The 44,361-nt window shown below is 60.5% G+C and carries 48 protein-coding genes, 4 tRNA genes and 1 rRNA gene (1 of these 53 only partly in view); 50 read left to right on the top strand and 3 right to left on the bottom strand.

All coding sequences use genetic code 11. The features are described 5' to 3' along the window. The 6 genes from rrf to nrdF all read left to right on the top strand — a co-directional run. Window positions 1-114, top strand: a 5S ribosomal RNA gene (gene rrf, locus KUV45_RS04295); the annotation flags it as partial. A 600-nt stretch (window positions 115-714) separates the two neighbouring features. Then, entirely contained in the window at window positions 715-1,620 is a 906-nt protein-coding gene (gnd, locus tag KUV45_RS04290) for a phosphogluconate dehydrogenase (NAD(+)-dependent, decarboxylating) (RefSeq protein WP_222164154.1), read from the top strand. A 365-nt stretch (window positions 1,621-1,985) separates the two neighbouring features. Further along, the gene (gene nrdH / locus KUV45_RS04285; RefSeq protein ID WP_222164153.1) at window positions 1,986-2,210 is read left to right on the top strand and encodes a glutaredoxin-like protein NrdH; all 225 of its coding nucleotides are present in this window, start codon (window positions 1,986-1,988) and stop codon (window positions 2,208-2,210) included. Between the two features lie 94 nt (window positions 2,211-2,304). Continuing rightward, a complete protein-coding gene (nrdI, locus tag KUV45_RS04280) occupies window positions 2,305-2,709 on the top strand; it encodes a class Ib ribonucleoside-diphosphate reductase assembly flavoprotein NrdI (RefSeq protein ID WP_224852158.1) in 405 nt (134 codons plus the stop codon). 62 nt (window positions 2,710-2,771) lie between these two features. Beyond that, window positions 2,772-4,862: a class 1b ribonucleoside-diphosphate reductase subunit alpha gene (nrdE, locus tag KUV45_RS04275; RefSeq protein WP_374107012.1), complete on the top strand. Its 2,091-nt coding sequence runs from the start codon at window positions 2,772-2,774 to the stop codon at window positions 4,860-4,862. Between the two features lie 254 nt (window positions 4,863-5,116). Next, window positions 5,117-6,097, top strand: a complete 981-nt coding sequence (gene nrdF, locus KUV45_RS04270; protein ID WP_206944255.1) for a class 1b ribonucleoside-diphosphate reductase subunit beta — start codon at window positions 5,117-5,119, stop codon at window positions 6,095-6,097. A gap of 127 nt (window positions 6,098-6,224) precedes the next feature. Here nrdF and KUV45_RS04265 read toward each other — a convergent pair whose 3' ends face one another. Beyond that, complete coding sequence (locus KUV45_RS04265) at window positions 6,225-7,235, bottom strand: AraC family transcriptional regulator (RefSeq protein ID WP_222164150.1); 1,011 nt, start codon at window positions 7,233-7,235, stop codon at window positions 6,225-6,227. 107 nt (window positions 7,236-7,342) lie between these two features. Between KUV45_RS04265 and KUV45_RS04260 the strand changes: the two genes are divergently transcribed. The 3 genes from KUV45_RS04260 to KUV45_RS04250 all read left to right on the top strand — a co-directional run bounded on the left by KUV45_RS04260 (window position 7,343) and on the right by KUV45_RS04250 (window position 11,248). Continuing rightward, window positions 7,343-9,562, top strand: a complete 2,220-nt coding sequence (locus KUV45_RS04260) for a TonB-dependent siderophore receptor (RefSeq protein ID WP_224852157.1) — start codon at window positions 7,343-7,345, stop codon at window positions 9,560-9,562. Beyond that, window positions 9,552-10,583 carry an alpha/beta hydrolase gene (locus KUV45_RS04255; RefSeq protein WP_222164149.1) on the top strand — a complete coding sequence of 344 codons (1,032 nt, stop codon included), beginning with the start codon at window positions 9,552-9,554 and terminating at the stop codon, window positions 10,581-10,583. Before KUV45_RS04260 ends, KUV45_RS04255 begins: the two co-directional genes overlap by 11 nt. A gap of 101 nt (window positions 10,584-10,684) precedes the next feature. Beyond that, window positions 10,685-11,248, top strand: a complete 564-nt coding sequence (locus tag KUV45_RS04250; RefSeq protein WP_222164148.1) for a type 1 glutamine amidotransferase domain-containing protein — start codon at window positions 10,685-10,687, stop codon at window positions 11,246-11,248. A 67-nt stretch (window positions 11,249-11,315) separates the two neighbouring features. Here the strand turns inward: KUV45_RS04250 and nhaC are convergent, their stop codons facing one another. Together nhaC and KUV45_RS04240 are read right to left on the bottom strand one after the other, a co-directional pair. After that, window positions 11,316-12,809, bottom strand: a complete 1,494-nt coding sequence (gene nhaC, locus KUV45_RS04245; protein WP_206944226.1) for a Na+/H+ antiporter NhaC — start codon at window positions 12,807-12,809, stop codon at window positions 11,316-11,318. A 21-nt stretch (window positions 12,810-12,830) separates the two neighbouring features. Next, window positions 12,831-13,970 (bottom strand): PLP-dependent aspartate aminotransferase family protein, encoded by a 1,140-nt coding sequence (locus KUV45_RS04240; RefSeq protein WP_222164147.1) that lies wholly within the window; start codon window positions 13,968-13,970, stop codon window positions 12,831-12,833. 149 nt (window positions 13,971-14,119) lie between these two features. On the opposite strand from KUV45_RS04240, the gene KUV45_RS04235 reads away from it, so the two are divergent. The 41 genes from KUV45_RS04235 to secY all read left to right on the top strand — a co-directional run. Continuing rightward, window positions 14,120-14,800: a FadR/GntR family transcriptional regulator gene (locus tag KUV45_RS04235; RefSeq protein ID WP_222164146.1), complete on the top strand. Its 681-nt coding sequence runs from the start codon at window positions 14,120-14,122 to the stop codon at window positions 14,798-14,800. A 246-nt stretch (window positions 14,801-15,046) separates the two neighbouring features. Beyond that, entirely contained in the window at window positions 15,047-16,030 is a 984-nt protein-coding gene (locus tag KUV45_RS04230) for a biotin--[acetyl-CoA-carboxylase] ligase (RefSeq protein ID WP_222164145.1), read from the top strand. After that, on the top strand, window positions 16,027-16,866 hold the full coding sequence (locus KUV45_RS04225) for a type III pantothenate kinase (protein ID WP_206944222.1): 840 nt from the start codon (window positions 16,027-16,029) through the stop codon (window positions 16,864-16,866). Before KUV45_RS04230 ends, KUV45_RS04225 begins: the two co-directional genes overlap by 4 nt. Before the next feature lie 320 nt (window positions 16,867-17,186). Next, window positions 17,187-17,270, top strand: a tRNA-Tyr gene (locus KUV45_RS04220). Between the two features lie 110 nt (window positions 17,271-17,380). Then, window positions 17,381-17,454: transfer RNA gene (locus KUV45_RS04215), tRNA-Gly, on the top strand. A 39-nt stretch (window positions 17,455-17,493) separates the two neighbouring features. Continuing rightward, a tRNA-Thr gene (locus KUV45_RS04210) sits at window positions 17,494-17,568 on the top strand. 144 nt (window positions 17,569-17,712) lie between these two features. Next, window positions 17,713-17,788, top strand: a tRNA-Trp gene (locus KUV45_RS04205). A 72-nt stretch (window positions 17,789-17,860) separates the two neighbouring features. Next, complete coding sequence (secE, locus tag KUV45_RS04200; protein ID WP_206944221.1) at window positions 17,861-18,229, top strand: preprotein translocase subunit SecE; 369 nt, start codon at window positions 17,861-17,863, stop codon at window positions 18,227-18,229. Window positions 18,230-18,237: 8 nt separating this feature from the next. Further along, window positions 18,238-18,771 (top strand): transcription termination/antitermination protein NusG, encoded by a 534-nt coding sequence (gene nusG / locus KUV45_RS04195; RefSeq protein WP_222164144.1) that lies wholly within the window; start codon window positions 18,238-18,240, stop codon window positions 18,769-18,771. A gap of 140 nt (window positions 18,772-18,911) precedes the next feature. Beyond that, window positions 18,912-19,343, top strand: coding sequence for a 50S ribosomal protein L11 (gene rplK / locus KUV45_RS04190; RefSeq protein ID WP_206944219.1), 432 nt, complete (start codon window positions 18,912-18,914; stop codon window positions 19,341-19,343). A gap of 2 nt (window positions 19,344-19,345) precedes the next feature. Continuing rightward, window positions 19,346-20,038 carry a 50S ribosomal protein L1 gene (rplA, locus tag KUV45_RS04185; RefSeq protein WP_206944218.1) on the top strand — a complete coding sequence of 231 codons (693 nt, stop codon included), beginning with the start codon at window positions 19,346-19,348 and terminating at the stop codon, window positions 20,036-20,038. A 262-nt stretch (window positions 20,039-20,300) separates the two neighbouring features. Continuing rightward, window positions 20,301-20,804, top strand: a complete 504-nt coding sequence (gene rplJ, locus KUV45_RS04180) for a 50S ribosomal protein L10 (protein ID WP_206944217.1) — start codon at window positions 20,301-20,303, stop codon at window positions 20,802-20,804. Between the two features lie 74 nt (window positions 20,805-20,878). Further along, entirely contained in the window at window positions 20,879-21,253 is a 375-nt protein-coding gene (rplL, locus tag KUV45_RS04175) for a 50S ribosomal protein L7/L12 (RefSeq protein ID WP_222164143.1), read from the top strand. A 237-nt stretch (window positions 21,254-21,490) separates the two neighbouring features. Further along, the gene (gene rpoB, locus KUV45_RS04170) at window positions 21,491-25,570 is read left to right on the top strand and encodes a DNA-directed RNA polymerase subunit beta (protein WP_222164142.1); all 4,080 of its coding nucleotides are present in this window, start codon (window positions 21,491-21,493) and stop codon (window positions 25,568-25,570) included. A gap of 85 nt (window positions 25,571-25,655) precedes the next feature. Beyond that, window positions 25,656-29,873 carry a DNA-directed RNA polymerase subunit beta' gene (gene rpoC / locus KUV45_RS04165; RefSeq protein ID WP_206944214.1) on the top strand — a complete coding sequence of 1,406 codons (4,218 nt, stop codon included), beginning with the start codon at window positions 25,656-25,658 and terminating at the stop codon, window positions 29,871-29,873. 147 nt (window positions 29,874-30,020) lie between these two features. Beyond that, a complete protein-coding gene (gene rpsL / locus KUV45_RS04160; RefSeq protein ID WP_206944213.1) occupies window positions 30,021-30,395 on the top strand; it encodes a 30S ribosomal protein S12 in 375 nt (124 codons plus the stop codon). 110 nt (window positions 30,396-30,505) lie between these two features. Further along, entirely contained in the window at window positions 30,506-30,976 is a 471-nt protein-coding gene (gene rpsG / locus KUV45_RS04155) for a 30S ribosomal protein S7 (protein ID WP_023007554.1), read from the top strand. Window positions 30,977-31,006: 30 nt separating this feature from the next. Then, window positions 31,007-33,127, top strand: a complete 2,121-nt coding sequence (fusA, locus tag KUV45_RS04150; protein WP_206944212.1) for an elongation factor G — start codon at window positions 31,007-31,009, stop codon at window positions 33,125-33,127. A 28-nt stretch (window positions 33,128-33,155) separates the two neighbouring features. Beyond that, complete coding sequence (tuf, locus tag KUV45_RS04145) at window positions 33,156-34,349, top strand: elongation factor Tu (protein ID WP_206944210.1); 1,194 nt, start codon at window positions 33,156-33,158, stop codon at window positions 34,347-34,349. 160 nt (window positions 34,350-34,509) lie between these two features. Continuing rightward, complete coding sequence (rpsJ, locus tag KUV45_RS04140; protein ID WP_089848256.1) at window positions 34,510-34,821, top strand: 30S ribosomal protein S10; 312 nt, start codon at window positions 34,510-34,512, stop codon at window positions 34,819-34,821. Window positions 34,822-34,975: 154 nt separating this feature from the next. After that, window positions 34,976-35,614: a 50S ribosomal protein L3 gene (gene rplC / locus KUV45_RS04135; protein ID WP_206944207.1), complete on the top strand. Its 639-nt coding sequence runs from the start codon at window positions 34,976-34,978 to the stop codon at window positions 35,612-35,614. Window positions 35,615-35,628: 14 nt separating this feature from the next. Then, entirely contained in the window at window positions 35,629-36,237 is a 609-nt protein-coding gene (gene rplD / locus KUV45_RS04130) for a 50S ribosomal protein L4 (RefSeq protein ID WP_206944205.1), read from the top strand. Beyond that, a complete protein-coding gene (gene rplW / locus KUV45_RS04125) occupies window positions 36,234-36,530 on the top strand; it encodes a 50S ribosomal protein L23 (protein WP_206944202.1) in 297 nt (98 codons plus the stop codon). Before rplD ends, rplW begins: the two co-directional genes overlap by 4 nt. A 17-nt stretch (window positions 36,531-36,547) precedes the next feature. Beyond that, complete coding sequence (gene rplB / locus KUV45_RS04120) at window positions 36,548-37,378, top strand: 50S ribosomal protein L2 (RefSeq protein WP_206944200.1); 831 nt, start codon at window positions 36,548-36,550, stop codon at window positions 37,376-37,378. Window positions 37,379-37,411: 33 nt separating this feature from the next. Beyond that, on the top strand, window positions 37,412-37,687 hold the full coding sequence (gene rpsS, locus KUV45_RS04115; RefSeq protein ID WP_045990857.1) for a 30S ribosomal protein S19: 276 nt from the start codon (window positions 37,412-37,414) through the stop codon (window positions 37,685-37,687). An 18-nt stretch (window positions 37,688-37,705) separates the two neighbouring features. Continuing rightward, a complete protein-coding gene (rplV, locus tag KUV45_RS04110; protein WP_016856415.1) occupies window positions 37,706-38,038 on the top strand; it encodes a 50S ribosomal protein L22 in 333 nt (110 codons plus the stop codon). A gap of 11 nt (window positions 38,039-38,049) precedes the next feature. Further along, the gene (gene rpsC, locus KUV45_RS04105) at window positions 38,050-38,748 is read left to right on the top strand and encodes a 30S ribosomal protein S3 (RefSeq protein ID WP_045990855.1); all 699 of its coding nucleotides are present in this window, start codon (window positions 38,050-38,052) and stop codon (window positions 38,746-38,748) included. Between the two features lie 15 nt (window positions 38,749-38,763). Next, window positions 38,764-39,177, top strand: a complete 414-nt coding sequence (rplP, locus tag KUV45_RS04100) for a 50S ribosomal protein L16 (RefSeq protein ID WP_045990854.1) — start codon at window positions 38,764-38,766, stop codon at window positions 39,175-39,177. Next, entirely contained in the window at window positions 39,177-39,368 is a 192-nt protein-coding gene (gene rpmC, locus KUV45_RS04095; protein WP_035596360.1) for a 50S ribosomal protein L29, read from the top strand. The genes rplP and rpmC overlap by 1 nt, the downstream gene beginning before the upstream one ends. A 1-nt stretch (window position 39,369) precedes the next feature. Next, window positions 39,370-39,630 carry a 30S ribosomal protein S17 gene (rpsQ, locus tag KUV45_RS04090; RefSeq protein ID WP_045990852.1) on the top strand — a complete coding sequence of 87 codons (261 nt, stop codon included), beginning with the start codon at window positions 39,370-39,372 and terminating at the stop codon, window positions 39,628-39,630. Window positions 39,631-39,678: 48 nt separating this feature from the next. Then, window positions 39,679-40,050 (top strand): 50S ribosomal protein L14, encoded by a 372-nt coding sequence (gene rplN / locus KUV45_RS04085; RefSeq protein WP_146803726.1) that lies wholly within the window; start codon window positions 39,679-39,681, stop codon window positions 40,048-40,050. A 14-nt stretch (window positions 40,051-40,064) separates the two neighbouring features. Then, on the top strand, window positions 40,065-40,382 hold the full coding sequence (gene rplX, locus KUV45_RS04080; RefSeq protein ID WP_206944198.1) for a 50S ribosomal protein L24: 318 nt from the start codon (window positions 40,065-40,067) through the stop codon (window positions 40,380-40,382). A gap of 18 nt (window positions 40,383-40,400) precedes the next feature. Then, a complete protein-coding gene (gene rplE, locus KUV45_RS04075) occupies window positions 40,401-40,940 on the top strand; it encodes a 50S ribosomal protein L5 (protein WP_045990850.1) in 540 nt (179 codons plus the stop codon). A 10-nt stretch (window positions 40,941-40,950) separates the two neighbouring features. Beyond that, window positions 40,951-41,256 (top strand): 30S ribosomal protein S14, encoded by a 306-nt coding sequence (gene rpsN / locus KUV45_RS04070; protein WP_206944196.1) that lies wholly within the window; start codon window positions 40,951-40,953, stop codon window positions 41,254-41,256. Between the two features lie 32 nt (window positions 41,257-41,288). Beyond that, the gene (rpsH, locus tag KUV45_RS04065) at window positions 41,289-41,681 is read left to right on the top strand and encodes a 30S ribosomal protein S8 (RefSeq protein WP_045990848.1); all 393 of its coding nucleotides are present in this window, start codon (window positions 41,289-41,291) and stop codon (window positions 41,679-41,681) included. 9 nt (window positions 41,682-41,690) lie between these two features. After that, window positions 41,691-42,221, top strand: coding sequence for a 50S ribosomal protein L6 (gene rplF / locus KUV45_RS04060; protein WP_206944194.1), 531 nt, complete (start codon window positions 41,691-41,693; stop codon window positions 42,219-42,221). A 9-nt stretch (window positions 42,222-42,230) separates the two neighbouring features. Next, window positions 42,231-42,581 (top strand): 50S ribosomal protein L18, encoded by a 351-nt coding sequence (gene rplR, locus KUV45_RS04055; protein WP_206944192.1) that lies wholly within the window; start codon window positions 42,231-42,233, stop codon window positions 42,579-42,581. Window positions 42,582-42,592: 11 nt separating this feature from the next. Next, entirely contained in the window at window positions 42,593-43,093 is a 501-nt protein-coding gene (rpsE, locus tag KUV45_RS04050) for a 30S ribosomal protein S5 (protein WP_206944190.1), read from the top strand. A gap of 6 nt (window positions 43,094-43,099) precedes the next feature. Next, window positions 43,100-43,282, top strand: coding sequence for a 50S ribosomal protein L30 (gene rpmD, locus KUV45_RS04045; RefSeq protein ID WP_045990844.1), 183 nt, complete (start codon window positions 43,100-43,102; stop codon window positions 43,280-43,282). A 3-nt stretch (window positions 43,283-43,285) separates the two neighbouring features. Next, window positions 43,286-43,720 carry a 50S ribosomal protein L15 gene (gene rplO, locus KUV45_RS04040; protein ID WP_206944189.1) on the top strand — a complete coding sequence of 145 codons (435 nt, stop codon included), beginning with the start codon at window positions 43,286-43,288 and terminating at the stop codon, window positions 43,718-43,720. Then, a protein-coding gene (secY, locus tag KUV45_RS04035) for a preprotein translocase subunit SecY (RefSeq protein ID WP_206944188.1) crosses the window boundary here: on the top strand, window positions 43,721-44,361 show its start. It continues 691 nt past the right edge of the window; the window shows 641 of its 1,332 coding nt (coding positions 1-641); the start codon lies at window positions 43,721-43,723; its stop codon lies beyond the right edge, outside the window.

Below are 44,361 nucleotides of genomic sequence, written 5' to 3'. Positions count from 1 at the left end.
TGACGACCATAGCGAGTGGGAACCACCTGATCCCTTGCCGAACTCAGAAGTGAAACCGCTCAGCGCCGATGGTAGTGTGGGGTCTCCCCATGCGAGAGTAGGTCATCGTCAGGCATTTATTCAGAAGAACCCCGATTATCGAGAGATGGTCGGGGTTTTTCGCATGCATGGGTCGACCCCCCTTTTTATGTGTGGGGCCACGCCGAATACCCCCTCGGCGCGGTCCGGCCTGGCTCTTCTCAAGGGCGGGCTCGTGGCGTTCGCCACCCCTTGTAGCTTCGCTGCAGCCGTTGTAAAGAGCTCCAGGGTGGCTCACCCCCATGCGAGAGGCAAGCTGCCTGGTTGCGAGTACCTCTGCGGATATCGGGTTTTTCCACAAGGTCAAGATCGTTTCCATAGACGAGTGCGGGTCGATGGCTCCCTCGGCGTGGAGCGGCCTGGTCCTTGTAAAGAGCGCCAGGGTGGCTCACCTACATGCGAGATCAGGCATTTATTCAAAAGAGGCCCGGCTATCTAGAGATGGCTGGGCTTCTTTTATGACGTCCGCCGTTTTCCGTCTAGCCGAAGTTTGGCGTAGCGGAAGGCGGGCGTTGGCTCTCTGCAGCCGTACGTTGAAGGCCGCATAAGGCGGCTGTGCATTGGCACCATCTGAACCGACAGATATCGTGAGCACCGCGACGATACTGACGTCACCATTCATTTAGAGGAGCATACATGGATCTTGCAATGATTGGCCTTGGGCGCATGGGCGCCAACATGGCAGAACGTCTGGTTCGCGGCGGTCATCGTGTCATTGGTACAGACCCTGGCGCTGAGGCACTCTCCAGCGCACAGCAGCGAGGAGTTGAGCCAGCACAGACTCTGGCAGAGGCGGTCGAGCAACTTCCTTCCCCGCGTATCGTATGGCTGATGGTACCTGCGGGGGAAGCCGTTGATGCACTGCTCAAGGAGCTGACATCGCTGCTGTCCCCTGATGACATCGTCATCGATGGTGGCAACTCCATGTACAAGGACAGCGTGCGACGTGCCGCTGAGCTGCGTGAACATGGCTTGAGCTATGTGGATGTGGGAACCAGCGGTGGCGTGTGGGGGCTGGCAGAGGGCTACAGCATGATGGTCGGCGGTGATGATGCCGTGGTCGAGAGGCTCAAGCCGCTGTTCGAGACCCTGGCCCCGGCTGCCGACAAAGGGTGGGGGCACGTAGGGCCCAGCGGGGCAGGCCACTTCACCAAGATGGTCCACAATGGTATCGAGTACGGCATGATGCAGGCGTTTGCGGAAGGCTTCGCCATCATGGAGAAGAAGACCTCCTTCGGGCTGGACCTGCATCAAGTCGCTGAGATCTGGCGTCATGGTAGCGTCGTACGGTCCTGGCTGCTCGACCTGACCGCCAATGCTCTCGACAAGAACCCGACCTTTGACGGCATCGCCCCCTATGTCTCTGATTCCGGCGAAGGGCGTTGGACGGTGAGCGAGGCCATCGAACTCGACGTCAGTGCCCCCGTCATCACGATGTCCCTGCTTGAGCGGCTGCGCTCCCGTGAATCCGACTCCTATGCGGATAAGATGCTCGCTGCCATGCGCAATGAGTTTGGCGGCCACGCTATCAAGTCATCCTGAGCATCATTGCGCAGGAATTAGCCTCCCTGGTAGCTCCGGCCGGGGAGGCCAACATTATCTGGTAGCGTGTGCCGATGAGCGCTGACCAGCGACGGATGATCTCCTAGCGCTGAAACAGATTTTTATTGCTGTCTTGACAAGACGGGAAGCGGGCAGTGGCGCGGGCTCCAGCGGTGTCCAAAGTTGTCCACAGGGAATGCACAGAAAAAAACTATATCTGTGCTTGGAAAAATCTCCCTCTACCATATATAGTGCCCTACCGAAGGCGGGGAGTACGGCCTGGTGCCGTGACTCCACCGACCGCCCATGTCCACGCCATCCCCTATGATGGGCGTATCATCACGTCACGGACGGTAACGATTATCATGACCATCACGATCTATAGCAAACCCGCCTGCGTCCAGTGCAACGCCACCTACCGCGCCCTGGACAATCAGGGAATCGACTATACCGTGGTCGATCTGACCGAGGACGCCGATGCCATGCAGCGAGTCCAGGAGCTGGGCTACCGCCAAGTGCCCGTCGTCGTCGCTGGCGAGGATCATTGGGCCGGCTTTCGCCCGGACAAGATCAGTACGCTGGTCGCCTGATAACGTCCTTCGCACGTAAGTTCTTCGTATCTAGCGGATGTGCGCGGCGATGGCCGCGTCACGTCCGAGGCATCAGGGATGCAGGAGAATCGTCTTGGCTGAGCTGGTCTATTTCTCGACAAAGTCTGGCAATACACGACGCTTTGTAGAAAAGCTGGGTCTGTCTGCCAGGCGTATTCCGCTCAGTCGTGACGACGGTCCTCTGCGTGTCGATCAGCCATATATTCTCGTTGTGCCGACCTACGGCGACGGTGACCCGATGAGCTCGGTACCGCCACAGGTGATTCGGTTTCTCAACGATGCACACAATCGGTCCCTGATTCGGGGCGTGATCGCGGGTGGCAACACCAATTTCGGCGCAGCCTTTGGCCTGGCCGGGAGAGTGATCGCGCAGAAGTGTCAGGTGCCGCTTCTTTATCGGTTTGAACTGATGGGCACGGATGAGGATGTCCATCGTGTTCTTGCAGGGGTGAAAGAATTTTGGAAACGCTCAGCCTAGAAAAGGATGCGGCAACGCGACCCGCTGCCGATCACAACGCCAAGACACTCGACTATCACGCGCTGAATGCGATGTTGAACCTGTACGATGCCGAAGGGCGTCTGCAGCTCGACAAGGATCGCGAGGCCGCGCGTCAGTACTTCCTGCAGCACGTGAACCAGAACACCGTGTTCTTTCACTCGCTGCAGGAAAAGCTCGATTACCTGACGGAGCAAGGCTACTACGAGCGCCAGGTGCTCGATCAGTACGACTTTGATTTCGTTACCGCGTTGTTCGATCAGGCCTATGCGGTCAAGTTCCGGTTCCAGAGCTTCCTGGGAGCGTTCAAGTACTACACCAGCTATACCCTCAAGACGTTCGATGGCAAACGCTATCTTGAGCGCTTCGAGGATCGCGTCTGCATGGTCGCGCTGTCGCTCGCGCGTGGCGACGAGACGTTGGCGAAGCAACTGGTCGATGAGATCATCCACGGCCGCTTTCAGCCGGCGACGCCGACGTTCCTCAACTGCGGCAAGCAGCAGCGGGGCGAGTTGGTCTCCTGCTTCCTGCTGCGGATCGAGGACAACATGGAGTCCATCGGACGCTCCATCAACTCGGCTCTGCAGCTGTCCAAGCGGGGCGGCGGTGTCGCCTTCTCGCTTTCCAACGTGCGCGAGTCCGGTGCTCCGATCAAGCGTATCGAAAACCAGTCTTCAGGCATCATTCCGATCATGAAGATGCTGGAGGATGCGTTCTCCTATGCCAACCAGCTTGGCGCTCGCCAGGGCGCTGGTGCGGTCTATCTCAACGCACACCACCCGGATATCCTGAACTTCCTCGACACCAAGCGCGAGAACGCCGACGAGAAGATTCGCATCAAGACCCTTTCACTGGGGATCGTGATGCCGGATATCACGTTCGAGCTGGCCAAGCGTAACGAGGACATGTATCTGTTCTCGCCCTATGACGTCGAGCGCGTCTATGGTGTGCCTTTTGGCGACATCAGCGTGACCGAGAAGTACGACGAGATGGTCGCTGACGGTCGTATTCGCAAGAAGAAGATCAACGCTCGTGAGCTGTTTCAGACCATTGCCGAGCTGCAGTTCGAGTCTGGCTATCCGTACCTGATGTTTGAGGACACGGTGAACCGTGCCAACCCGATCGATGGCCGGATCAACATGTCCAACCTCTGCTCGGAAATCTTGCAGGTCAATACACCTACCGAATACGACGATGACCTGGGCTATCGCAAGATCGGTGAGGATATTTCCTGCAACCTTGGTTCGCTCAACATCGCCAAGGCCATGGACTCTCCTGACTTCGGTGCGACGGTAGAGACCGCTATCCGTGGATTGACCGCGGTTTCCGAGATGAGCAACATCAGCTCAGTGCCGTCGATTGCCGAGGGCAATGCCAAGTCTCACGCCATCGGCCTGGGCCAGATGAACCTGCACGGTTACCTGGCTCGCGAGCATATCTACTACGGCAGCGAAGAAGGGGTGGATTTCACCAACATCTACTTCTACACCGTAGCGTTTCACGCCATTCGTGCGTCCAACCGCATCGCCATTGAGCGCAACCGTCACTTTGCCGGTTTCGAGAAGTCGAGCTATGCCAGCGGCGAGTACTTCGACAAGTACACCGAGCAGGCGTGGGAGCCGAAGACCGACAAGGTACGCGCGCTGTTCGACAATAGCGGGATCCATATTCCGACTCAGGAGGATTGGCGTGAGCTGAAGGCGTCGGTGATGGCTCATGGGTTGTTCAATCGCAATCTGCAGGCGATTCCGCCCACCGGGTCCATTTCCTACATCAACAACTCCACGTCGAGTATTCACCCGGTCACGGCCAAGGTGGAGATTCGTAAAGAGGGTAAGTTGGGACGTGTGTACTATCCGGCCCCCTACCTGACGGACGAGAATCAGGACTACTATCAAGACGCCTATGAGCTGGGTCCTGAGAAGATCATCGACACCTATGCTGCCGCCACGCAGCACGTTGACCAGGGGCTGTCGCTGACGCTGTTCTTCCGCGACACGGCGACCACCCGCGACGTCAACAAGGCGCAGATCTACGCCTGGCGCAAGGGCATCAAGACGATCTACTACATCCGTCTGCGTCAGGCGGCGCTGGAAGGGACGGAAGTGGAAGGTTGCGTGTCCTGCACCCTGTAATGATGAGCCGTGATGGCGAAGCCGTCACGGAGTAGGCGGAAAGACAGGCCAAGGCGAAGTCACGGGTAGGAATCTCTGGCACGATGCCGTGAGCCCTACCTGTCTTCGCCGCTCCTTTGCCAGCGAGACTACTGTTGTGGAATTCGCACGGGCAAAGGGACTGAAGGCCGTCTTGGTCGCCGTTTTTTGCTTCAATCGAGCGACGCGCCGTGCTCAGGGCCCGGCGCCAACCGAACGAGAACCCTCTCATGGATATGCCCGCTACCTCTGCTGCCCGTCGTTTGAGCCGGGTCGACGCGATCAACTGGAACAGACTCCAGGACGACAAGGACCTCGAGGTCTGGAACCGTTTGACCGGTAACTTCTGGTTGCCGGAAAAGATCCCCTTGTCCAACGATATCCCGTCGTGGAATACCCTGACGGAACATGAGCAGCAGCTCACCATTCGTGTCTTCACTGGTCTCACCCTGCTCGATACCATCCAGGGCACGGTGGGGGCTCCTGCGCTGATCGAGGACGCGGTAACTCCTCATGAAGAAGCCGTACTGACCAACGTCAGCTTCATGGAGTCGGTACACGCGCGTTCTTACAGCTCGATCTTTTCCACGCTGTGCGCGACCCGTGATGTGGATGATGCCTACCGCTGGAGTGAAGAGAACCCCTTCCTGCAGAAGAAGGCCGAGTTGATCCTGGAGCGTTACCGCGCCGAGGACCCGCTCATGCGCAAGGTGGCGAGCACCTTCCTTGAGTCCTTCCTGTTCTACTCTGGCTTTTACCTGCCGATGTACTGGTCAAGCCGTGCCAAGCTGACCAACACCGCCGACCTGATTCGTCTGATCATTCGTGATGAGGCTATCCATGGTTATTACATCGGCTACAAGTTCCAGCGTCAGCTGGCCCAGCAGCCGCAGGAGCGTCAGGAAGAGATCAAGGCTTACGCGTTTGAGCTGCTGTTCGAGCTCTATGAGAACGAGGTGAAGTACACCGAGGCGCTGTACGACGACGTTGGTCTGACCGAGGACGTCAAGAAGTTCCTGCATTACAACGCCAACAAGGCGTTGATGAATCTTGGCTTCGAGGCACTGTTCCCGTCCAGCGTGACCGATGTGAGCCCGGCCATTCTGGCCGCGCTGTCTCCTGGCTCCGATGAGAACCATGACTTCTTCTCTGGTTCAGGGTCTTCCTATGTCATCGGCAAGACGGTGAGCACCGAAGACGAAGATTGGGCATTCTGACCGTCGTGTGTTGTCACTCACAGCGGAGTGACGTCTGACGACAGGGCCACGGCGATCGCCGTGGCCCTTTTTTTTGCTCCTGGAACGTCGCGCTGTCGCGTCTCGGGGGCAATGCCGACGCGGTGCCTTAGCTGGCGGCGTCTGTGCTGAGTTCGCGCTGAGCGTGACGCCGGCACTGTGCCGGACCTTCACCAAAATGTTGCTTGAAGGCGGTGGCGAAGTTGGCGGCGTGCCGGTAGCCGGCGATACTGGCCGCGGTATCGACGCTGACGTTCTCGTCTTGCAGCGCCGCCCGGGCGCGCAGCAAGTGCTGCTGTCGCAGTCCGGCACTCAACGGCAGCCCATATTCCCGGTGATAACGCCGCTGCAGTTGTCGCAGACTCATCCCCAATCGGCTTGCCATGTCGGCGGGCGACAGGTGCAGCGACTCGCCGCTGGCGATCCAGCCGGCCAGACGTTGCTGCCAGGCCTTACCACCGTGGGATACAGCAGGGGTCGTCTGGTGCGCCAACGCCTCGGAAACCATGGCAAGGGCGATCGATTCGCGCTCCAGGTTAAGGACCGTCGTCATGTCGGCGGTCTGACTCACGCTGTCCAGGCGTGCCACCAGGTCGCTTGACGGTGTCCACCTCAGATGGCCGAGGTGCTGCCTGAGGCCGTGACAGCAAACACTGGGCAGCGGAGAGCCCAGACGACGCTGGAGCCAGTCCGAGGTCAGGCTCAGTACGGCACTGAATTCCACTGCGCCACGCCGGCCGTGGCGGACGAAGGTGGTGGGCTCGTCGACCGCTATCAGCAGGCCGCAGGCTCGCTTGTTGGCATCGAGTGTAAAACTATGCTCGTCGAAGCTCACGCAGGCCTCTCCGCGCCAGACCAGCGAAATCTTGAGACCTGGATGCAGCCGTGCCCGGGGCGTTACACCGTGGCGGTCACGCAGACGATTGAGGCGCAGGTACATGCCACGCTGGACCTCATGCTGCTGCACGATGCCATGCAGCGGCGCTCCAGTGGCCTGGTGGTCGGCCGCGGTGCATTGATACTGGCTGGTCAGTACGCCCGCCAGTGACGTCAGGTCATGCTGATGAATCCAGCCGGCCTGGGGGGCTTTCGGCTGCGTTGTGGTGAAGGTTGTCGTCATGCCAAAGGTCGCTGGTCAAAGGGCAAAGGTATCGGGGTGCCGTCAGTGACAGAATGTCGCTCCAGGGATTTGAATGCAATAGATTCGCATTAAGTTTTGGAGGTGGCATGAAGGGCAACATGTTGTTGGCGTGGGTGCTTGCCGGAGCGGGAGGTGCGCTGCTGGCCACCGCTGCCCAGGCGCAGGATATCGCCGAGCAGAGGGCAGAGGGTCGGGGAGCAGAGGCCCAGGGGGCTGGGGGGATAGGCGCTGATGATCCGGGAATTGAGGATCAGGAGCTGGACGTTACCCGGGTGATCGGTGTGCGCCTGTACGACATGTTGTCCAGCGAGCAGACCGAGGGCTATAGCGTTGACGCGGCTACGGTGGGTACCAAGGTGCCGGCCGCCCTGCGGGATATTCCGCAGTCGGTCAGCGTGGTCACCCACGATGCCATCGAGGACCAGGGGTTTGTGACCTTGGATCAGTTGGCGGCACGCACGCCGGGAGTGCGGGTACTCAGCAACGATTATGGTCGTTCCTCCATCTTTGCCAGAGGCTATGAGTACGATGCCTACAGCATTGATGGGCTGCCTGCGCCCATGAGCAGTATCCTCGGGTCAGTGCCGAGCCTGACCGCGTTCGACCGGGTCGAGATCATGCGCGGGCCGTCGGGGCTGTTCAACAGCACCAGCGAACTGGGCGGCATCGTCAACCTGGTGCGCAAGCGTCCGACCGAGACCTTCCAGGCTGAGGTGTTCGGCAGCCTGGGCACGCTGGACGATGGTGCGCTGGGAGTGGATGTGGCGGGGCCCATCGATGAGGCCGGCCGGGTAAGAGGGCGGTTTGTGGCACGCTCCACGGAGAACGCACAGTGGGTCGATGACAACGATAACCGGCAGGATGACCTTTACGCAGCGGTAGATATCGACCTGACCGATGCCACCGAGCTCTCCCTTGGCATCATTCATAATGCCAAGGACATCACGGTCAACAACGGCCAGCCGACCGATGCCGATGGGGATCTTCTGTATACCCGTCGTAGCGCCTTCTATGGGGCTGACTGGAACGACTTTGACAGTGAGTCCACGGATGTACTGGCAGAGCTGACACATCGCTTTGCCAACGATGGCTACGGTCGCGTTGCGGCCCGCTACTCCGACCGAGATGCGGACTACAACTATGCCTTCGGTGCCGGTGCGGTGGATGATCAGGGCAGGCTGAATGCTGCCGGTTTCGGGGGTAAGACCGACGAGACGTCGCTGTCACTGGACGCCAGCTACACCCAGGCGTTTGACGCTTTTGGCAATGACAACGAGTTTGTGGTCGGGCTCGACCATAAGGACTACGACCAGGACAATCGCCAGGGGCGGGCTCGCGGGCTTGGAAGCAGTCTCAGCGTCGGTCAGCTCAATGATCTGGCCTACGTCAATGTCCTGGACAGTGCCCAGGCTGGCCTGTCCGGCTTCAGTCTTACCGACACCCGCAGCGAACTGGAAGAGACCGGTGCCTACGCCAAGGTAACGGTCAGACCGATCGCCCCTCTGGCCTTGATCGCCGGCGGCCGCTTCAGTCATTTTTCCACCGAATACGACGACCGCACCAGTGATAGCGAAAGCTCTCGCAGTGACAGCGAATTTACGCCCTATGCAGGGGCTGTGCTGGACCTGGATGCTCAGCACTCCCTCTATGCCAGCTATTCGCGGGTCTTCAAGCCTCAGACGGCGTTCAACGAGGACAATGATCTGATCGATCCCCGTGAGGGCGATCAGTACGAGGTCGGTATCAAGGGCAGTTACCTGGGAGGGCGACTGAATGCTCGCGCCAGCGCCTACCAGCTCGAAGACAGCCATCGTGCAGCCGCGTCGAGTGATCCCGGTGCCAGCTATTCCGTGGACACCGGTGAAGTGCGTATTCGCGGTGCCGAGCTGGAAGTCACTGGAAGTCTCACCGACCAGTGGGACCTGATCTTTGGCTATACCTATACCGATACGGAGATCGAAAAGGCATCCAGTGCCCGGGATGATGGCATCTTCCTGCTGATGCCCGAGAACATGGTCAACCTATGGTCGCAGTATCGTTTCCAGCAAGGGATGCTCAATGGCCTGTCACTGGGCGGCGGGATCACCGCCATGAGCGACTTCAGTTCGAGCAGCGGCGTCGAGGCACCCGGCTATGCAGTGGTGGACGCGATGCTTGGCTATGAATTTACCCCGCAGCTGAGCGGCCAGCTCAACGTCTACAACCTGTTCGACCGTGAGTATTACCTGCGTGCAGGGGGCGAGGGCTCCTTCAACTTCGTGGGTCAGCCAGCCAGCGCCCTGGCCACCTTGCGCTATGCGTTCTAGGGCGTGGCAGATCATCGCGGGCTGGCCCCTGGGCATGCTGGTGCTGGTGTCACTGTTAGCGTCTCTCGTCGACAGCGCTGTCGCCATGGATGACGGCAGCGTGATGCCTGAGCTTGATGGGTCTCGGGTGGTGGTGGACGCGCAGACAGGCCTGTCCTATCAGGTCGAGGTGTCGATGCCGGATGCGCCTCGGCCAGCGCAAGGATACCCCGTGCTGGTGGTGCTGGATGGCAATGCACGCTTCCCGTTGCTGCGTGAGGCGCGGGACACGCTGACGCGAAAAGGTCCTGAGGGCAGCGCCCTGCCTCTGGTCATCGTCGGTGTCGGCTATCCCGGCGCTGAGCGCTTTGATTCCCAGCGACGTCGCTGGGATTTCACGCCCCCTGTGCCAACGGATATCGCCGCGCACGCGGCTGAGGCCGGCGAAGAGGGGGCATCAGCGAAGGGGCTGGAATCTGTGCAGGAAGGAGGGGCAGACCAGTTTCTTCACTTCTTGAGTGCTCAGTTGCTGCCCATGCTCGAGCGGGACTTGACGCTGGATCCGGAGCGTCGCGCGCTGCTGGGCCACTCGTTGGGAGGGCTGTTTGCGCTCTACGCTCAGCAGCGCTGCCCCGAGTGCTTTCGCCGGCTTTTCGCCATCAGCCCCTCGCTGTGGTGGGGTCAGCGTTATCTGGTCCAAGCGCTGGATGCCCGGCTGCAGGATGCTGAGTGGTGCGAGGCGCTTGAGGGAACATCGTTGCTGGTGGGGGTCGGTGCGCGTGAACAGTCACCACGCGAAGGCCATGTCGGGTCCCAGCGAGATCGCTTGCGCCTTCGGCGAGCCATGGTAGATGAAGCGCGTGACTACCAGCGCCGGCTACAGCAGCGCTGCGTTTCCCTGTCGAGTGAACTGATGATCTTTGCCGGTGAAGATCATGGCAGTGTGATGTGGCCAGCGGCGCGACAGGTCGTGGAAAGGCTGGCTGATCACGAGCAGGAGTCGCGTTCTGGGGAGAGTCTTCGCGACAGGGGTAGCAGCTGAAACGGCATACGGGTTGAAGTCTGGGGACTGCATCACTATCTTGTACAAGTGCGTGACAGAGCTTAAGAGAATGTCCAACTTATCTCTACAAGGAGGATGTCATGACGCAGCAAGTGGAAGGCAAACGAGTCGCGATCTTGGCCACTCACGGATTCGAGGAATCCGAGCTCGCGGTGCCAAAGGCCAAACTGCAGCAGCAGGGCATCGTCGTGCACGTGGTCTCGCCTGAGGCGAAAGGCATCAGAGCCTGGGCGGAAAGCGACTGGGGCGATACCTATGGCGTGGACGTGGCCCTGGAAGACGCCAGTGAGCACGATTATCACGCACTGGTGCTGCCCGGTGGTCTGTTCAACCCCGACGCCTTGCGTCTGGATGAAGCGGCCCTGGCGTTTGTCCGAGCGTTCTTCCAGGCGGGCAAGCCCGTTGCCGCGATTTGCCACGCCCCTTGGATCCTGATCAATGCTGATGTGGTAAGCGGGCGCAAGCTGACGTCCTACCCCAGTGTGGCCCAGGATCTACGCAATGCTGGCGCCGAATGGGTGGATCAACAGGTGGTGGTCGACAATGGCCTGGTGACCAGCCGCAAGCCCGATGATCTGGACATCTTCTGCCATAAGTTGGTGGAGGAAATCGGCGAGGGTCGGCACGCTAAGCAGCACGCCTAAGGCAGATCACACGCGGTTGATTCAAGGCCCCCGACGATGCCTTCGTCGGGGGCCTTGTGCTTAGCTGTCACTGGGTTGGCCGAGGAGCCTCCCGCGTGGAAGCAGCTGGCTCGCATGGGGCGGACTCGGTGGCGGCGAGTCGGCGGACGCCGTACCAGCCCGTCCAGGGGCCGATCATCGCCAGCAGGATCGAGAACACAATGCCCAGGTAGTTGAACAGGGCCCAGGGTGCGTAATCCAGGGTGGCGACGCCCAAGGTGCCGGCCATGTAGATGGCAGAGACGGTCCAGGGGGCCAGTGGCTCGGGAATCATGCCGCCATCCTCCATGCTGCGTGACAGTACCAGCGGGTGCAGGCGGCGTTTTTGGTACTGCTCGGCGAACAGTTCTCGGGTAAGGAAGAAGGTCACGTAGCTGTTGCCGGTGGCCAGAATGATGGTGCAGCTGGCAGCCAGTGACGCCAGGATCGTGCCACGTGCCGAGCGCACGTAGGCCAGACTGCGGTCAAGCACCACCTTGAGGATGCCGGAGGCCTCAAGGGCTGAGGCAAAGAAGAAGGCACACAGAGCGAACAGCACCGCACCGTGCATGCTGTAGAGGCCGCCGCGATTTAGCAGACTCGCCAGTGCCGCTGGCAGGGTGGAAACGTCAAGGCCCGGGTTGAAGCTGGTCAGCAGACTGACGTTGAAGCCGGACACTGCTGCCTGAGCGACCGCCTCAAGGCTCGCGCCCTGAACGATCATGGCCAGCAGGGCGGCGCAGGCCGAAGCCAGAAACAGCACCACCAGGGTGGGTTTCTTGCGAATCGATCCGTAGAGCACGATGGCCACCGGCAGCAGCAGCAGCGGGTTGAGGCGATAGAGGCCGTCAAGGGTATTGGCACTGGCAGCGATGGCGGCCGGCATACCCGCGCCCAGCTCCATGTTGAGCCCCAGCATCAGGTAGACCACCGCCGCCACCAGGGCGGCGGGGAGCGAGGTGTACATCAGGTTGCGAATATGGCGATAGAGGTCCTCGCCCACCACCATGGAGGCCATGATGGTGGTGTCCGACAGCGGTGACAGCTTGTCGCCGAAGTAGGCGCCGGAGAGCACGGCGCCGGCGGTGATCGCCAGGTTGATGTCCATGGCTGCAGCGATGCCCATGATGGCCACGCCGAGGGTGCCGGCGGACCCCCAGGAGGTGCCGGTGAAGGTGGAGACGATGGCGGTGCCAAGAAATGCCATGACGTAGAGGTAGCGAGGGTCGATCAGCTCCAGGCCATGGTAGATGAAGTAGGGAATGGTGCCCGAGATCATCCAGCTGCCGATGATGATGCCGATGCTGTAGAGCACCAGCAGGGCGGACAGGGCGGTTTTGACCTTGGCGCCCATGATGTCCATGACCCCTTCCCAGGTTCCGCCATGAAGAAGGCTGAACAGGGTGGCGGCGGCACCTAGGGTAATCAGTACCAGCTCGGTGGGAAGGCCCGCTACCACGATGCCGTAGACGATGGCGAAGGCGATGGCGGTGAGCAGCAGCAGGGATGGAGCAAGGCCAGGTTGTCGTTGTGTTGCTGGCATGGGATGTCCTCCTCAGGGTGATCAGTGATCGAGCGCGGTGAACCCCCGCTCCAGGTCGGCGATGATCTCGTCAATGTCTTCCAGCCCGATGGCCAGACGGATCAGTGGCTGGCCGCTACCGTCGGGACGCAGCGGAGACAGGGCGAGGCTTTCGTAGCCACCCCAGCTCACCCCAATTCGCATCAGCTGCAGGGCATTGATGAAGCGTTCCACCCGCGGGTAGCTGGGATCGTGCAAGGCGAAGCTGAGCAGGCCCGAGTGGCCCTTGAGCTGACGTGCCGCCCACTCAGCCGCCGGACCCTGGGCAAGGCTTGGGTGATACACCGCGGCCACCTGTGGATGGGCGTCAAGGAAGGCGGCAATCGCCTGGCCGTTGCGCAGGTGTTCTGCCATTCGCACCGGCAGAGTGCGCAGGCCACGCAGGATCAGCGACGCGCTGTGGGGCGAGAGCGCCGCTCCCAGCAGCTGGTGACCATTAGCGAAGAGCCTGTCGATCACCTCGGCGTTGCCGATGACGGCGCCACCGACCACGTCGCTGTGGCCGCCGATGTACTTCGATAGCGAGTGCACCACCAGGTCGACTCCATGGGTGATCGGCTTCTGGAACAGCGGAGTCGCCCAGGTATTGTCGATCAGCGTCAGAATGCCGTGCTTTCTGGCGATGCGGGCGATGGCCTCGAGATCGGCCAGTTCCATGCGCAGCGATGAAGGGCTCTCTATGTAGATCAGGCGTGTCTCGGGGCGCAGGTGGGCGCCAATGTCCTGGTCGCCGCTGATGCCGTCATGGCTGACGCCGTAGCGTGCCATCTGGTCGAGCAGCTCCACCGCTGGGCCATAGGTCTGATTGATGCGCAGGACGTGATCGCCCTGGCCGAGCAACGAGAACAGGGTGGCGGCGATCGCGCCCATGCCGGAAGCAAAGGCCTTGCACGCCTCGCCCCGCTCCAGTGCGGCCAACTTGTCTTCCAGCAGCTTGACCGTCGGGTTGAGCCCTCTGCTGTAGATGAAGTGCTGGCGCTCGTCCAGCTGGGCACGGCTGAAACTCTCGAGGTCGGGGAAGGTAAAGATGCTGGTCTGGTAGAGCGGAGGCGCCACCGCGCCGTGATGCTCCTGGCGCTGTTCATAGGCATGACTGCAGATATGTCGATCCAGTGGATCCATGGCGCATCCTCGGTAAAGTGGAAAAGGCTATCAGCCTGTCTGATAGGTAAGCTAGCATGGGGGGCCGCAGGCGACAATTGATCCAGAAGGGGTTTACGGCTAACGTCGAAAGGACTCGCCGGCCTCTTCCGATAGTGGACCCCAACTGTATGAAACGACTTTATTTGTCAGACACCGTCGCAGGAGAGATCAGCGCCTACATCGCCGCTAAGGAGCTGGCGCCGGGGACACAGCTACCCTCAATGGGAGAGTGGATGGAGCGGCTTGAGGTAGGTCGCTCGACCCTGAGAGAGGGACTCAAGAAGCTGGAGGCGGAAGGCATCATCGACATCGTCAATGGCAAGGGCCTGTTTGTCAGCGAGCAGCGCACCTTCCAGTTGCTGGCGAGCCTCGGGATCAAGGACGCCAAGGCCCACTTGATCGAGATGCTCGAGGTCCGCGAGGCGCTTGAGGTCCAGGCGATCGTGCTGGCGATACGCCACGCCGCCGATCATCAGCTCGACGCCATGGCCAGCCATCTGGACGATTACCGTCGCGCCAGGGAAAAGGAGGACTTTCTGGGAGTGAGCGAGGCCGACGCCGCCTTTCACCTGGCCATCTACCACGCCTGCGGCAATCGTGTGCTGGTGGGATTGATCCAGATGATGCATGACGAACTGTATCTGTCCTGGGACTCACCGGAAGATCGACTCCGGATATTCGATGCCGGTTTTCCGTTTCATGAAGCCCTGCTGGAGGCCATGCAGCAACGGGACGAGTCGGCGGCGCGGGCTGCGTTTACCGACTTGATCGCGGCAACCCGCCAAAGCGTCGACGCCCTCTCGGCCTGAGCCCTCACAGGTTGTCGAGCCCGTGTCGACGGGGTGACGGCGGCGCCGCCCCCACTGAGGCGTTCACCTCCCAGCCTGGGGCGATCAGCGAGTCCGGGGCCGGCGTCGCAGGGTTCCGAATGGCGATTATCCTAGGAAGGCGACCGAGAGCCGCGTCTGCTCAAGCGTGAGCCGGAATGCGCGCGCATTTCCGGCGCAAGCTGTCTTTCGATAGACTATGCCCTTTTCCCGCGTAAGGGGCGAGGAATGACCATTGGTGAGCTGATCCGGCTGTTGAGTGATGGCGAGTTTCACTCTGGACAGCAGCTGGGCGAGAAGCTGGGGGTGTCCCGAGCGGCGGTGTGGAAGCAGCTGCGCAAGCTCGAGGATCTTGGCATTCCCATGCAAGCGGTGAAAGGGCAGGGGTATCGCCTGGCAGAGCCGTTGGAACTGCTTGAAGGACCGGCGGTGGTGGCGGCGCTGTCCCGTGACTCGCGTCAGCACCTCGCTCGCCTGTTCGTGGAAGACACCCTTCCATCCAGTAACGAGTTTCTGCGCGAGCGCTTTCGTCAGGGCGCTGGGCATGGCGAGGCTTGCCTGGTCGAGCAGCAGTCTGCGGGACGCGGACGACGTGGCCGGATCTGGACGACCCCCTGGGGGCGTACCCTGATGTGTTCCGTGGGCTGGCGCTTTGACGCCGGCGTTGCGGCGCTGGAAGGGCTCAGTCTGGCGATCGGCGTGGTGCTGGCCCAGATGCTGGAGCGCCACGGCTTGAACCCCGCCTTGAAATGGCCGAATGACGTACTGCTTCCCGATGGCCAGGGTAGCTTTGGCAAGTTGGCCGGCATCCTGGTGGAAATGAGCGGAGATGCCGCGGGCCCCTGTGAGGTAGTGCTGGGGATGGGAATCAACGTGGATCTGCCTGATAGCTTCCGGGCGCGCATCGATCAGCCGGTCGCCTGTGTACATGATCAGGCGCCAGGGCTTTCCCGCAACGTCATGGCGGCAGAGCTGCTGGACGGCTTGTTGACCATGCTGGCAGGCTTTGAGGAGAACGGGTTTGCGGCCTGGAAAGACGAGTGGAACGCGCGCCACGCCTTTGCTGGCTGGGATATCGAGATCATCAGGGGCGAGCGCCGGGAGCTCGCCCGGGCGGGAGAAGTGGATGACAACGGCAATCTCTGGGTGCGCAAGGATGAGCAGGATGAGCGCCTTGTCGGAGGAGAGATTAGCGTGCGAGCGCGCCCATGATTCTTGACCTGGATATTGGCAATACTCTGTCCAAATGGCGCCTCAAGGATGCTGATAGCAGCGAGATACGCTCGCGCGGTGCGGTATGGACCCGGGAGGAGTGGAAGCCTGGAGCGGACATCCCGGATCTCGACGTGGTCGAGACCGTGCGGATTTCCAGCGTGGCGCGTCGTTCGGTGCTGGCCCAGACGGAATCGTTGCTGAAGGACAGGGTACGCTCCGTCCACGTGGCACGTTCCTGTCGTGAAGCCCTTGGGGTCACCAACGGCTACCACGAACCCGGACGATTGGGCGTGGATCGCTGGATGGGGGTCCTGGCCGGTTATCAACTGGCGGGAGCCAGCTGCACGGTGGACTGTGGTAGTGCCATCACGGTGGATTTCGTGCTGCCTGGGGGGCGTCATCTTGGGGGCTATATACTCCCTGGGCTTCGTCTCATGAAGGAAAGCCTGAAACTCGGCACACGTAACGTGGCCATCGATCCGGACAGCGAGGCGGACGAGCTGCTGGCGCCAGGCCGGCGCACAGTGGAGGCCGTGAATCACGGGATTTATATGGCGGCTGTGAGTGCCGTCAACCGGATTTACAGTGAAGTGTGCGATCGCGAAGGGGTTGCCCTGCCGATGCTGGTCACGGGAGGGGATGCCCGAGTCGTCTCGAGGGGTATCCAGGTGCCCCACGCCATTTGGCCAGATATGGTCTATGCGGGACTCGAGGCGTGCTTTCCGCTCACCGCAGCAGAGCGTGCTGGCAAGATGGCTGGCGCCCCAGTGCCGCCTGCGCCAGTGGCGCTGGAAAAGATTCGTGCCGGATTAGCCTTCTCGATGCTGCTGTGACAAGGCCGGGAGCCGCGGGCCCCTGGTGTGCTCAGCGACGATGCGTGGGGCGGCTGTCGCCCAGGTCGGGGAGCCGCTCGGGGAAGTCGAGAGTCCTTTTGTCCCACGCCAACAGGCGAGAAGGATGTGGTGTCCGAGCGAAAAAAGCGTTGAGGGCCTTGCGTTATTCGTTGGGCTTTGACACAATGCGCCGCGTTCCAAGGCAGGCGGCGAGGCCGCTGTCCTGTGTCGAGAAGGTGAAAAAGAATCTAGAGGAACGGATTCTTTTTAAAACAGCCACTTGACATCTTGGGGTGAGGCGATAAAATACGTCGCCAGTTGGAGGGGTTCCCGAGTGGCCAAAGGGAGCAGACTGTAAATCTGCCGCGAAAGCTTCGAAGGTTCGAATCCTTCCCCCTCCACCAGATTTTTTTCGATTGCCCTTGGGTGGTCGAAGCGGAGCAGGCGGTCGGACGCTGCCAGGCTGGTCGGGTTCGATGAGCATGTTTCAGCAAGAATGACCTTGGGTCATGATGCGGGCATAGTTCAATGGTAGAACCTCAGCCTTCCAAGCTGATGATGCGGGTTCGATCCCCGCTGCCCGCTCCAGATTTCGGCGTGTGCCGTGTGTGTTGCGCCAAAGAGTGCGCTCATGTAGCTCAGGGGTAGAGCACACCCTTGGTAAGGGTGAGGTCGACGGTTCAAATCCGTCCATGAGCTCCATATAGAAAAGCGAGCCTTGGCTCGCTTTTTCTTTCTCCATCGCGTCTGCAGGGTGGAGTAGGGGTTGCCAGGCAAGCGTTGCTTCGCTATCATGGCGCCCGCTGTTGCAGAGGCTGCCCGCAAAGGGTGGTTTGCATCGAGTACAGGCCAGTAGCTCAATTGGCAGAGCAGCGGTCTCCAAAACCGCAGGTTGGGGGTTCGATTCCCTCCTGGCCTGCCAGTCTTCCCCAGGCTGGCAGTTTTTTATATACTTTCGTGTTTCGATTGCCGCGCCCTGAGGAGTCTCGTTTTCATGAAGCATAACGCCGAGGTGCAGGAGTCGCGCCACGACGGGCTCAAGTGGGCGGTTGTCGTCGTTCTTCTGGTGCTGGCCGTTGTCGGCAACACCTATTTTGCCGACCAGCCGCTTCTGTATCGTGTCCTGGGCGTTGTCGCCCTGTCTGTCGTTGCCGCTCTGGTGGCGCTGATGACCACCAAGGGGCGTGAGCTGGTCGAGCTTGCTCGTAGCGCCAGAAAGGAAATTCAACGTGTCGTCTGGCCGACGCGCCCTGAGACCATTCAGACCACTGCCATTGTGCTGGTGGCTGTGCTGGTAGTCGGGCTGCTGCTCTGGTTGATCGACACGCTGCTCAGCTGGGCGATGTCCGGCGTCATCGGTTAGGAGTCTTCATGTCCAAGCGTTGGTACGTCGTCCACGCCTACTCCGGCTTCGAGAAGCACGTCATGCGCTCGCTGATCGAGCGTGTGAAGATGCATGGCATGGAAGATCGCTTCGGTGAGATTCTGGTGCCGACCGAGGAAGTCGTCGAGATGCGCGACGGCAAGCGCCGCAAGAGTGAGCGCAAGTTCTATCCCGGCTACGTCCTGGTCGAGATGGAAATGGTTGACGAGACCTGGCACCTGGTCAATGAGACTCCGCGAGTCATGGGATTCATTGGCGGTACCAAGGAAAAGCCGGCGCCGATCACTCAGCGTGAAGCTGATGCCATCCTTAGTCGTGTGAGAGATGGTGCGGAAAAGCCGCGGCCCAAGACCATTTTCGAGCCGGGGCAGTCTGTCCGCGTTATCGACGGGCCCTTTGCCGACTTCAATGGCGTGGTCGAAGAGGTCAATTATGATAAGAGCCGTCTGCAGGTCAGTGTGCTGATCTTCGGGCGTGCGACTCCGGTCGAGCTGGAATTTTCCCAGGTCGAGAAGGAGTAAGGCGAACAGCGCGCGGTGGGTCTGTCTAGGCAGGCCCGCCGCGGTGTGCTGTCCGCCTGTAGTCAGTAGGGGTCGTCTGGAATCAGGCGGCCGTTTTGTCCGGGGAGCCGCAAGGCGCTATTACCCAACTGGAGTCCATCATGGCCAAGAAAGTACAGGCTTACATCAAGCTGCAGGTTGCAGCCGGTAAAGCCAATCCGAGTCCCCCCGTGGGTCCCGCGCTGGGTCAGCACGGTGTCAACATCATGGAGTTCTGCAAGGCGTTCAACGCTGAGACGCAGAACATCGAGCCGGGTCTCCCGACTCCCGTGGTCATCACCGTCTACTCCGACCGCAGCTTCACCTTCGTCACCAAGACTCCGCCCGCTGCGGTGCTGCTGAAGAAGGCTGCTGGCATCAAGTCCGGCTCTGGCGAGCCGAACAAGAAGAAGGTCGGTACCGTGACCCGTGAGCAGCTCGAAGAGATCGCCAAGACCAAGGAGCCGGATCTGACGGCTGCCGATCTCGACGCCGCGGTGCGTACCATTGCTGGTAGCGCCCGTAGCATGGGCCTCAACGTGGAGGGTCTCTGATCATGGCTAAGCTTACCAAGCGCGCAAAGCAGATTCGCGACAAGGTTGACGCCAACAAGGCTTACTCTGTCGACGAGGCCGTGGCACTGCTCTCCGAGCTGTCCACCGTCAAGTTCAAGGAATCCCTGGACGTCGCTATCAACCTGGGTGTTGATCCGCGTAAATCTGACCAGGTGGTTCGCGGTGCAACCGTGATGCCTAACGGTACTGGCAAGGACGTGCGCGTTGCCGTCTTTACCCAGGGTGCCAACGAAGAAGCCGCCAAGGAAGCCGGTGCCGACATCGTCGGTATGGACGACCTGGCCGAGCAGGTCAAGAAAGGCCAGCTCGACTTCGACGTGGTCATCGCTTCTCCTGACGCCATGCGTGTGGTCGGTCAGCTGGGTCAGATCCTGGGTCCGCGCGGCCTGATGCCGAACCCCAAGGTCGGTACCGTGACCCCTGACGTTGCTACCGCCGTCAAGAACGCCAAGGCCGGTCAGGTGCGCTTCCGTACCGACAAGAACGGCATCATCCACGCTACCCTGGGCAAGGTCGATTTCGACGCCGACGCCATCAAGGGCAACCTGGATGCGCTGATCGCCGATCTGAAGAAGCTCAAGCCGAGCACTTCCAAGGGCGTGTACTTCAAGAAGATGACCCTGTCCACTACCATGGGCCCGGGTCTGACTGTCGATCACTCCGCGCTGGTGTGATGCGACACAACAGGCAAGACACTTTGCGGTCCCCGTGCCGGGTGAATCACCCGGCCGGCGGGGCACCGTCAAAGACCGCAGGCGCCGCCGTCTGACCCTCGGGTTGAACGCGGCTTAATCGCCCTCAGGGCACCTGCGCAGATGGTGTTGCCGCCAGGCATCTGGTGAGCACCATCCAAGAAGCCCCTCTTCTTTGAGTTGTCGAGAAGGGGAGATGGTAACCACCGGAGCCCTCGGGTTCCGGCACGAAGGAGTGATCACAGTGGCACTAGCACTCGAAGGCAAGAAGGCAATTGTTGCCGAGGTCAGTGAAGTCGCCAAGGATGCACTCTCCGTCGTAGTTGCCGACTCTCGCGGCGTCGCGGTCCACAAGATGACCGAACTGCGCAAGCAGGCTCGCGAGAATGGCGTCCAGGTGCGCGTTGTGCGTAACACCCTGGCACGCCGCGCCCTGGCCGGTACTCCCTGGGAGTGCCTGTCAGAGTCTTTCGTAGGTCCGACCATGCTGGCCTTCTCCAATGAGCACCCGGGCGCTGCCGCCCGTCTGTTCAAGGAGTTCGCTAAGGATGAGAAGAACTTCGAAGTCAAGGCGCTGGCCTATGAAGGTGAGCTGATCCCGGCAAGCGATATCGACCGTCTGGCAACTCTGCCGACGTACGATGAGGCGATCGCCAAGCTGATGTCCGTCATGAAGGAAGCTTCTGCCGGCAAGCTGGTTCGTACCCTCGCTGCGCTGCGCGACCAGAAGCAGGAAGAAGCCGCTTAAGGCTCCCTGTCGACCGACCACGATCCACGCGTTCTCGGAAAACCGGGACGCCCGCAAAGTTAGGAATCTAGACAATGGCACTGACCAAAGAAGATATCATCAACGCCGTCTCCGACATGTCCGTGATGGAAGTTGTCGAGCTGATCGAAGCGATGGAAGAGAAGTTCGGCGTTAGCGCTGCCGCCGCTGTTGTGGCTGGCCCGGGTGCTGGCGGCGACGCTGCTGCTGCCGAAGAGCAGACCGAGTTCGACCTGGTGCTGACCTCTGCTGGCGACAAGAAAGTGAACGTCATCAAGGCCGTCCGCGAGATCACTGGTCTTGGCCTGAAGGAAGCCAAGGGCGCCGTCGACGGTGCTCCGGCGACCATCAAGGAAGCGATGAGCAAAGACGACGCAGAAGAAGCCAAGAAGAAGTTGGAAGAAGCCGGCGCTTCCGTGGAGCTCAAGTAATCCTTGTGCCCATGGCTTCACGCGCTGCGTAAGCTTCCACGGCTGGTGGCGGGACGCCCGCTACCGGCCTTTTTCTGTTGTCACTAGCTGCCTGTCCAACATCGGTCATGTAGCTTGCAGAATTCCGACGGCGAGTCACTCATTCCGAGGACTTGCCGTCAGCGCCTGACGGAGACCGTCCGTCGGGTGGCGCCGACACGCATCGGTCACCCATGGTGAACAAGCTGGGGAATACAGATGGCTTACTCATACACTGAGAAAAAACGCATCCGCAAGGATTTCGGCAAACTGCCCCAAGTGATGGATGTGCCTTACCTGCTGGCCATCCAGCTTGATTCCTACTACGACTTTCTCCAGCAGGACCGCTCCCCTGAGGAGCGCATGGAGGTAGGCCTGCACGCCGCCTTCAAGTCCGTGTTCCCGATCGAGAGCTTCTCCGGCAACGCCGCGCTCGAGTACGTGAGCTACCGCTTCGGCACTCCGGCGTTCGACGTCAAGGAATGCCAGCTGCGCGGTGTCACCTATTCCGCTCCCCTGCGTGTCAAGGTCCGCCTGATCATCTACGACAAAGAGTCGTCGAACAAGGCCATCAAGGACATCAAGGAGCAGGAAGTCTACATGGGGGAAATCCCCCTGATGACCGAGAACGGTACCTTTGTCGTGAATGGTACCGAGCGGGTCATCGTGTCCCAGCTGCACCGTAGTCCCGGCGTGTTCTTTGATCACGACAAGGGCAAGAGCCATAGCTCCGGCAAGCTTCTGTACTCTGCTCGCGTGATTCCTTACCGCGGCTCCTGGCTGGACTTCGAGTTTGATCCGAAGGACAACGTCTTCGTGCGTATTGACCGTCGCCGCAAGCTGCCGGCGTCTGTTCTGCTGCGCGCGCTGGGCATGAGTGCCGAAGAGATTCTCGACGAGTTCTTCGACACCAGCACCTTCCACATCGAGAAGTCTGGCTTCTCTGTGGAGCTGGTGCCGTCGCGTCTGCGCGGCGAAACGGCCACCTTTGACATCAAGGGTGCCGACGGTGAGGTCATCGTCGAGGAAGGTCGTCGTGTTACTCAGAAGCACATTCGTCAGCTGGAGAAGGCTGGCCTTGAGCGTCTTGAAGTGCCGATGGATTACCTGTTCGGCAAGACCCTGGCCAAGGATCAGATCAATCCGGCCACGGGTGAGCTGATCTGCCCCTGCAACACCGAGATCACTCCAGAAATTCTGGAAGGCCTCGGGCGGGCCGGCATTACTACCATCGAAACGCTCTATACCAACGATCTGGACTGCGGTCCCTTCGTCTCCGACACGCTGAAGCTGGATACCACCGGCTCGCAGCTCGAGGCGTTGGTGGAAATCTACCGCATGATGCGTCCTGGCGAGCCGCCCACCAAGGAAGCCGCCGAGACGCTGTTCAACAACCTGTTCTTCACTGAAGACCGTTACGACCTGTCCGGCGTCGGTCGCATGAAGTTCAACCGTCGTCTGCGTCGTGAGTCCGACACCGGTTCCGGTGTGCTTGACCGTGCTGACATCCTGGATGTGCTGCGCGAGTTGATCAACATCCGTAACGGCTTCGGCGACGTCGATGATATCGACCACCTGGGTAACCGTCGTATTCGCTGCGTCGGTGAAATGGCAGAAAACCAGTTCCGTGTTGGCCTGGTGCGCGTCGAGCGTGCGGTCAAGGAGCGTCTGTCCATGGCCGAAAGCGAAGGCCTGATGCCCCAGGACCTGATCAATGCCAAGCCGGTGGCCGCTGCGGTGAAGGAGTTCTTTGGCTCCTCCCAGCTGTCCCAGTTCATGGACCAGAACAACCCGCTGTCCGAGGTGACCCACAAGCGTCGTGTGTCCGCTCTCGGCCCGGGTGGTCTGACCCGTGAGCGCGCAGGCTTCGAGGTGCGTGACGTTCACGCGACTCACTACGGCCGTCTGTGCCCGATCGAGACCCCTGAAGGTCCGAACATCGGTCTGATCAACTCGCTGGCGACCTACAGTCACACCAACAGCTACGGTTTCCTCGAGACCCCGTACCGTAAGGTCGTGGACGGTGTGGTCACCGACGACGTGGTCCACCTGTCGGCCATCGAGGAAGGTGACTTCGTCATCGCCCAGGCGTCTGCCACCGTCAACGGTGACAACAAGCTGGTCGACGACCTGGTCCAGGTCCGTCACCGCGGTGAAACCACCTTCATGCGTCCTGAGCAAGTGACGCTGATGGACGTGTCTCCGCGTCAGGTCGTCTCTGTGGCAGCGGCGCTGATCCCGTTCCTTGAGCACGATGATGCTAACCGCGCCCTGATGGGTGCGAACATGCAGCGTCAGGCGGTGCCCACCCTGCGTGCCGACAAGCCGCTGGTCGGTACCGGCATGGAGCGCTTCGTCGCCCGTGACTCCGGCGTCTGTGCCGTGGCTCGTCGTGGCGGCGTGATCGACTCGGTCGACGCCAAGCGCATCGTGGTGCGGGTCAATGAAGATGAGATCATCGGCGGTGAAGCCGGCGTCGATATCTACAACCTGACCAAGTACCTGCGCTCTAACCAGAACACCTGTCAGAACCAGCGCCCGATCGTGCGTCCTGGTGACAACGTGGCACGCGGTGACATCCTGGCCGACGGCCCGTCTGTCGACATGGGTGATCTGGCGCTTGGCCAGAACATGCGCATCGCCTTCATGCCCTGGAACGGCTACAACTTCGAGGACTCCATCCTGCTGTCCGAGCGGGTCGTCCAGGAAGACCGTTTCACCACCATCCACATCCAGGAACTGACCTGTGTGTCGCGCGACACCAAGCTGGGGCCGGAAGAAATTACTTCCGATATCCCCAACGTCGGTGAGTCGGCACTCGGCAAGCTGGATGAAGCCGGCGTCGTGTACATCGGTGCCGAGGTGGGTGCAGGCGATATCCTGGTCGGTAAGGTCACCCCCAAGGGTGAAACCCAGCTGACTCCGGAAGAGAAGCTGCTGCGTGCCATCTTTGGTGAGAAGGCGTCCGACGTTAAGGACACCTCCCTGCGTGCCCCCACCGGCATGAAGGGTACCGTCATCGACGTTCAGGTGTTCACCCGCGACGGCGTCGAGAAGGACTCCCGTGCGCTGTCCATCGAGCAGATGCAGCTCGACGAAGTGCGCAAGGACCTTCAGGAAACCTACCGCATCGCGGAAGATGCCACCTTCGAGCGTCTCAAGCGCACGCTGTCTGGCCAGCCGGTCAACGGTGGTCCGCGTCTGTCCAAGGGCGACGTGCTGTCCGACGCCTATCTCGAGGAGCTCCCGCGTCAGCAGTGGTTCAAGCTGCGCATGCAGGACGAGAAGCTCAATGAACTGCTGGCCCAGGCCGACGAGCAGCTCGAGAACCGTCGCAAGGAAATGGACGAGCGCTTTGAAGACAAGAAGCGCAAGCTGACTCAGGGCGATGACCTGGCGCCGGGCGTGCTCAAGATCGTCAAGGTCTACCTGGCCATCAAGCGTCGTCTGCAGCCGGGTGACAAGATGGCCGGCCGTCACGGTAACAAGGGTGTCATCTCGGCCATCATGCCGATCGAGGACATGCCGTTCGACGATAACGGTGAGCCGATCGACGTCGTGCTGAACCCGCTGGGCGTACCGTCGCGTATGAACGTTGGTCAGATCCTCGAGACCCACCTGGGTATGGCTGCCCGTGGGCTTGGTGTGAAGATCGAGCACATGCTGCGTGACGCTCGCGAGCAACAGCTCGGCCAGCTGCGCGAGTTCCTGGGGCAGGTGTACAACTCCACCCAGGGCACCCGCGTCGAAGAGATCGAGTCGCTGACCGATGACGAGGTCATCGCGCTGGCCAAGAACCTGAAGAAGGGCGTGCCGATGGCGACGCCGGTGTTCGACGGTGCCAAGGAGCACGAGATCAAGCACCTGCTGAAGCTGGCCGACCTGCCGGATTCTGGTCAGATGACGCTGTATGACGGGCGTACCGGTGAGTCGTTCGATCGTCCGGTGACCGTGGGCTACATGTACATGCTCAAGCTCAACCACCTGGTCGACGACAAGATGCACGCGCGTTCCACCGGCTCCTACTCGCTGGTCACCCAGCAGCCGCTGGGCGGCAAGGCGCAGTTCGGTGGTCAGCGCTTTGGTGAGATGGAGGTCTGGGCCCTGGAGGCCTACGGCGCCGCTTACACTCTGCAGGAAATGCTCACGGTCAAGTCCGATGACGTGGAAGGTCGTACCAAGATGTACAAGAGCATCGTGGATGGCGACCACACCATGCAGGCGGGCATGCCGGAATCCTTCAACGTACTCGTGAAGGAAATCCGCTCGCTGGGCATCGATATCGAACTGGAGAGCTGAGGCGGCCCGAAAGGCGCTTCAATGAATGACGGTCCGCGGGGGCGCAAGCCCCCGCCCATGACAACTCCGCAACGGAGCCGACCTAATGAAAGATTTGGTGAAAGTCCTCAAATCGCAGTCTCAGTCCGACGAGTTCGATGCGATCAAGATTACGCTCGCGTCGCCGGACATGATCCGCTCCTGGTCCTTTGGCGAGGTCAAGAAGCCGGAGACCATCAACTATCGGACGTTCAAGCCCGAGCGTGATGGCCTGTTCTGTGCCAAGATCTTTGGCCCGGTGAAGGACTACGAGTGCCTGTGCGGCAAGTACAAGCGCATGAAGCACCGCGGCATCATCTGCGAAAAGTGTGGCGTTGAAGTCACCAAGGCCGCCGTGCGTCGTGAGCGCATGGGGCACATCGAGCTGGCAAGCCCTGTCGCGCACATCTGGTTCTTGAAGTCGCTGCCGTCGCGTATCGGCATGCTGATGGACATGACCCTGCGTGACATCGAGCGTGTGCTCTATTTCGAGAGCTTCATGGTCGTCGATCCCGGCATGACCACCCTCGAGCGTGGCCAGCTGCTCAACGACGAGCAGTATTTCGAGGCCCTCGAGGAATTCGGCGATGACTTCGATGCCCGCATGGGTGCCGAAGCCGTCCAGGCCATGCTCAAGGATATCGATCTCGAGGAAGAGATCGAGCGCCTGCGTGAAGAGATTCCGCAGACCAATTCCGAGACCAAGATCAAGAAACTGTCCAAGCGCCTCAAGCTGCTCGAAGCCTTCCAGGGCTCTGGCAACGACCCGGCGTGGATGGTGATGGAAGTGCTGCCTGTCCTGCCCCCGGACCTGCGTCCGCTGGTGCCGCTGGACGGTGGTCGCTTCGCGACCTCGGATCTGAACGATCTGTACCGTCGCGTGATCAACCGTAACAACCGCCTGAAGCGTCTGCTCGACCTCAACGCGCCGGACATCATCGTGCGCAACGAGAAGCGCATGCTGCAGGAGTCCGTGGATGCGCTGCTCGACAACGGTCGTCGCGGTCGTGCCATCACCGGTTCCAACAAGCGCCCGCTCAAGTCGCTGGCCGACATGATCAAGGGTAAGCAGGGGCGTTTCCGTCAGAACCTGCTGGGTAAGCGTGTCGACTACTCCGGTCGTTCCGTTATCACCGTGGGTCCGACCCTGCGTCTGCACCAGTGCGGTCTGCCCAAGAAGATGGCGCTGGAGCTGTTCAAGCCGTTCATCTACTCCAAGCTGCAGGCAAGCGGCCAGGCGTCCACCATCAAGGCCGCCAAGAAGATGGTCGAGCGCGAGCTGCCGGAAGTGTGGGACATCCTCGCTGACGTCATTCGCGAGCACCCGGTGCTGCTGAACCGTGCGCCGACCCTGCACCGTCTCGGCATCCAGGCCTTCGAGCCGCTGCTGATCGAAGGCAAGGCGATCCAGCTCCACCCGCTGGTGTGTGCTGCCTACAACGCCGACTTTGACGGTGACCAGATGGCCGTTCACGTACCGCTGACGCTGGAAGCCCAGCTCGAGGCGCGTGCGCTGATGATGGCCACCAACAACGTGCTGTCGCCGGCCAACGGCGAGCCGATCATCGTGCCTTCCCAGGACGTGGTGTTGGGTCTGTACTACATGACCCGTGAGCGCATCAACGCTAAGGGCGAGGGCATGGTGTTCTCCGACCTCAACGAGGTCGAGCGCGCCTTCGGCACCCAGAGTGTATCGCTGCACGCCCGCGTCAAGGTTCGTCTGGACGAAGTGGATGTCGACGAGGAGACCGGCGAGCGCAGCGAGCACCGCCGCCTGCGTGACACCACGGTCGGTCGTGCGCTGCTGTTCCGCATTCTGCCGGAAGGGGTGCCCTTCGACCTGGTCGATCAGGCCATGAAGAAGAAGGCCATCTCCAAGCTGATCAACGAAGTGTATCGCCGTGCCGGTCTCAAGGCAGCGGTCATCTTTGCTGACCAGCTGATGTACACCGGTTTCCGTCTGGCGACCTGGTCCGGCGCCTCCATCGGCGTCAACGACTTCGTCATCCCGGACGCCAAGGCTGAGATCGTTGAGGCGGCTGAGGAAGAGGTCAAGGAAATCGAGGACCAGTTCTCCTCCGGTCTGGTGACCGCGGGCGAGAAGTACAACAAGGTCATCGATATCTGGGCGCGTGCCAACGACCAGGTCGCCAAGGCCATGATGGCGGGCATCTCCAAGGAGACCGTGGTCGATCGTGAAGGCAAGGAAGTCGAACAGGACTCCTTCAACAGCGTCTTCATCATGGCCGACTCCGGTGCCCGTGGTAGTGCCGCCCAGATCCGTCAGCTGGCGGGTATGCGTGGCCTGATGGCCAAGCCGGACGGCTCGATCATCGAGACCCCGATCGTCGCCAACTTCCGTGAAGGTCTGAACGTACTGCAGTACTTCATCTCGACCCACGGTGCACGTAAAGGTCTGGCGGATACGGCCCTCAAGACGGCCAACTCCGGTTACCTGACACGCCGTCTGGTCGACGTGGCGCAGGACATGGTCATCACCGAGACCGACTGTGGTACCGAGCACGGCCTGACCCTGCACCCGGTCATCGAAGGCGGTGACATCATCGTCTCGCTGGCTCAGCGTGTACTCGGCCGCGTGGTCGCCCAGGACGTCATCGACCCGAGCACCGACGAAGTGCTGATCCCGCGCGGCACCCTGTTGGACGAGGCCTGGTGTGCCCAGCTCGATACCATGGGCGTCGACGAGATCATCGTGCGCAGCACCATCACCTGTGAAACCAGTCACGGTGTGTGTTCTTCCTGCTACGGTCGTGACCTGGCCCGTGGTCATCAGGTCAATATCGGTGAGTCGGTCGGCGTTATCGCCGCCCAGTCCATCGGGGAGCCTGGTACCCAGCTGACCATGCGTACCTTCCACATCGGTGGTGCCGCCTCGCGGGCCTCTGCGGTGGACAGCGTTCAGGTCAAGCACGGTGGCAAGGTCCGCCTGCACAACATCAAGTATGTTGAGCGCGCCGACGGCAAGCTGGTGGTGGTGTCTCGCTCCAGTGCCCTGGCGGTAGCCGATGAGCACGGTCGTGAGCGCGAGTACTACAAGCTGCCCTACGGTGCTGAGCTGTCGGTACGTGACGGTGATGCAGTGGATGCCGGCCAGTCAGTGGCCAAGTGGGATCCGCACACTCACCCGATCGTGGCCGAGGCAGAAGGTCAGGTGCACTACGTCGACATGGACGAAGGCCTGACCATGCACCGCAGCGTCGATGAGATGACCGGCCTGTCCTCGATCGAAATCATCGAGTCCGCCGCTCGCCCGATGGCAGGTCGCGACAAGCGCCCGATGATCATGCTCAATGACGCTGGCGGCAAGCCGGTGACCGTGACCGGTAGCGATACGCCCGTGCAGTATCCGCTGCCCGGTAACGCCATCGTCACCGTCGACAATGGCTCAGCCATCGGCGTGGGTGAAATCGTCGCTCGTATCCCGGTGGAAGCGTCCGGTAACAAGGACATCACCGGTGGTCTGCCGCGCGTGGCCGACCTGTTCGAAGCGCGTAAGCCGAAAGAGCCGGCGATCCTGGCCGAAATCAGCGGTGTGATCAGCTTCGGCAAGGAAACCAAGGGTAAGCGTCGCCTGACGATCACCCCGTCCGAAGGCGATCCTTTCGAGATGCTGATTCCCAAGTGGCGTCAGATTGCCGTCTTCGAGGGTGAGTCGGTCGAGAAGGGTGAGGTGATCTCGGACGGCCCGAGCAACCCCCATGACATCCTGCGCCTGCTCGGCATCGCCGAACTGGCCAAGTACATCGTGGCCGAAGTTCAGGACGTCTATCGTCTGCAGGGCGTTGGCATCAACGACAAGCACATCGAAGTGATCGTGCGTCAGATGCTGCGCAAGGTCGAAATCACCGACGCTGGTGATTCCGACTTCATCCCGGGTGATCAGGTCGAGCTGGTCCGCGTGCTGGAGCAAAATGGCGAGCTCCAGACGAAGGACAAGTTCCAGGCCAAGTACCAGCGCCTGCTGCTGGGTATCACCAAGGCCAGCCTGGCCACCGAGTCGTTCATCTCCGCGGCCTCCTTCCAGGAGACAACCCGCGTGCTGACCGAGGCGGCGGTAACCGGCAAGCGCGACTATCTGCGCGGCCTGAAGGAAAACGTGGTGGTGGGACGTCTGATCCCGGCCGGTACCGGTCTGACCCATCACGAGGAGCGTCGCCGCAAGCGTGAAGACGCCGAGCGACTGCTCCAGCCGTCTGCGTACGATGTCGAGCAGGAGCTGGGTGCCCAGCTTACCGCGCTGGACTCGGACGACGACGAGATCTGATGTCGGCATAAGCCTGGAGCCTTTGCGGCTCCGGGCTTGACGCGCCTTGGCATCAGCCAGTAGAATGCGCAGCCTTTAACAGTGGGGTGGGTGTATCCGCGCCACTGTGAAAAGGCTTAGGCAACCCATTGGAGTCAGCTAACAGCTATGGCAACGATTAATCAGCTCGTGCGCAAGCCGCGCAAGCGCCAGGCCGCGAAGACCGACGTGCCTGCGCTTCAGGCCTGCCCGCAGAAGCGCGGCGTCTGTACCCGCGTCTACACCACCACCCCGAAGAAGCCGAACTCCGCACTGCGGAAGGTCTGCCGTGTGCGCCTGACCAACGGCTACGAGGTGTCCTCTTACATCGGCGGTGAAGGCCACAACCTGCAGGAGCACTCTGTGGTCCTGATCCGTGGCGGTCGAGTAAAGGACCTTCCGGGTGTGCGTTATCACACCGTTCGCGGCGCTCTCGACACCTCCGGTGTCCAGAACCGTAAGCAGGGCCGTTCCAAGTACGGTACCAAGCGTCCGAAGTCCTAAGGGCTACGTCGCTTCCATTACCAGATTGACCCGGTCTGATAAGAGTAAGGTCGAGCCGCCTATCGCGTGTCTCGGGTTTACCTGAAGGACCCTTCAACCGAGGGCTTATCATGCCTAGAAGAAGAGTTGCGGCCAAGCGCGAGATTCTGCCGGATCCTAAGTTCGGATCCGAGCGTCTGGCCAAGTTCATGAACCACCTGATGATCAGCGGCAAGAAGTCCGTAGCTGAGCGTATCGTCTATGGTGCGCTGGACAGGGTTGCCGAGCGTTCCAATGAAGAGCCGCTGGAGATCTTCGACAAGGCGCTGGAAACGATCCAGCCGATGGTCGAGGTGAAGTCTCGCCGCGTTGGCGGTGCGACCTATCAGGTGCCGGTCGAAGTCCGTCCGTCCCGCCGCCAGGCGCTTGCCATGCGCTGGCTGGTGGACGCCGCTCGCCGTCGTGGCGAGAAGACCATGGTGCAGCGTCTGGCTGGCGAAATGCTGGATGCAGCCGAAGGCAAGGGTTCGGCAGTCAAGAAGCGTGAAGACGTGCATCGCATGGCAGAAGCCAACAAGGCCTTCTCTCACTACCGCTTCTAAAGCGCATCGCCAACCAACGGGAGTTACATCGTGGCTCGCAAGACTCCGCTTAAGCGTTACCGCAATATCGGTATCGTGGCCCACGTCGACGCCGGTAAGACGACTACTACCGAGCGTGTCCTGTTCTATACCGGTCTGTCCCACAAGGTCGGTGAGGTCCATGAGGGCGCTGCCACCATGGACTGGATGGAGCAGGAGCAGGAGCGTGGTATCACTATCACCTCCGCGGCGACTACCTGCTTCTGGCAGGGCATGAACAAGCAGTTCGATGAGCACCGCATCAACATCATCGACACTCCTGGACACGTTGACTTCACCATCGAAGTCGAGCGTTCCCTGCGTGTTCTTGACGGTGCCGTCGTCGTGCTGTGTGGCTCCTCCGGTGTGCAGCCGCAGACCGAGACCGTCTGGCGCCAGGCCAACAAGTACGAAGTTCCGCGCATGGTGTTCGTCAACAAGATGGACCGTAGCGGCGCTGACTTCTTCATGGTCGTCAACCAGCTGAAGGATCGTCTTGGCGCCAACGTCGTGCCGATCCAGATCAACTGGGGCTCCGAGGACGAGTTCAAGGGCGTTATCGACCTCATCCAGATGAAGGCCATCCTGTGGGATGAAGACAACTTCGGGATGAACTACGACCTCGTTGATATCCCGGCGGAGCTCCAGGAGACCGCTGAAGAGTATCGCGAGCAGATGGTCGAGGCCGCCGCCGAGGCGTCCGAAGAGCTGATGGAGAAGTACCTCGAAGAGGGCGAGCTGACCATCGACGAGATCAAGGCTGGTCTGCGTCGTCGTACTCTCGACAACGAGATCGTGCTGGTCACCTGTGGTTCTGCGTTCAAGAACAAGGGTGTTCAGGCCGTTCTCGATGGCGTCATCGAGTACATGCCGTCTCCCACCGAGGTCAAGGCGATCGAAGGTGAGCTGGACGACAAGGACGGCACCATCGCGACTCGTGAAGCCGACGACAGCGCTCCGTTCGCTGCGCTGGCGTTCAAGATCGCGACCGACCCCTTCGTTGGTACCCTGACCTTCATTCGCGTCTACTCTGGCGTGCTGAAGTCCGGTGACAGCGTCTACAACTCCGTCAAGCAGAAGAAGGAGCGCGTCGGTCGTATCGTCCAGATGCACTCCAACTCTCGCGAGGAGATCAAGGAAGTTCTGGCTGGCGACATCGCCGCCTGTATCGGCCTGAAAGACGTGACCACCGGTGACACCCTGTGCGACCTGAACGACAAGATCGTTCTCGAGCGCATGGAGTTCCCGGATCCGGTTATCTCTGTCGCGGTCGAGCCTAAGTCCAAGGCTGACCAGGAAAAGATGGGTATTGCACTGGGCAAGCTGGCCCAGGAAGATCCGTCCTTCCAGGTCAAGACCGACGAAGAGACTGGCCAGACCATCATCTCCGGCATGGGTGAGCTTCACCTGGACATCATCGTTGACCGCATGCGTCGCGAGTTCAAGGTGGAAGCCAACATCGGTAAGCCGCAGGTGGCCTATCGCGAGACGATTCGTCAGAGCGTCGAGCAGGAAGGCAAGTTCGTTCGTCAGTCCGGTGGTCGCGGTCAGTACGGTCACGTACACCTGCGTATCGAGCCGTTGACGGCCGAAGACAAGGGCGACGACGAAGATATGCACTTCAAGTTCGCTTCCGAGATCGTCGGCGGTGTGGTTCCCAAGGAATACGTACCGGCCGTCGAGAAAGGGGCCTATGAGCAGCTCCAGAACGGTGTCATCGCGGGCTACCCGATGATCGACGTTAAGGTGACGCTGTTCGACGGTTCCTACCATGACGTGGACTCCAACGAGACCGCGTTCAAGGTCGCCTCTTCCATGGCGATCAAGCAAGGCGCACCCAAGGCCAAGGCAGTTCTGCTCGAGCCGGTGATGAAGGTCGAGGTCGTGACCCCTGAAGAATTCATGGGTGACGTCATGGGCGACCTGAACCGCCGTCGGGGCCTGGTCCAGGGTATGGATGACTCTTCCTCTGGTAAGGTCATTCGCGCCACCGTGCCGCTGGCTGAGATGTTCGGTTACGCAACCGATCTGCGCTCTCAGACCCAGGGCCGCGCAAGCTACACCATGGAGTTTGCGGACTACGAAGAGGCGCCGTCCAGCGTCGTTGAAGCCGTCATCAACCAGAACGGTTAACCGTTAGCTAACGAAAGAGGTCATAGCAGTGGCTAAGGAAAAATTCGAACGTTCCAAACCGCACGTCAACGTCGGCACCATCGGTCACGTCGACCACGGTAAGACTACCCTGACGGCGGCCCTGACCCGCGTTTCTGCCGAGGTATTCGGCGGTGACTGGCGCGAGTTCGACACCATCGACAACGCTCCGGAAGAGCGTGAGCGTGGTATCACCATCGCGACCTCTCACGTCGAGTATCAGTCCGAGGAGCGTCACTACGCTCACGTCGACTGCCCGGGACACGCTGACTACGTCAAGAACATGATCACCGGTGCTGCCCAGATGGACGGCGCTATTCTGGTCTGTTCCGCCGCTGACGGCCCCATGCCGCAGACTCGCGAGCACATCCTGCTGTCTCGCCAGGTTGGCGTTCCGTTCATCGTCGTGTTCCTGAACAAGGCCGACATGGTCGACGACGAAGAGCTGCTCGAGCTGGTCGAGATGGAAGTTCGTGAACTTCTGTCCGAGTACGACTTCCCGGGCGACGACACTCCGATCATCACCGGCTCTGCCCTGATGGCTCTGGAAGGCAAGGACGACAACGGCATGGGTACTACCGCCGTTGCCAACCTGATCAAGGCCCTGGATGCTTACATCCCTGAGCCGGAGCGTGCTGTCGACCAGCCGTTCCTGATGCCGATCGAAGACGTGTTCTCCATCTCTGGTCGCGGTACCGTTGTGACCGGTCGTGTTGAGCGCGGCATCGTCAAGCCGGGCGAAGAGATCGAGATCGTTGGTATCAAGGACACCACCAAGACTACCGTTACCGGTGTCGAGATGTTCCGTAAGCTGCTCGACGAAGGTCGTGCAGGCGAGAACGTCGGTGCCCTGCTGCGTGGTACCAAGCGTGACGAAGTCGAGCGTGGTCAGGTTCTGGCCAAGCCGGGCACCATCACTCCGCACACTCAGTTCGAGGCGGAAGTGTACGTGCTGAGCAAGGACGAAGGTGGTCGTCACACTCCGTTCTTCAAAGGCTACCGTCCGCAGTTCTACTTCCGTACCACTGACATCACTGGTACCTGTGAACTGCCGGAAGGCGTTGAGATGGTTATGCCGGGCGACAACGTCCAGATGACTGTCAACCTGATCGCTCCGATCGCCATGGACGAAGGTCTGCGCTTCGCTATCCGCGAAGGCGGCCGTACCGTCGGCGCTGGCGTCGTGGCCAAGATCCTGGTCTAAGTTAGACCGGTGATCACCGAAGGGGGCTCCGCAAGGAGCCCCCTTTTCTGCGCATCGTCATTGAGGGTTTGACTCTCGGTGGCGTGGCGCATATAATGCGCATCCTTTGAATGCGTGGGTTGACGGCTCGCGCCGTCAAGTTCCATTGGAGTTAGGGCAAATGCAGAACCAGAAGATTCGCATTCGGTTGAAGGCTTTCGACCATCGCCTGATCGACCAGTCCGCTGCGGAAATCGTTGATACCGCCAAGCGTACTGGCGCCCAGGTTCGTGGTCCGATTCCTCTGCCGACTAATCGCGAGCGTTACACTGTGCTGGTTTCCCCGCACGTGAACAAGGACGCCCGTGATCAGTACGAGATTCGTACCCACAAGCGTGTGCTCGACATCGTTGAGCCGACCGAGAAGACTGTCGATGCCCTGATGAAGCTCGACCTCGCCGCTGGCGTGGACGTGCAGATCAAGCTCGACTGATATCACTAGACACTCGCGGCCCAGCGTTCCTCGATATGAAAGATGAGGTTCAGCAGCCGCCACGCCGGGATGGCGTTACACAACGTGCTAGTGGAATGCTCTGGAAAGGGCAGCCATAGCGGGTGATAGCCCCGTACACTATAGGAGACTAAGCATGACTATCGGTTTGGTCGGTAGAAAGGCCGGTATGACCCGTGTCTTTACCGAAGACGGCGCATCTGTGCCCGTGACCGTTATCGAGGTTGAGCCCAACCGCGTGACCTGCGTGAAGTCTGTCGAATCCGACGGCTACGCTGCGGTTCAGGTGACAACCGGCTCCCGCAAAGCCAAGCATCTGTCCAAGGCCCAAGCTGGCCTGTACGCCAAGGCAGGTGTTGAGGCTGGTCGTTCTCTGATGGAGTTTCGTCTGACTGAAGGCGAAGACGCTCCTGAAGTGGGCGGCGAACTCACCGTATCCCTCTTCGAAGCTGGTCAAAGCGTTGACGTGACCGGCACTTCCAAGGGTAAGGGCTTCCAGGGCGCTGTTAAGCGCTGGAACTTCCGTACCCAGGACAACAGCCACGGTAACTCTCTGTCCCACCGTGCTCCCGGTTCTATCGGCATGTGCCAGACCCCGGGTCGCGTATTCAAGGGCAAGAAGATGGCCGGCCAGATGGGCAACGCACGTTGCACCGTTCAGAGCCTGGAAATCGTCCGTGTCGATGCCGAGCGCAACTTGCTGCTGATCAAAGGTGCCGTTCCTGGCGCTACTGGCAGTGATGTCATCGTGCGCAGCGCCGTCAAAGCTGGCTGAAGGGGAACTTTCCAATGAATCTGAATCTTGCAGGTGCAAGCGCTGGGACTGTTGAACTGTCCGACGCTACCTTTGGCAAAGAATTCAACGAAGCGCTCGTGCATCAGGTCGTCACTGCCTATCTGGCTGGTGGTCGCCAGGGTACCCGCGCCCAGAAGAACCGTTCCGACGTCCGTGGCGGCGGCAAGAAGCCGTGGCGCCAGAAGGGCACCGGTCGCGCTCGCGCCGGTACCATCCGTTCGCCGATCTGGCGCACCGGTGGTGTGACCTTCGCGGCTCGTCCGCAGGACCACTCCCAGAAGGTCAACCGCAAGATGTACCGTGCGGCCATGCGCTCGATTCTGTCCGAGCTGGTCCGTCAGGAACGCCTTGTTGCCGTTGACGCCTTTTCTGTCGAGTCACCGAAAACCAAGCAGCTGGTCGCCAAGCTTTCCGACCTGGGCCTGGAAAAGGTGCTGATCGTCACCGAAGAAGTTGACGAGAACCTGTACCTGGCCGCCCGCAACATCCCCAACGTGGATGTAGTGGACGTCGCCGCCGCCGACCCGGTCAGCCTGGTCGCCTTCGACAAGGTCCTGGCTACCGTCTCCGCACTGCGCAAATTTGAGGAGAAGCTGGCATGAACCAGGAGCGTGTATTCAAGGTTCTGCTTGGTCCCCACGTGACCGAGAAGGCCGCCATGGCCGCCGAGCGTAACCAGTACGTGTTCAAGGTGGCGAGTGACGCAACCAAGCCCGAGATCAAGGCTGCCGTTCAGCAGCTGTTCGGCAAGAAAGTCGATCGCGTTTCTGTGCTGAACGTGAAGGGCAAGACCAAGCGCACCGCGCATGGTGTTGGTATGCGCAAGGGTTATCGCAAGGCGTACGTGACACTGGCCGCCGGCGAGACGCTTGAAGACTTCTCTGGCGCCGAGTAAAGGCAGGAGTACGGATCATGGCAATCGTCAAGACAAAACCCACATCCGCCGGTCGTCGCCACGTCGTCAAGATTGTTGGTGAAGAGCTGTACAAGGGCCGCGCCTACGCGCCGCTGCTCGAAAAGCAGTCCAAGTCCGGTGGTCGTAACAACAATGGTCGCATCACTACTCGCCACGTTGGCGGTGGTCATCGCAACCATTACCGGATCATTGACTTCAAGCGCACCAAGGATGGCGTTCCGGCCATTGTTGAGCGTCTGGAGCATGACCCGAACCGCAGCGCCCACATCGCACTGCTGAAGTACCTCGACGGTGAGCGTCGTTACATCATTGCCCCCAAGGGTGTGAGTGCTGGTGACCGCCTCGAGTCCGGCGTCAATGCGCCGATCAAGAAGGGTAACGCACTGCCGCTGCGCAACATCCCGCTGGGTTCCACGGTGCACTGCATCGAACTGAAGCCTGGCAAGGGTGCTCAGATTGCACGCAGCGCCGGTACCAGCGCCCAGCTGGTGGCTCGTGAAGGTAACTACGCCACTCTGCGTCTTCGCTCCGGCGAAATGCGCAAGGTGCTGTCAGAGTGCCGCGCGACCCTGGGTGAGGTGAGCAATTCCGAGCACAGCCTGCGTCAACTTGGCAAGGCCGGTGCGAAGCGCTGGAGAGGTGTGCGCCCGACCGTTCGCGGTGTCGCGATGAACCCGGTGGATCACCCGCACGGTGGTGGTGAAGGCCGCACCAGCGGTGGTCGTCATCCGGTGTCCCCGTGGGGTATGCCCACCAAGGGATACAAGACCCGCAAGAACAAGCGCACCGACAAGCTGATCGTCCGCCGCCGTAAGGCTCGCGGTTAAGATCCCACGCCAAGACATTAAGAGGTAACGGCTGTGCCACGTTCACTGAAGAAAGGTCCTTTCGTCGACCTTCATCTGCTGAAAAAGGTTGAGACTGCAGCGGAAAAGAACGATCGCAAACCGATCAAGACCTGGTCGCGTCGTTCAATGGTCCTGCCCAACATGGTCGGGCTCACCATTGCAGTCCATAACGGTCGCCAACACGTCCCGGTGCATGTTTCCGAGGAAATGGTTGGCCACAAGCTGGGCGAATTCGCTGCTACCCGCACCTATCGCGGCCATGCGGCGGACAAGAAAGCCAAACGGTAAGCCAGAGAGGATTAAGAGATGGAAGTCACAGCAAAGCTGCGTGGCGCCAGTTTATCCGCCCAGAAGGCCCGTTTGGTGGCTGATCAGGTGCGCGGTAAGCCTGTCGCCGAAGCACTCGACCTGCTGACCTTCTCCCCGAAGAAGGCGGCCAAGCTGGTCAAGAAGGTGCTGCAGTCCGCCATCGCGAATGCGGAAGAAAATAACGGCATGGACATCGACGAGCTGCGTGTCTCGACCATCTGCGTCGATGAGGGCATGACGCTCAAGCGCATCCGTCCGCGCGCCAAGGGCCGTGCGGATCGCATTCTGAAGCGCACTTGCCACATCACCGTCAAGGTAGCCGAGAAGTAGGAGTCGACCAGATGGGTCAGAAAGTCAATCCGACAGGCATCCGACTGGGTATCGTCAAAGACCATACCTCTGTCTGGTACGCCGAGCGCGGCGCCTATGCCGACAAGCTGAACAACGACCTCGCGGTTCGTAGCTTCCTGGAAGAGCGTTTGAAGAACGCCTCTGTCAGCAAGATCACCATCGAGCGTCCCGCGAACAACGCACGCATCACCATTCACACTGCCCGTCCGGGCATCGTGATTGGCAAGAAGGGCGAAGATGTCGATCGCCTGCGTCGCGACGTCACCGAGATGATGGGCGTGCCCGTTCACGTCAACATCGAGGAAGTTCGCAAGCCTGAGCTGGATGCCCAGCTCGTCGCGCAGAACATTGCCGGTCAGCTTGAGCGCCGCGTCATGTTCCGTCGCGCCATGAAGCGCGCTGTCCAGAACGCCATGCGTCTGGGCGCCGGCGGCATCAAGGTGCAGCTCTCCGGTCGCCTCGGCGGCGCGGAAATTGCCCGCACCGAGTGGTACCGCGAAGGTCGTGTTCCGCTGCATACCCTGCGTGCGGACATCGATTACGCCACCTACGAAGCCAAGACCACCTACGGCATCATCGGTGTCAAGGTCTGGGTCTTCAAGGGTGAAATCCTCGGGGGCATCGAAGAGGTCCGCGCCAAGGCTAAGCAAAGCCAGGCAGCGCCCTCCAAGAAGAAAGGTTCCAGGTAAGGGGAGAGCGATTCGATGTTACAACCCAAGCGTACAAAATTCCGCAAGGTGCAAAAGGGCCGCAACCGTGGCCTGGCGCATCGCGGAAGCAAAGTGAGCTTCGGCGAATTCGGCCTGAAGGCCACCGGCCGCGGCCGCGTCACCGCCCGTCAGATCGAAGCTGGTCGTCGTGCGATCACTCGTCACGTCAAGCGTGGCGGCAAGATCTGGATCCGCGTCTTCCCGGATAAGCCGATTTCCAAGAAGCCTCTGGAAGTCCGGATGGGTAAAGGTAAGGGCTCCGTCGAGTACTGGGTCGCTCAGATCCAGCCCGGTCGTGTCCTTTACGAGATCGAAGGTGTTTCTGAAGAGCTGGCACGCGAAGCCTTCGCTCTGGCCGCTCAGAAGTTCCCGGTCTCCACCACCTTTGTGAAACGGACGGTGATGTGATGAAAGCCCAGGAAATTCGTGAAAAGTCCGCCGAGCAGCTCCAGGAGCAGCTCCTCGAACTCCTCCGCGAGCAGTTCAACCTGCGCATGCAGAAGGCCACCGGCCAACTGAGCCAGACTCATCTGCTCAAGCAGGTTCGTCGGGATATCGCCCGCGTGAAGACTGTGCTCAACGAGAAGGCAGGTGTCTGAGATGGCCGAAGAGAAAAAAGCCCGTACGCTCACCGGCAAGGTGGTGAGCGACAAGATGGACAAGTCCATCGTCGTCATGATCGAGCGTCGTGAGCGCCACCCGATCTACGGCAAATACGTTAAGCGCTCCACCAAGCTGCACGCCCACGACGAGACCAATCAGGCCAAGGCCGGCGATACGGTATCCATTCAGGAATGCCGTCCGCTGTCCAAGAAGAAGGCCTGGACCCTGGTCGAGGTCGTCGAACAGGCCAAGGGTTAAGGCCACGGCCTTAACCTCGTGCAGTCAGTTTAGGTTTGGAGAAAACCGATGATTCAGACTCAGACAATGCTGGATGTCGCCGACAACAGCGGAGCGCGCCGGGTGCAGTGCATCAAGGTGCTGGGTGGTTCACACCGCCGCTACGCTCGCGTTGGTGATGTCATCAAGGTCACGGTGAAGGAAGCCATTCCGCGCGGCAAGGTCAAGAAAGGCCAAGTGCTGAAGGCGGTGGTTGTCCGTACCCGCAGTGGCGTCCGTCGCAGCGACGGTTCGCTGATTCGCTTCGATGGAAATGCGGCTGTGTTGTTGAACAACACCAACGAACAGCCGATCGGTACCCGTATCTTCGGGCCGGTGACGCGTGAACTTCGTACTGAGAAGTTCATGAAGATCATTTCCTTAGCGCCTGAAGTGCTGTAAGGGAGCGAGGCGACATGCAAAAGATCAAACGTGATGATGAAGTGATCGTCATCGCCGGCAAGGACAAGGGTAAGCGCGGTACTGTGAAGCGCGTCCTCCAGGACGACCGTTTCGTGGTAGCGGGTGTGAACATGATCAAGCGTCACACCAAGCCGAACCCCATGGCCGGCAATCAGGGCGGTATCGTCGAGCGCGAGGCTCCGATTCACGCGTCCAACGTAGCCATCTTCAATCAGGAGACCGGTAAGGCGGATCGCGTCGGCTTCCAGATCAAGGAAGACGGTACCAAGGTACGTATCTACAAGTCGACGCAAGCGCAGATCGACGCCTAACGCGAGTCGGGTAGCAAAATGGCGAACTTGAAAGAACGTTATCAAAACGAGGTGGTGGCTCAACTCAAAGAGCAGTTTAGCTACGCCAACGTTATGCAGGTACCCAGGATCACCAAGGTGACCCTGAACATGGGTATCGGCGAAGCGACCAGCGATAAAAAGCTGATCGATGCGGCCGTCGGCGACCTGGAGAAGCTCTCCGGTCAAAAGCCGATGGTCACCAAGGCACGCAAGTCCATCGCGGGCTTCAAGGTGCGTGAAGGCTGGCCGATCGGCGTGAAGGTCACACTGCGCAGTGAGCGTATGTGGGACTTCCTCGATCGCCTGGTGAATATCGCGATCCCCCGCGTTCGTGACTTCCGTGGTCTCAACCCGAAGTCCTTCGACGGTCGTGGCAACTACAGCATGGGGGTGCGTGAGCAGATCATCTTCCCGGAGATCGAATATGATAAGATCGACCGGATTCGTGGTCTGGATGTCACCATCACCACCACTGCCAACACCGATGACGAAGGTCGTGCGCTCTTGAGCGCATTGAACTTCCCGTTCAAGAAATAAGGGTGGGATCATGGCAAAGAAGAGCATGATTGAGCGTGAGCAGAAGCGCGCGCAACTGGTTGAGAAGTATGCTGCCAAGCGTGCCGAGCTCAAGGCGATCATCCAGGACGTGAACAGCTCCGATGAGGAGCGCTTCGATGCGCAGCTGAAGTTGCAGTCGCTGCCGCGTGACTCCAGCCCCGTGCGTCAGCGTAACCGCTGCCGCGTGACTGGCCGTCCGCACGGCTACTACAACAAGTTCGGCCTCGGCCGTAACAAGCTGCGTGAAGCCGCCATGCGTGGCGACGTGCCCGGACTCAAGAAGTCCAGCTGGTAACGCCACGTAGAATCATCAGGAGCGCAAGTTAAATGAGCATGCAAGACACTCTGGCGGATATGTTTACTCGTATCCGCAATGCGCAGCAGGCCACCAAGGAGACGGTCACCATGCCGTCCTCCAAGATCAAGGTTGAAGTGGCCCGCGTGCTGAAAGAAGAGGGTTACATCACTGACTTCGCCGTGAGCGAATCAGCCAAGCCCGAGCTGACCGTCAGCCTGAAGTACTTCGAAGGCAAGCCGGTCATCGAGCATCTGCAGCGGGTTTCCAAGCCGTCCCTGCGTAGTTACAAGGGCAAGGATGCGCTGCCGAAGGTCGCCGATGGCCTGGGTGTCGCGATCGTCACTACCTCCAAGGGTGTGATGACCGATCGTGCCGCGCGTCAGGCTGGTGTCGGCGGCGAAGTCCTCTGCACCGTATTCTAGGAGTTTGGAATGTCCCGCGTAGCCAAATATCCGGTTAAAGTGCCCGCTGGCGTCGAGGTCAAGATCGACGACGCCACGCTGACCGCCAAGGGCGGTCAGGGCACCCTCTCCATGCCCGTTCACGGCGATGTCGTGATCGCGCAGGAAGACGGCCAGCTGACCTTCCAGCCGAGCGAATCCGCTAAGAGCTGGGCCATGGTCGGCACCACCCGTGCCCTGGTTCAGAACCTGGTCACCGGCGTGTCCGAGGGCTTTACCAAGACCCTCGAAATCATCGGCGTCGGTTATCGCGCTCAAGCGAAAGGCCAGACGCTTAACCTGACACTGGGCTTCTCTCACCCGGTCGATTATGCCCTGCCTGAGGGTGTCTCTGCGGAAACGCCGAAGAACACCGTCATCGTGCTGAAGAGCGCGGACAAGCAGAAGCTCGGCCAGGTCGCAGCGGAAATCCGCGCCTTCCGTCCGCCCGAGCCCTATAAGGGTAAGGGTGTGCGTTACGCGGATGAGCAGGTCCGCCGTAAAGAAGCCAAGAAGAAGTAAGGCAGGGTTATGAACGCGAAGAAAGAATCTCGTCTCCGTCGTGCCCGCCGCGCTCGCGCCAAGATCCGCGAGCTGGGCGTGTCTCGCCTGTGCGTCAACCGTACCCCGCGTCACATCTACGCGCAGATTATCTCGCCGGATGGTGGCAAGGTCCTGGCCAGCGCTTCCACGCTGGACAAGAGCCTGCGCGAAGGTGCAACCGGCAACGCAGACGCCGCAGCCAAAGTTGGTGCGCTGATCGCTGAGCGCGCCAAGGAAGCGGGCATCACCCAGGTGGCCTTCGACCGCGCTGGCTTCAAGTACCACGGTCGTGTGAAGGCCCTGGCCGACGCCGCTCGTGAAGGCGGCCTGGAATTCTAAAGGGTTTTACGATGGCGAAGAACGAACAGCAAAACGGCGATCTGCAAGAAAAGCTCGTGCAGGTCAACCGTGTCGCCAAGGTGGTCAAGGGTGGCCGTATTTTCGGCTTCACCGCTCTGACTGTCGTCGGTGACGGAAACGGTCGTGTTGGCTTCGGTCGTGGCAAGGCGCGTGAAGTGCCGGTCGCGATTCAGAAGGCGATGGACCAGGCGCGTCGCAACATGGTCAAGGTGAACCTGGTCGGCGGCACACTCCAGTATCCGGTCAAGGCTCGTCATGGCGCCTCCAAGGTGTACATGCAGCCGGCTTCCGACGGTACTGGTATCATCGCCGGCGGCGCCATGCGCTCCGTGCTGGAACTGGCCGGCGTGCACAACGTCCTGGCCAAGTGCTATGGCTCCACCAATCCGGTGAACGTGGTCCGCGCGACCGTGAATGGCCTGGCTTCCATGCAGTCGCCGGAAGACGTGGCCGCCAAGCGCGGTCTCTCAGTCGAAGCGATCACGGGGTAATAGACCATGGCAGCTACGATCAAGGTTACCCAGACCCGCAGCACCATCGGCACGTTGGCCAAGCACAAGGCCACCATGAAGGGCCTCGGCCTGCGCCGCATCGGTCACACGGTTGAACTGGAAGACACCCCTGCCGTCCGCGGCATGATCCACAAGGTCAACTACCTTGTGCGTGTTGAGGGAGAGTAATCCATGAAACTTAACAGCCTGAGCCCGGCACCGGGCTCCAAGCACGCTGAAAAGCGCGTCGGTCGTGGCATCGGCTCCGGTCTGGGCAAGACCGGCGGCCGTGGCCACAAGGGCCAGAAGTCGCGCAGCGGTGGCAGCGTCAAGCCCGGCTTCGAGGGCGGTCAGATGCCCCTGCAGCGTCGTCTGCCGAAGTTTGGCTTCACCTCCGCCAAATCACTGGTTTCCGAGGAAGTCCGCCTGGCCGAACTGGCCAAGGTCGCGGGTGACGAAGTCACTCTGGAAAGCCTCAAGGAAGCCAATGTGCTGAAGGACGCTACGCAGCATGCGAAAGTGATCCTTTCCGGCGATCTGAACAAGGCGGTTACCGTTCGCGGTCTGCGGGTCACCAAAGGTGCCCGCGCAGCGATCGAAGCCGCCGGTGGCAAGGTAGAGGACTAAATGGCCAAGTCAGGAAACATGCCGGCGATGGGCAGCGGTCTGAGTGAACTGTGGGCGCGTCTGCGCTTCGTGCTCCTCGCCATCGTGGTCTACCGTATCGGTGCCCACATCCCCGTTCCCGGTATCAATCCTGACCAGCTTGCTGCCTTGTTCAGGGAGCAGCAGGGCACCATCCTGGGCATGTTCAACATGTTCTCGGGCGGTGCCCTGGAGCGCATGAGTATTCTCGCCCTCGGCATCATGCCGTACATCTCGGCGTCGATCATCATGCAGCTCCTGACTGCCGTCTCGCCTCACCTTGAGCAGTTGAAAAAGGAAGGCGAGGGCGGCCGCCGCAAGATCAGCCAGTACACGCGCTACGGCACGGTGGTGCTGGCCCTGGTTCAGGCCACCGGTATGTCGGTGGGCCTGGCCAGCCAAGGCATTGCCTACACGGCCGATCTCAGCTTCTATTTCACCGCGATCATCACCTTCGTGTGTGGCGCGGTGTTCCTGATGTGGCTGGGTGAGCAGATTACCGAGAAGGGTATTGGCAACGGTATCTCGTTGCTGATCTTCGCGGGTATCGTCGCCGGCCTGCCTGGCGCTGTGGCGCAAGCCTTCGAGCTTGCCCGCAACGAGGGCGCGTGGAATGTGTTGCC

This window comes from Halomonas sp. DP3Y7-2 (assembly GCF_019800795.1).
GTDB classification, from domain to species: Bacteria; Pseudomonadota; Gammaproteobacteria; order Pseudomonadales; family Halomonadaceae; genus Halomonas; species Halomonas litopenaei_A.
Note: the sequence above shows the minus strand (reverse complement) of the source record. Positions and strands in the feature narration are given on the sequence as shown.

Bases quoted from the DNA above. Each gene is read 5' to 3' on its own strand.
- gnd (WP_222164154.1), top strand. From the start codon at position 715: ATGGATCTTGCAATGATTGGCCTTGGGCGCATGGGCGCCAACATGGCA.
- nrdH (WP_222164153.1), top strand. From the start codon at position 1,986: ATGACCATCACGATCTATAGCAAACCCGCCTGCGTCCAGTGCAACGCC.
- nrdF (WP_206944255.1), top strand. From the start codon at position 5,117: ATGCCCGCTACCTCTGCTGCCCGTCGTTTGAGCCGGGTCGACGCGATC.
- KUV45_RS04265 (WP_222164150.1), bottom strand. From the start codon at position 7,235: ATGACGACAACCTTCACCACAACGCAGCCGAAAGCCCCCCAGGCCGGC.
- KUV45_RS04260 (WP_224852157.1), top strand. From the start codon at position 7,343: ATGAAGGGCAACATGTTGTTGGCGTGGGTGCTTGCCGGAGCGGGAGGT.
- KUV45_RS04255 (WP_222164149.1), top strand. From the start codon at position 9,552: ATGCGTTCTAGGGCGTGGCAGATCATCGCGGGCTGGCCCCTGGGCATG.
- KUV45_RS04250 (WP_222164148.1), top strand. From the start codon at position 10,685: ATGACGCAGCAAGTGGAAGGCAAACGAGTCGCGATCTTGGCCACTCAC.
- nhaC (WP_206944226.1), bottom strand. From the start codon at position 12,809: ATGCCAGCAACACAACGACAACCTGGCCTTGCTCCATCCCTGCTGCTG.
- KUV45_RS04240 (WP_222164147.1), bottom strand. From the start codon at position 13,970: ATGGATCCACTGGATCGACATATCTGCAGTCATGCCTATGAACAGCGC.
- KUV45_RS04235 (WP_222164146.1), top strand. From the start codon at position 14,120: ATGAAACGACTTTATTTGTCAGACACCGTCGCAGGAGAGATCAGCGCC.
- KUV45_RS04230 (WP_222164145.1), top strand. From the start codon at position 15,047: ATGACCATTGGTGAGCTGATCCGGCTGTTGAGTGATGGCGAGTTTCAC.
- KUV45_RS04225 (WP_206944222.1), top strand. From the start codon at position 16,027: ATGATTCTTGACCTGGATATTGGCAATACTCTGTCCAAATGGCGCCTC.
- secE (WP_206944221.1), top strand. From the start codon at position 17,861: ATGAAGCATAACGCCGAGGTGCAGGAGTCGCGCCACGACGGGCTCAAG.
- nusG (WP_222164144.1), top strand. From the start codon at position 18,238: ATGTCCAAGCGTTGGTACGTCGTCCACGCCTACTCCGGCTTCGAGAAG.
- rplK (WP_206944219.1), top strand. From the start codon at position 18,912: ATGGCCAAGAAAGTACAGGCTTACATCAAGCTGCAGGTTGCAGCCGGT.
- rplA (WP_206944218.1), top strand. From the start codon at position 19,346: ATGGCTAAGCTTACCAAGCGCGCAAAGCAGATTCGCGACAAGGTTGAC.
- rplL (WP_222164143.1), top strand. From the start codon at position 20,879: ATGGCACTGACCAAAGAAGATATCATCAACGCCGTCTCCGACATGTCC.
- rpoB (WP_222164142.1), top strand. From the start codon at position 21,491: ATGGCTTACTCATACACTGAGAAAAAACGCATCCGCAAGGATTTCGGC.
- rpoC (WP_206944214.1), top strand. From the start codon at position 25,656: ATGAAAGATTTGGTGAAAGTCCTCAAATCGCAGTCTCAGTCCGACGAG.
- rpsL (WP_206944213.1), top strand. From the start codon at position 30,021: ATGGCAACGATTAATCAGCTCGTGCGCAAGCCGCGCAAGCGCCAGGCC.
- rpsG (WP_023007554.1), top strand. From the start codon at position 30,506: ATGCCTAGAAGAAGAGTTGCGGCCAAGCGCGAGATTCTGCCGGATCCT.
- rpsJ (WP_089848256.1), top strand. From the start codon at position 34,510: ATGCAGAACCAGAAGATTCGCATTCGGTTGAAGGCTTTCGACCATCGC.
- rplC (WP_206944207.1), top strand. From the start codon at position 34,976: ATGACTATCGGTTTGGTCGGTAGAAAGGCCGGTATGACCCGTGTCTTT.
- rplD (WP_206944205.1), top strand. From the start codon at position 35,629: ATGAATCTGAATCTTGCAGGTGCAAGCGCTGGGACTGTTGAACTGTCC.
- rplW (WP_206944202.1), top strand. From the start codon at position 36,234: ATGAACCAGGAGCGTGTATTCAAGGTTCTGCTTGGTCCCCACGTGACC.
- rplB (WP_206944200.1), top strand. From the start codon at position 36,548: ATGGCAATCGTCAAGACAAAACCCACATCCGCCGGTCGTCGCCACGTC.
- rplV (WP_016856415.1), top strand. From the start codon at position 37,706: ATGGAAGTCACAGCAAAGCTGCGTGGCGCCAGTTTATCCGCCCAGAAG.
- rpsC (WP_045990855.1), top strand. From the start codon at position 38,050: ATGGGTCAGAAAGTCAATCCGACAGGCATCCGACTGGGTATCGTCAAA.
- rplP (WP_045990854.1), top strand. From the start codon at position 38,764: ATGTTACAACCCAAGCGTACAAAATTCCGCAAGGTGCAAAAGGGCCGC.
- rpmC (WP_035596360.1), top strand. From the start codon at position 39,177: ATGAAAGCCCAGGAAATTCGTGAAAAGTCCGCCGAGCAGCTCCAGGAG.
- rpsQ (WP_045990852.1), top strand. From the start codon at position 39,370: ATGGCCGAAGAGAAAAAAGCCCGTACGCTCACCGGCAAGGTGGTGAGC.
- rplN (WP_146803726.1), top strand. From the start codon at position 39,679: ATGATTCAGACTCAGACAATGCTGGATGTCGCCGACAACAGCGGAGCG.
- rplX (WP_206944198.1), top strand. From the start codon at position 40,065: ATGCAAAAGATCAAACGTGATGATGAAGTGATCGTCATCGCCGGCAAG.
- rplE (WP_045990850.1), top strand. From the start codon at position 40,401: ATGGCGAACTTGAAAGAACGTTATCAAAACGAGGTGGTGGCTCAACTC.
- rpsN (WP_206944196.1), top strand. From the start codon at position 40,951: ATGGCAAAGAAGAGCATGATTGAGCGTGAGCAGAAGCGCGCGCAACTG.
- rpsH (WP_045990848.1), top strand. From the start codon at position 41,289: ATGAGCATGCAAGACACTCTGGCGGATATGTTTACTCGTATCCGCAAT.
- rplF (WP_206944194.1), top strand. From the start codon at position 41,691: ATGTCCCGCGTAGCCAAATATCCGGTTAAAGTGCCCGCTGGCGTCGAG.
- rplR (WP_206944192.1), top strand. From the start codon at position 42,231: ATGAACGCGAAGAAAGAATCTCGTCTCCGTCGTGCCCGCCGCGCTCGC.
- rpsE (WP_206944190.1), top strand. From the start codon at position 42,593: ATGGCGAAGAACGAACAGCAAAACGGCGATCTGCAAGAAAAGCTCGTG.
- rpmD (WP_045990844.1), top strand. From the start codon at position 43,100: ATGGCAGCTACGATCAAGGTTACCCAGACCCGCAGCACCATCGGCACG.
- rplO (WP_206944189.1), top strand. From the start codon at position 43,286: ATGAAACTTAACAGCCTGAGCCCGGCACCGGGCTCCAAGCACGCTGAA.